The sequence below is a fragment of the Bradyrhizobium sp. UFLA05-109 genome, assembly GCF_054185165.1.
Window position 1 is genome coordinate 1 of sequence record NZ_JBBIAR010000035.1, and the last position, 57,671, is coordinate 57,671.

46 protein-coding genes and 3 tRNA genes are annotated in these 57,671 nt (G+C 64.6%); 16 read left to right on the plus strand and 33 right to left on the minus strand.

Going from position 1 to position 57,671, the window contains the following annotated elements; genetic code table 11:
* On the minus strand, window positions 1–861 hold an 861-nt coding region (gene dusB, locus Q3C01_RS24575), incomplete at its 3' end, for a tRNA dihydrouridine synthase DusB (RefSeq protein WP_458147961.1).
* 278 nt (window positions 862–1,139) lie between these two features.
* Between dusB and Q3C01_RS24580 the strand changes: the two genes are divergently transcribed.
* The 8 genes from Q3C01_RS24580 to Q3C01_RS24615 all read left to right on the plus strand — a co-directional run bounded on the left by Q3C01_RS24580 (window position 1,140) and on the right by Q3C01_RS24615 (window position 8,260).
* Window positions 1,140–2,321, plus strand: a complete 1,182-nt coding sequence (locus tag Q3C01_RS24580; protein WP_458147880.1) for a bifunctional 2-C-methyl-D-erythritol 4-phosphate cytidylyltransferase/2-C-methyl-D-erythritol 2,4-cyclodiphosphate synthase — start codon at window positions 1,140–1,142, stop codon at window positions 2,319–2,321.
* A gap of 3 nt (window positions 2,322–2,324) precedes the next feature.
* Window positions 2,325–2,927, plus strand: coding sequence for a CinA family protein (locus tag Q3C01_RS24585; RefSeq protein ID WP_458147881.1), 603 nt, complete (start codon window positions 2,325–2,327; stop codon window positions 2,925–2,927).
* A 192-nt stretch (window positions 2,928–3,119) separates the two neighbouring features.
* Window positions 3,120–3,824 (plus strand): c-type cytochrome, encoded by a 705-nt coding sequence (locus Q3C01_RS24590; protein ID WP_458147882.1) that lies wholly within the window; start codon window positions 3,120–3,122, stop codon window positions 3,822–3,824.
* A gap of 10 nt (window positions 3,825–3,834) precedes the next feature.
* A complete protein-coding gene (locus tag Q3C01_RS24595) occupies window positions 3,835–5,088 on the plus strand; it encodes a cytochrome c (protein WP_458147883.1) in 1,254 nt (417 codons plus the stop codon).
* An 8-nt stretch (window positions 5,089–5,096) separates the two neighbouring features.
* Window positions 5,097–5,273, plus strand: a complete 177-nt coding sequence (locus Q3C01_RS24600; protein WP_458147884.1) for a hypothetical protein — start codon at window positions 5,097–5,099, stop codon at window positions 5,271–5,273.
* Window positions 5,270–5,836 (plus strand): cupredoxin domain-containing protein, encoded by a 567-nt coding sequence (locus Q3C01_RS24605; protein ID WP_458147885.1) that lies wholly within the window; start codon window positions 5,270–5,272, stop codon window positions 5,834–5,836. The genes Q3C01_RS24600 and Q3C01_RS24605 overlap by 4 nt, the downstream gene beginning before the upstream one ends.
* Window positions 5,823–7,445: a b(o/a)3-type cytochrome-c oxidase subunit 1 gene (locus Q3C01_RS24610; RefSeq protein WP_458147886.1), complete on the plus strand. Its 1,623-nt coding sequence runs from the start codon at window positions 5,823–5,825 to the stop codon at window positions 7,443–7,445. The genes Q3C01_RS24605 and Q3C01_RS24610 overlap by 14 nt, the downstream gene beginning before the upstream one ends.
* Window positions 7,445–8,260, plus strand: a complete 816-nt coding sequence (locus Q3C01_RS24615; protein ID WP_458147887.1) for a c-type cytochrome — start codon at window positions 7,445–7,447, stop codon at window positions 8,258–8,260. Before Q3C01_RS24610 ends, Q3C01_RS24615 begins: the two co-directional genes overlap by 1 nt.
* On the opposite strand, the gene Q3C01_RS24620 is transcribed toward Q3C01_RS24615, so the two are convergent.
* On the minus strand, window positions 8,261–8,731 hold the full coding sequence (locus Q3C01_RS24620; RefSeq protein ID WP_458147888.1) for a type II toxin-antitoxin system RatA family toxin: 471 nt from the start codon (window positions 8,729–8,731) through the stop codon (window positions 8,261–8,263).
* A 6-nt stretch (window positions 8,732–8,737) separates the two neighbouring features.
* Window positions 8,738–9,694 (minus strand): lipoyl synthase, encoded by a 957-nt coding sequence (lipA, locus tag Q3C01_RS24625; RefSeq protein ID WP_458147889.1) that lies wholly within the window; start codon window positions 9,692–9,694, stop codon window positions 8,738–8,740.
* 129 nt (window positions 9,695–9,823) lie between these two features.
* Here lipA and Q3C01_RS24630 point away from each other — a divergent pair, with 129 nt between their 5' ends.
* Window positions 9,824–10,438, plus strand: a complete 615-nt coding sequence (locus Q3C01_RS24630) for a DNA-3-methyladenine glycosylase (RefSeq protein WP_458147890.1) — start codon at window positions 9,824–9,826, stop codon at window positions 10,436–10,438.
* 89 nt (window positions 10,439–10,527) lie between these two features.
* Here Q3C01_RS24630 and Q3C01_RS24635 read toward each other — a convergent pair whose 3' ends face one another.
* From Q3C01_RS24635 to Q3C01_RS24685, 11 genes are all read right to left on the minus strand, one after another.
* The gene (locus tag Q3C01_RS24635; RefSeq protein ID WP_458147891.1) at window positions 10,528–13,401 is read right to left on the minus strand and encodes a valine--tRNA ligase; all 2,874 of its coding nucleotides are present in this window, start codon (window positions 13,399–13,401) and stop codon (window positions 10,528–10,530) included.
* A 141-nt stretch (window positions 13,402–13,542) separates the two neighbouring features.
* A complete protein-coding gene (locus tag Q3C01_RS24640; RefSeq protein WP_458147892.1) occupies window positions 13,543–14,307 on the minus strand; it encodes a PopZ family protein in 765 nt (254 codons plus the stop codon).
* 467 nt (window positions 14,308–14,774) lie between these two features.
* Window positions 14,775–16,160 carry a TolC family outer membrane protein gene (locus tag Q3C01_RS24645; protein ID WP_458147962.1) on the minus strand — a complete coding sequence of 462 codons (1,386 nt, stop codon included), beginning with the start codon at window positions 16,158–16,160 and terminating at the stop codon, window positions 14,775–14,777.
* Window positions 16,161–16,360: 200 nt separating this feature from the next.
* Entirely contained in the window at window positions 16,361–17,026 is a 666-nt protein-coding gene (locus Q3C01_RS24650) for a protein-L-isoaspartate O-methyltransferase family protein (protein WP_458147893.1), read from the minus strand.
* Between the two features lie 139 nt (window positions 17,027–17,165).
* Window positions 17,166–17,345 carry a hypothetical protein gene (locus Q3C01_RS24655; RefSeq protein WP_458147894.1) on the minus strand — a complete coding sequence of 60 codons (180 nt, stop codon included), beginning with the start codon at window positions 17,343–17,345 and terminating at the stop codon, window positions 17,166–17,168.
* A gap of 164 nt (window positions 17,346–17,509) precedes the next feature.
* Window positions 17,510–17,584 (minus strand) — tRNA-Asn (locus Q3C01_RS24660).
* A 155-nt stretch (window positions 17,585–17,739) separates the two neighbouring features.
* The gene (locus tag Q3C01_RS24665) at window positions 17,740–18,108 is read right to left on the minus strand and encodes a hypothetical protein (protein WP_458147895.1); all 369 of its coding nucleotides are present in this window, start codon (window positions 18,106–18,108) and stop codon (window positions 17,740–17,742) included.
* A gap of 229 nt (window positions 18,109–18,337) precedes the next feature.
* Window positions 18,338–20,041 carry a flotillin family protein gene (locus Q3C01_RS24670; protein ID WP_458147896.1) on the minus strand — a complete coding sequence of 568 codons (1,704 nt, stop codon included), beginning with the start codon at window positions 20,039–20,041 and terminating at the stop codon, window positions 18,338–18,340.
* A gap of 11 nt (window positions 20,042–20,052) precedes the next feature.
* Window positions 20,053–20,724 carry an OB-fold-containig protein gene (locus Q3C01_RS24675; RefSeq protein ID WP_458147897.1) on the minus strand — a complete coding sequence of 224 codons (672 nt, stop codon included), beginning with the start codon at window positions 20,722–20,724 and terminating at the stop codon, window positions 20,053–20,055.
* A 10-nt stretch (window positions 20,725–20,734) separates the two neighbouring features.
* Window positions 20,735–21,898: a PspA/IM30 family protein gene (locus Q3C01_RS24680; RefSeq protein ID WP_458147898.1), complete on the minus strand. Its 1,164-nt coding sequence runs from the start codon at window positions 21,896–21,898 to the stop codon at window positions 20,735–20,737.
* 293 nt (window positions 21,899–22,191) lie between these two features.
* On the minus strand, window positions 22,192–22,452 hold the full coding sequence (locus Q3C01_RS24685) for a hypothetical protein (RefSeq protein ID WP_458147963.1): 261 nt from the start codon (window positions 22,450–22,452) through the stop codon (window positions 22,192–22,194).
* Window positions 22,453–22,716: 264 nt separating this feature from the next.
* Here Q3C01_RS24685 and Q3C01_RS24690 point away from each other — a divergent pair, with 264 nt between their 5' ends.
* Window positions 22,717–22,896 (plus strand): hypothetical protein, encoded by a 180-nt coding sequence (locus tag Q3C01_RS24690; protein ID WP_458147899.1) that lies wholly within the window; start codon window positions 22,717–22,719, stop codon window positions 22,894–22,896.
* Between the two features lie 81 nt (window positions 22,897–22,977).
* Here Q3C01_RS24690 and Q3C01_RS24695 read toward each other — a convergent pair whose 3' ends face one another.
* The 9 genes from Q3C01_RS24695 to Q3C01_RS24735 form a co-directional block, all read right to left on the minus strand.
* Entirely contained in the window at window positions 22,978–23,130 is a 153-nt protein-coding gene (locus Q3C01_RS24695; protein ID WP_458147900.1) for a hypothetical protein, read from the minus strand.
* Between the two features lie 187 nt (window positions 23,131–23,317).
* A tRNA-Cys gene (locus Q3C01_RS24700) sits at window positions 23,318–23,391 on the minus strand.
* Between the two features lie 354 nt (window positions 23,392–23,745).
* Window positions 23,746–24,513 (minus strand): ABC transporter ATP-binding protein, encoded by a 768-nt coding sequence (locus Q3C01_RS24705; RefSeq protein WP_458147901.1) that lies wholly within the window; start codon window positions 24,511–24,513, stop codon window positions 23,746–23,748.
* Window positions 24,514–24,522: 9 nt separating this feature from the next.
* Window positions 24,523–25,320, minus strand: a complete 798-nt coding sequence (locus tag Q3C01_RS24710; protein ID WP_458147902.1) for an ABC transporter permease — start codon at window positions 25,318–25,320, stop codon at window positions 24,523–24,525.
* 104 nt (window positions 25,321–25,424) lie between these two features.
* On the minus strand, window positions 25,425–26,165 hold the full coding sequence (locus Q3C01_RS24715) for a tRNA-uridine aminocarboxypropyltransferase (RefSeq protein ID WP_458147903.1): 741 nt from the start codon (window positions 26,163–26,165) through the stop codon (window positions 25,425–25,427).
* 58 nt (window positions 26,166–26,223) lie between these two features.
* Window positions 26,224–29,325, minus strand: a complete 3,102-nt coding sequence (locus Q3C01_RS24720) for an efflux RND transporter permease subunit (protein WP_458147904.1) — start codon at window positions 29,323–29,325, stop codon at window positions 26,224–26,226.
* A 1-nt stretch (window position 29,326) separates the two neighbouring features.
* Window positions 29,327–32,473 carry an efflux RND transporter permease subunit gene (locus Q3C01_RS24725; protein WP_458147905.1) on the minus strand — a complete coding sequence of 1,049 codons (3,147 nt, stop codon included), beginning with the start codon at window positions 32,471–32,473 and terminating at the stop codon, window positions 29,327–29,329.
* Between the two features lie 27 nt (window positions 32,474–32,500).
* Entirely contained in the window at window positions 32,501–33,931 is a 1,431-nt protein-coding gene (locus Q3C01_RS24730; protein ID WP_458147906.1) for an efflux RND transporter periplasmic adaptor subunit, read from the minus strand.
* Entirely contained in the window at window positions 33,921–35,381 is a 1,461-nt protein-coding gene (locus tag Q3C01_RS24735) for an efflux transporter outer membrane subunit (RefSeq protein WP_458147964.1), read from the minus strand. The genes Q3C01_RS24730 and Q3C01_RS24735 overlap by 11 nt, the downstream gene beginning before the upstream one ends.
* Before the next feature lie 556 nt (window positions 35,382–35,937).
* Here Q3C01_RS24735 and Q3C01_RS24740 point away from each other — a divergent pair.
* Complete coding sequence (locus Q3C01_RS24740; protein ID WP_458147907.1) at window positions 35,938–37,167, plus strand: class I SAM-dependent methyltransferase; 1,230 nt, start codon at window positions 35,938–35,940, stop codon at window positions 37,165–37,167.
* 84 nt (window positions 37,168–37,251) lie between these two features.
* Window positions 37,252–38,286 (plus strand): cysteine synthase A, encoded by a 1,035-nt coding sequence (locus tag Q3C01_RS24745; RefSeq protein ID WP_458147908.1) that lies wholly within the window; start codon window positions 37,252–37,254, stop codon window positions 38,284–38,286.
* Between the two features lie 177 nt (window positions 38,287–38,463).
* On the opposite strand, the gene Q3C01_RS24750 is transcribed toward Q3C01_RS24745, so the two are convergent.
* The 4 genes from Q3C01_RS24750 to Q3C01_RS24765 are packed head-to-tail and all read right to left on the minus strand — an operon-like array spanning window position 38,464 to window position 42,979.
* On the minus strand, window positions 38,464–39,204 hold the full coding sequence (locus Q3C01_RS24750) for an amino acid ABC transporter ATP-binding protein (protein WP_458147909.1): 741 nt from the start codon (window positions 39,202–39,204) through the stop codon (window positions 38,464–38,466).
* A gap of 11 nt (window positions 39,205–39,215) precedes the next feature.
* Window positions 39,216–40,736, minus strand: coding sequence for an amino acid ABC transporter permease (locus tag Q3C01_RS24755; RefSeq protein WP_458147910.1), 1,521 nt, complete (start codon window positions 40,734–40,736; stop codon window positions 39,216–39,218).
* Window positions 40,733–41,938: an amino acid ABC transporter permease gene (locus tag Q3C01_RS24760; protein WP_458147911.1), complete on the minus strand. Its 1,206-nt coding sequence runs from the start codon at window positions 41,936–41,938 to the stop codon at window positions 40,733–40,735. The genes Q3C01_RS24755 and Q3C01_RS24760 overlap by 4 nt, the downstream gene beginning before the upstream one ends.
* Window positions 41,939–41,962: 24 nt before the next feature.
* Complete coding sequence (locus tag Q3C01_RS24765; RefSeq protein ID WP_458147912.1) at window positions 41,963–42,979, minus strand: amino acid ABC transporter substrate-binding protein; 1,017 nt, start codon at window positions 42,977–42,979, stop codon at window positions 41,963–41,965.
* A gap of 384 nt (window positions 42,980–43,363) precedes the next feature.
* Between Q3C01_RS24765 and metC the strand changes: the two genes are divergently transcribed.
* Complete coding sequence (gene metC / locus Q3C01_RS24770; RefSeq protein WP_458147913.1) at window positions 43,364–44,557, plus strand: cystathionine beta-lyase; 1,194 nt, start codon at window positions 43,364–43,366, stop codon at window positions 44,555–44,557.
* Between the two features lie 272 nt (window positions 44,558–44,829).
* On the opposite strand, the gene Q3C01_RS24775 is transcribed toward metC, so the two are convergent.
* From Q3C01_RS24775 to Q3C01_RS24800, 6 genes are all read right to left on the minus strand, one after another.
* On the minus strand, window positions 44,830–45,168 hold the full coding sequence (locus tag Q3C01_RS24775; protein ID WP_027527070.1) for a lipid-A-disaccharide synthase N-terminal domain-containing protein: 339 nt from the start codon (window positions 45,166–45,168) through the stop codon (window positions 44,830–44,832).
* The gene (locus Q3C01_RS24780; RefSeq protein ID WP_458147914.1) at window positions 45,165–45,896 is read right to left on the minus strand and encodes a glycosyltransferase family 2 protein; all 732 of its coding nucleotides are present in this window, start codon (window positions 45,894–45,896) and stop codon (window positions 45,165–45,167) included. The genes Q3C01_RS24775 and Q3C01_RS24780 overlap by 4 nt, the downstream gene beginning before the upstream one ends.
* A 63-nt stretch (window positions 45,897–45,959) precedes the next feature.
* The gene (locus Q3C01_RS24785; RefSeq protein ID WP_458147915.1) at window positions 45,960–46,799 is read right to left on the minus strand and encodes a phosphatase PAP2 family protein; all 840 of its coding nucleotides are present in this window, start codon (window positions 46,797–46,799) and stop codon (window positions 45,960–45,962) included.
* Window position 46,800: 1 nt separating this feature from the next.
* Complete coding sequence (locus tag Q3C01_RS24790) at window positions 46,801–48,543, minus strand: ArnT family glycosyltransferase (protein ID WP_458147916.1); 1,743 nt, start codon at window positions 48,541–48,543, stop codon at window positions 46,801–46,803.
* A gap of 50 nt (window positions 48,544–48,593) precedes the next feature.
* Window positions 48,594–50,702, minus strand: a complete 2,109-nt coding sequence (pbpC, locus tag Q3C01_RS24795; protein ID WP_458147965.1) for a penicillin-binding protein 1C — start codon at window positions 50,700–50,702, stop codon at window positions 48,594–48,596.
* A gap of 98 nt (window positions 50,703–50,800) precedes the next feature.
* Window positions 50,801–56,005, minus strand: a complete 5,205-nt coding sequence (locus tag Q3C01_RS24800; protein ID WP_458147917.1) for an alpha-2-macroglobulin family protein — start codon at window positions 56,003–56,005, stop codon at window positions 50,801–50,803.
* A gap of 393 nt (window positions 56,006–56,398) precedes the next feature.
* Here Q3C01_RS24800 and Q3C01_RS24805 point away from each other — a divergent pair.
* The 3 genes from Q3C01_RS24805 to Q3C01_RS24815 all read left to right on the plus strand — a co-directional run bounded on the left by Q3C01_RS24805 (window position 56,399) and on the right by Q3C01_RS24815 (window position 57,558).
* A tRNA-Arg gene (locus Q3C01_RS24805) sits at window positions 56,399–56,475 on the plus strand.
* 280 nt (window positions 56,476–56,755) lie between these two features.
* Window positions 56,756–57,001 carry a hypothetical protein gene (locus Q3C01_RS24810; protein ID WP_458147918.1) on the plus strand — a complete coding sequence of 82 codons (246 nt, stop codon included), beginning with the start codon at window positions 56,756–56,758 and terminating at the stop codon, window positions 56,999–57,001.
* A gap of 128 nt (window positions 57,002–57,129) precedes the next feature.
* Window positions 57,130–57,558: a hypothetical protein gene (locus Q3C01_RS24815; RefSeq protein ID WP_458147919.1), complete on the plus strand. Its 429-nt coding sequence runs from the start codon at window positions 57,130–57,132 to the stop codon at window positions 57,556–57,558.
* Window positions 57,559–57,671 lie beyond the last annotated feature (113 nt).

Genomic DNA, 57,671 nt, shown 5'->3' on the forward strand with positions numbered 1-57,671 from the left:
GTCCAACGCCCAGCCGAGATGCTTGCGCGCATGCCTGAGGCCGATGCGTAAGCCATAGAGATCGCAGATGCCCTCATAGAGCGTGCGGACATAATGGAGTTGCTCGCCAAGCGAAGGTGCGGCCTCTTCCGCCCCGCCCTGGAGGCGCCGCCCGATCTGGCCGGGCAGCCAGGGCTGGCCCTGCGCGCCGCGCCCGATCATGACGGCATCGGCGCCGGAAGCCTGCAGCGCCGCCACGGCCTTTTCGAATGAGGTGATGTCGCCATTGACGACCAACGGAACCGATATCGCCGCACGAACGTCGCGCACGGCATCCCAATCGGCCTCGCCCTTGTAGAACTGGCAGCGCGTGCGCCCATGGACGGTGATGAGCTTGACGCCGGCGCCCTCCGCTCGCCGCGCCAGCTCCGGCGCGTTGCGGGTGCGGTCGTCCCAGCCGAGCCGCATCTTCAGCGTGACCGGAACCTTCACGGCCGCGATCGTCGCCTCGATCAGGTGCAAGGCATGGTCGAGATCGCGCATCAGCGCCGAGCCGGACTGGCCGCCGGTGACGTGGCGGGCCGGGCAGCCCATGTTGATGTCGATGATGTCGGCGCCTTCCGCTTCCGCGATCCGGGCGCCCTCCGCCATCCAGTGCGCCTCGCAGCCCGCAAGCTGAACCACATGCGGGCCTAGTCCGGTCGCCTCGCAGCGCAACCGCGACATCCTGTGGCCGTTGGCGAGCTCGTCGCTGGCGGTCATTTCGGAGACGACGAGACCCGCCCCAAGCTCCGCGGCCAGTCGCCGGAAGGGGGAATCGGTCACCCCCGACATCGGCGCCAGGAAGACCGGGTTGGCGACGTCAATATCGCCTATTTTCAACGGCTTAGCGCCTAATCCTACCGGGCCGGTCACGGACGTCTCGTCTCAAAGGCGGCGCCTCATCGCGCCTGCCATGACCTATCTTGCGCACAATTCTTGTGCAGTCAAGCGTCATGCCTACAGTTTAGACAGATCTTCCAATCTTTCAAGTGCAGTGCAGCAAAAAGCTGTTGCTGACAATCGGCAAACACCGCTGTGCTTCCGCGGTGACCGTGCTAGAGGCATGCCAAAATCACCCCTCGCCCCGATCATCACTACCAATTGAGTATTTAAGCGCTATGGCGAAATCAGAGCGGACCGCAGTTGTTCTCGTAGCGGCCGGGCGCGGGCTGCGCGCCGGTGCGGGCGGGCCGAAGCAATACCGCGAGATCGGCGGCATGCCTGTGATCTTTCGCGCCATGGAGTCCTTCAGCAACCACCCTGACGTCGCGCTGGTGCAGCCGGTCGTGAACCCAGATGACAGCGCCATGTTCACGGCAGCGGTCAACGGCCTGCGCCATGAGCATCCGACCAGCGGTGGCGCGACGCGCCAGGCTTCCGTGCTCGCCGGCCTCGAAGCGCTCGCCCCGCACAAGCCGGATCTTGTCCTGATCCACGACGCGGCCCGCCCCTTCGTCTCGCAGGCCCTGATCTCCCGCGCGATCGAAGCCGCGAGTCGCCACAGCGCCGCAATCCCCGCGATTCCCGTCAACGACACCGTCAAGCTGATAGGTGCGGCCGGGGAGATCGAGTCAACGCCGGACCGCGCGCGCCTGCGGATCGCGCAGACGCCGCAATCCTTTCGTTTCGATGTCATCCTCGACGCGCATCGTCGTGCGGCGAAGGACGGACGCTCTGATTTCACAGATGATGCGGCGATCGCCGAATGGGCGGGATTGACGGTCGCAACCTTTGAAGGCGATGTTGCAAACATGAAGCTCACCACCCCCGAAGACTTCGTCCGCGAGGAAGCACGCCTCGCCAGCCAACTCGGCGACATCAGGACCGGGACCGGCTATGACGTGCACGCCTTCGGTGAAGGCGACCATGTCATGATCTGCGGCGTGCGGGTGCCGCACAGCAAGGGGTTCCTGGCCCATTCCGACGGCGATGTCGGCCTGCATGCGCTGGTCGACGCCATCCTCGGCGCGCTCGCCGACGGTGACATCGGCTCGCACTTTCCGCCGAGCGATCCCAAGTGGAAGGGCGCCTCCTCCGACCAGTTCCTGAAATACGCCATCGAGCGCGTCACGCAGCGCGGCGGCCGCGTCGCCAATCTCGAGGTGACGATGATCTGCGAGCGGCCGAAGATCGGCCCCCTGCGCGACACCATGCGCGCGCGGATCGCTGAAATCTCCGGCGTCGACATCTCGCGCGTCGCGGTGAAGGCGACGACCAGCGAGCGGCTCGGCTTCACCGGCCGCGAGGAAGGCATCGCGGCGACCGCGAGCGCCACCATCCGCCTGCCCTGGAGCGTCTAGGCCATGGGCGGCAGCGACGCACGCGCCCTCTCCCGCTCGCTGCTCGATCTGTGCCGGATGCGCAAGCTGACGATCGCGACCGCCGAGTCCTGCACCGGCGGCCTCGTCGCCGGCGCGCTGACTGACATTCCAGGCTCCTCGGACGTGATCGACCGCGGATTCGTCACCTATTCCAATGACGCCAAGCGCGCGATGCTCGGCGTCGAGGCGAGCACGCTGCTGAACTTCGGCGCCGTCAGCAAGGAGACCGCGACCGCAATGGCGGTCGGTGCGCTCGAGCGCGCCGGCGTCGACCTTGCGGTCGCCATCACCGGCATCGCCGGCCCCGGCGGCGCCACGCCGGGCAAGCCGGTCGGGCTCGTCCACTTCGCCGCCGCCGCGCGCGACGGCCGCATCATCCACCGCGAGCACCGATTTGGCGCGATCGGCCGCACCGCCGTGCGGCTGCGCTCGGTCGTTGAAGCTTTGCGCATGCTGATGGATCTGGCGCGCGGTCCGCAAGCGCAAGCCAAACCGCGCCGCGAAGCCGCAAGCCGTCTGCGATCCCGCGTTGCCCGATCACCGCGACGCGGCGCAGTGAAGCGGCGAAGGCCGCCGCGTGGCTGACCGCATTGATTTCGATCAAACGTCTTTCAAATTCTGAGCGATTATTGTCAAAACAATCGTGACCGCGACGCAGCGCGCGGACCGAACGTCTCCGTTCAGTCGAAGCTTGCGCCCACCCATATTCCCGCAATAATGGCCGTCTAAGTTGCGCGTCGGGAATTTACCGGCGCAACATTCGGGGAGGGCGGCAACGTGTTCGCTCGCTACGCGATCTCCGCGGCAACCGTGTACTTGGCCATCTGCGATTTCGCGGCCGCGCAAGCCGTTAATCAGCCGCCGGATACGATGGCCGCGCGCGTGGAGGCCTGCACGCCCTGCCACGGCAATAAGGGCGAAGGCACCAGCGACGTCTATTTCCCGCGCCTTGCGGGCAAGCCGGCGGGCTATCTCTTCAACCAGCTTGTCGCCTTCAAGAACGGCCGGCGGAAATACCCGCCGATGAACTATCTGCTGGAATTCCTCCCCGATTCCTATCTGCAGCAGATGGCGGACTACTTCGCAGATCAGCATCCCGCGTTGCCGCCTGTGGCGGCAAGCGTTGCAAGCCAGGAGGTTCTCCAACGCGGTCAGTCACTGGTGACGCGCGGCGATCCCCAACGCCAGATACCTGCGTGCGGCAGCTGCCACGGCCCGGCCCTGACCGGCATGGAGCCGGGAATCCCGGGCCTGCTCGGACTGCGCCCCAACTACATCAGCGCGCAGCTCGGCGCTTGGCGGTATGGTACCCGCACTGCGAAGGCGCCGGACTGTATGCAGCAGGTCGCTGCCCGCCTCACGGAGGAGGACGTCACGGCCGTCGCGGCGTGGCTGGCGAACCACCCGGCGCCCGTGAATTCCGCTCCGGCGCCAAAGGGTACCTACGTGCTACCCTTCGCCTGCGGGAGCGAACCGGATTGAGGAGACGAGGATGCCATCGCGCTCACGAATCCTGGCCGCTCTGCTGTTGTCGGTCCTCGTCGGATCTGCCCAGGCGCAGCAGAAGGCCGGCCCGCCCAGCGACAACGTCGTGGCACGCGGCGAGTATCTGGCGCGCGCCGGCGACTGTATCGCCTGCCACACGGCGCCCGAGGGTCGCACTTTCGCCGGCGGGCGCGCGATGCCGACGCCTTTCGGCACGCTGTACTCGTCGAATATCACGCCGGATCGGGAAACCGGCATCGGCAAATGGACCGCGGAGGACTTTTACAAAGCGATGCACACCGGTCGCTTTCCGGATGGCGGGCTGATGTATCCGGCGATGCCGTTCGCCTCGTACACAAAAGTCACGCGGGCCGATAGCGAGGCGATCTTCGCGTATTTGAAGTCGATCCCGCCCGTGAACCAGAAGAATCGGGAACACGAGCTTCGCTTTCCCTATTCCAATCGCCAGCTCATTCTCGGCTGGCGAACGCTGTTCTTCAACGAGGGCGAATTCAAGCCCGATCCGACCAAATCCGCCGAGTGGAATCGCGGCGCCTATCTGGTCGAGGGCCTCGGCCATTGCGGCATGTGCCATTCGCCGATCAACGCGCTCGGCGGCACCTCGCAGTCGGATGCGTTCAAGGGCGGACTGATCCCGATGCAGAACTGGTACGCGCCCTCACTCACCTCAAATCGCGAGGCCGGGCTCGGTGACTGGAGCATCAAGGACATCTCCGATCTGCTCCAGACCGGCGTTTCGGCCCGCGGCGTCGTCTACGGGCCGATGGCCGAGGTCGTGCACAATAGCCTGCAATATCTCAGCGACGAGGACACCAGGGCGATGGCGGTCTACCTGAAGGGCATCTCGGAGCCCTCGCCTCCGCCGCCAGCGAGCTCGGCGCTGCCGACGACCGAAAGCAGCCTGCTCATCAGCCTCGGCAAGACCGTCTATGACAAGAACTGTGCGAGCTGTCACGGCGCGCAGGGCGAAGGCAAGCCGCCGCACTGGCCACCGCTCGCCAACAATCAGTCGATCGAAATGCAATCGGCAGTCAATCCGATCCGCATGGTGCTCAACGGCGGCTATCCGCCCGGCACCGAGGGCAATCCGATGCCCTATGGCATGCCGCCCTTTGCCGGCTTGCTCTCGGACAACGAGATCGCTGCCGTCGTCTCTTATATCCGAACGGCTTGGGGCAATCGCGGCACGCCGGTCTCGGCGCGCGAGGCCAACGAGCTGCGCTCCGCTCCCCTCAATTGAGACGCGCCATGATCAACTCCGATCCACCGACCAGCTCTGCCACCGCCGACCAGGCTGTCGACGAGGTGGTCGCGCGAGGGCCGTCCGGCGCAATCGCGCTCGCCGGCATTGCAACCGCCTGCGTGGTCGCGATCTGGCTCGCCTTCTATCTCTTCGTCTTCCTGCCGCGCGGGGCACTGCAATGAGTGCGGAGGACACCAGCCATCACGGCGCCGAGATTGCGGCGCGCACCGAGCGGCGATGGGCGACCCTCTCGGTCATTATTATCGTCGCGATGGCGGTGCTGGCGGCGGTTGCCGGCATCCATCGCGCCACCATGCCGCAGGCGCGCGTCGAGACCACCGATCCGTCGCGGATCCATCTGTCGGGCGAATTCGTCGAAAGCAATCTCGGCAGCGTGCTCGAGTCCAATGGCGCGGTTACGGTGCGCGCGATCGGCCAGCAATATTCCTTCACGCCCGCCTGCCTCCTGGTGCCGGCCGAGACGCCGATCACGCTGCGCGCCACCAGCGCCGACGTGGTCCACGGTATCCTGGTCCAGGGCACCAACATCAATACCATGCTGGTGCCGGGCTACGTCTCCGAGCAGCTCATGCGCTTTGAGCGGACCGGCGACTATCTGATGCCCTGCCAGGAATTTTGCAGCTTCGGTCATGAAGGCATGTGGGGCAAGGTCAGGGTGATCGACAAGGCGAAGTTCGCGGAGCTTGCAAAGAACGGCGGGAGGCTGAGCTGTGTTGGCCAATAGGAAGCTCGTCCTCGCCCATTTCTGGCTGGCTTTCGCGGTGTTCGGCGTGGCGCTCACGCTCGGCGCCTGGCAGATGTTCATCCGCAGCCCGCTCGGCACCTGGCTTTCCAATCCCGAGCTTTACTACCGCTCGCTGACTGCGCACGGCACGGTGATGGGCTACGTCTTCCCGACCCTCGTCGCGATGGGATTTGGCTATGCGATCAGCGAGTCCGCGCTGGAGCAGCGTCTGGTCGGCGTACGCTGGGCCTGGGCCGGCTTCTGGCTGATCGTCGGCGGCAGCATCATGGCGATGATCCCGGTCGCGCTCGGCCGTGCCTCCGTGCTCTACACCTTCTATCCACCGCTGATCGGCAGCCCCTTCTACTACGTCGGCGTCGTGCTGGTCGTCGTCGGGTCCTGGATCTGGGTCGCGCTAATGTCGATCAATCTGCGCATCTGGAAACGGGCCAATCCCGGCAAGGCAGTGCCGCTGGCGATGTTCGCCAATGTCGCGGGCTCGTATCTCTGGGCGTGGACCGCGGTTGGCGCGGCGCTCGAGCTATTGCTGCAGATCATCCCGGTCGCAGTCGGCCTGAAGGCCACGATCGACGCCGGCCTTGCGCGGGTGTTCTTCTCCTGGACGCTGCACGCCATCGTCTATTTCTGGCTGGTGCCGACCTACATTGCCTATTACACCATCGTGCCGCGCGCGATCGGCGGCCGCGTCTACTCCGACACCATGGCGCGGATCGCCTTCATTCTGTTCCTTGTGGTGGCGATGCCGATCGGCATTCACCATACTTTCGCCGACCCGCAGGTCGGCGCCGGTTTCAAGTTCGTCCATTCCGCTTTCACCGCGCTGGTCGCGCTCCCGACGCTTCTCACCGTATTCACGATCTGCGCCTCCGTCGAGATTGCGGCGCGCCTGCGCGGCGGTCGTGGCCTGTTCGGCTGGATGCGAACGCTGCCGTGGGAAAACCCGATGATGCTGGCGCTCGCCTTCTCCTTCGTGATGCTCGGTTTCGGCGGCGCCGGTGGCCTGATCAACATGAGCTATCAGCTCGACAGCTCGATCCACAACACGCAATGGATCACCGGCCACTTTCACCTGATCTTCGGCGGCGCCATCGTGATCATGTATTTCGCGATCGCCTATGATTTATGGCCGCATCTTACGGGCCGCGAGTTCGTCGATCTCCGCCTCATCCGCACCCAGCTCTGGCTGTGGTTCATCGGCATGATCATCACCACTTTCCCGTGGCACTGGGTCGGCATCCTGGGCATGCCGCGCCGCATGGCCTATTTCGATTTCGCCGATCCCGCGATTGCGCCGCAGGCGCTCTCGGTTACGTTCTCTGCCATCGGCGGCTTCACCCTGCTGACATCAGGCATTCTCTTCCTGGTCATTCTGGCCCGCGGCATGCGGTCGCCCGCGGTCGAGGCCGGCGAGTATCGCTTCAGCCTCGCGGTGCATCAGCCGGTGACCGTTCCGCTTGCGCTCAACACGCACGCGCTGTGGGTGGCGCTGATGATCGGGCTCACCATCACCAACTATGGCTACCCGATCCTGACGCTGGCACTGACCGAAGGCACGTCGGTGCCGGCCGTCTATGTGGGAGCGCAGTGATGAGTGCGCGCGACCTTTTCACGCTCACCAACCGCCATTTCAAGACGAGCGTCGGCATCACCGCTGCAATCTTCATTGTCACGGCAATTGTCGGCTTCATCGTGCTGCCGTTCGCGCAACCCTGGGTTCAGTTCGCCAACGTCTGGGATGCGATCTGTAGCGCCGCCGGCGTGCCGCAACGCTCGGCGGCTGCCGCGGCGCAGGCGCCGGACAAACGGCTGTCGGAGGTCGTGCTGACCTCGCACACGCTGTCACGTCCGAACCAGGAAGCGATCGGACGCGGCGCCACGCTCGCGCAGCGCTGCGCGATCTGCCATGGTCCGACCGGCATCAGCCGGGCTGATTCGCCCAATCTCGCCGGTCAATACGCCGCCGTCATCTACAAGGAGCTGCACGATTTCCGTTCGGGTGCGCGCACCAACGCGGTGATGTCGCCGTTTGCGACCGGCCTGACCGATCAGGAGATTGCCGACCTCGCCCTTTACTACGCGTTTCTGCCGCGGCTGCCCGCCTATCATCCGACACCGCAACTGCCCAAGCCCAACATCGTGATCTACGGCGCGCCGATGCGGGGGATCGCCCCCTGTGGCTCCTGCCATGGTAGCCTCGACAACAAGACCGGCAGCCCATGGCTCGAAGGCCAATCAGAGGCCTATCTGAAGGCCCAGCTGCAGGCCTTCGCCGCTAGTGATCGGCGCAACGACATCAGCCAGCAGATGCGCAACATCGCGCGCGCGATGACGCCGCAGGAGATCGATGAGGCTGCCGCCTACTACGCGTCGCAGCCGCCTGACGTCGTCAAGGCGGTGGACTGATCACGACGATGCGATCTTCGGCCGGCCGTAGATCGCGTCGGCTCGCTTCTCGAATGCGGCGGAGAAGCGCGCAAAGGCGGCGTCGAACATCGAGCCCATCAGCATCGCGAGCATCCGGCTCTTGAACGCGTAGGTCAGGAAGAAGCCGACGTCGCAGACGCCCTCGCCCTTCGGCTCGAAGGTCCAGCGGTTTTCGAGGTTGCTGAACGGGCCCTGCAGATATTCGACCAGGATCTTCAGATTGGCGCGATCGAGCGTCACGCGGCTGGTGAAGGATTCCTTGACCAGCTTGAACGACACCGTCATGTCGGCGATCAGCACCTCGGTACCGTCGGGCTTTGCAACCCGCTGGCGCACCTTCAGCGCGCTGCACAGCGGCACGAATTCCGGATAGCGCTCGACATCGGCGACCAGATCAAACATCTCTGGCGCGCTGTGGTTGACGCGGTGCTTGCTCGAAACTCGGTGCATGTGACGTCAGCGGGCGTGAGCTGCTCGCGCTGCCTTCAATCTCGCGAAATCGTCCCCGGCGTGATGCGATGAACGGGTCAGCGGGCTTGCCGATACCATCAGGAAGCCCTTGGTGTAGGCGACCTTTTCATATGAGGCGAACTCATCCGGCGGCACGTAGCGCATCACGGCGTGGTGCTTGCGGGTCGGCTGGAGATATTGCCCGATGGTCAGGAAGTCGACCTCGGCCGAGCGCAGATCGTCCATCACCTGGAGCACCTCGTGGCGCTCCTCGCCGAGGCCGACCATGATGCCGGACTTGGTGAAGATGGTGGGATCGACCTCCTTGACCCGCTGCAACAGCCGGATCGAATGGAAATAACGCGCGCCGGGCCTCACCGTCAGGTAACGCGACGGCACGGTCTCGAGGTTGTGGTTGAAGACGTCGGGCTTGGCCGCGGCGACGACCTCGAGCGCACCCTCCTTGCGCAGGAAGTCGGGCGTCAGGATCTCGATCGTGGTGGAGGGACAGGCGACGCGGATCGCGCGGATCGTCCTGGCGAAATGCTCGGCACCGCCATCGGCAAGGTCATCGCGGTCGACCGATGTGATCACGACATGGGCGAGCCCGAGCTTTGCCGTGGCCTCGGCCACATGCTCCGGCTCGGCGGCGTCGAGCGCGTTGGGCAGGCCGGTCTTGACGTTGCAGAAGGCGCACGCGCGGGTGCAGGTGTCGCCCATGATCATGAAGGTGGCGTGCTTCTTGTCCCAGCACTCCCCAATGTTCGGGCAACCCGCCTCCTCGCACACCGTATGCAGGCCGTTGGCCCGCACGATGTTGCGGGTGTCGGCATAGCCGCGCGTGTTCGGCGCACGCACACGGATCCAGTCCGGCTTCGGCGGCGAAGCAGCATCGGGCCGGTTCACTTTTTCCGGGTGACGCGGGCGCAGCGGATTTGTGATGGTATCGACAATAACGACCATGGGGTGTCCGGTCTATTCAGGTCCTACCTAGTCGGTATCGCAGGGCATCGCAACCCGCTCGCGCCGCTTCAGGGAACATGGCAGATATGGGCAATATCCTGCTCTGTCGTCTAGCGATTCTCACCTCGAATGGCTCCAAAATCGAAGCCCTCCACGCCTGGCTCAAGCTCCCCTTTGGGCAAGCCACTGAAGCGGACCTTTTTCGCGCGCAGCGTCCATGAGGTCGCCCCCGACCTGATCGGCGCGACGCTGCTGGTGAACGGCGTCGGCGGCATCATTGTCGAGGTCGAGGCCTATCATCATACCGACCCGGCCGCGCACTCCTACCGCGGGCCGACGCCGCGGAACCAGGTGATGTTCGGCCCGCCCGGCTTTGCCTATGTCTATCGCTCGTACGGCATCCACTGGTGCGTGAACTTCGTCTGCGAAGAGGAAGGCTCGGCGAGCGCCGTCCTGATCCGCGCGCTGGAGCCGACGCATGGGATCGCCGCGATGCGCCGCCGCCGGCATCTCGTCGATGTGCATGCGCTGTGCTCGGGACCGGGCAAGCTGACGCAAGCGCTCGGCATCACGATCGCGCACAATGCCCTGCCCCTCGACCATCCGCCAATTGCGCTGCATGCGCGCAGTGGCGAAATGGAGGTCGCGACCGGCATCCGGATCGGCCTCACCAAGGCGGTCGAGCTGCCCTGGCGCTACGGCGTCAAGGGCTCGAAGTTTTTGAGCAAGCCGTTTCCGAGTTAGCAGTCATTCCGGGATGGTCCGAAGGACCAGACCCGGAATCTCGAGATTCCGGGCTCGATGCTGCGCATCGCCCCGGAATGACGGTGAGGTCACGACACCTGCTTCAACCGCTCCAGCGCCTCGAGCAGCTTTGCCCTGCGCGCCAGCGCGGCCTCGCGCTTTTCGCGCTCCTCCTCGACGACCTCTTCGGCCGCATTGGCGACGAATTTCTCGTTCGCCAGCTTGGACTCGGCGCGCTTGATGTCGGCATCGGCCTTGGCGATCTCCTTGTCGAGGCGCACGCGCTCGGCTGCGAGATCGATCACGCCCTTCAGCGGTAAGGCTGCGACCTCGCCGCGCACCAGGATCTGCACGGCGCCGTCGGGCGCGCGATCGGCGAAGGAGATATCCGAAAGCCGCGCCATGCGCTTGATGACATCGGCCCAGCGCGGCGCGCGCTCCTTCGTCTCCGCGGAGGCGCCGGCCAGCACCAGCGCCGTCAGCGTCGCCGGTGGGATGTTCATCTCGGCGCGTACCGAGCGAATCTGCGTCACGAGATCGATGACCCAGCCGATCTCGGCTTCCGCCGCAGGATCGGTGAAGTCGGCATGATCGAAGATCGGTAGCACCATCGGCGAAAGGAAGGCTCCGTCATTCGGCATCGATGCTGCGACCATCGCGAGTTCTTCCGCCGTCGGCCCCGCGGACTTCAGCGGCCAGGGCGCCAGCGTGAGCAGTTGCTCGCGCTTGGCGGTCACCTCCCACAGCTCTTCGGTGATGAAGGGCATGAAGGGATGCAGCAGCTTCAGAATCTCGTCGCGTGCCCAGGCGACCATCGCGCGGGTCTCAGCCTTTGCGGGACCATCCGGGCCGAGCAGCACGGGCTTCGCGAGCTCGACATACCAGTCGCAATAGACGTTCCAGACGAAACGGTAGATCGCGCCCGCCGCATCGTTGAAGCGATAGGCTTCGATTGCCTCCGTCACCTCGCGCGTGGTGTGCGCCGTCTCATGCGCGATCCAGCGGTTCAGCGTCAGCGCCGCTTTCGCGGGCTCAAAACCTTCGGGCACTACGCACTGGTTCATCTCCGCGAAGCGGCAGGCGTTCCAGAGCTTGGTCGCGAAATTGCGATAGCCCTCGACACGGCTCGTGGCGAGCTTGATGTCGCGCCCCTGCGCCGCCATCGCCGCCAGAGTGAAGCGCAGCGCGTCGGCGCCGTACTCGTCGATCAGATGCAGGGGATCGATGACGTTGCCCTTGGACTTCGACATCTTGGCGCCCTTCTCGTCGCGAACGAGGGCGTGGATGTAGATCGTCGAGAACGGTATTTCCTTCATGAAGTGCAGGCCCATCATCATCATCCGGGCGACCCAGAAGAAGATGATGTCGAAGCCGGTGACCAGCGCGTTGGTCGGGTAGTAACGCTTCACCTCCGGCGTATCGTCGGGCCAGCCGAGGGTGGAGAACGGCCACAGCGCAGAGGAGAACCAGGTGTCGAGCACGTCCTCGTCGCGGGTGATGAAGCCCTCGCGCTTGTTGCGGTCGAGCGCCATCTCGCGCCCCTGCTCCGGCGTGATGACCTCCTGCTCGACGTAATAGCCGAGCGCGTGGCTGACGGCCTCCTCCTCGGTCTGGGCGACGAACACCTTGCCGTCCGGCCCGTACCAGGCCGGGATCTGATGGCCCCACCAGAGCTGGCGCGAGATGCACCAGGGCTGGATGTTCTCCATCCACTCGTAATAGGTTTTTTCCCAGTTCTTCGGCACGAAGGTCGTCTCGCCGCTGCGCACCGCCGCGATGGCAGGCTTTGCAAGCGTCTTGGCGTCGACGTACCACTGGTCGGTGAGGAAGGGCTCGATCACGACGCCGGAACGGTCGCCATGCGGCACCATGTGGGTGTGCGGCTCGGTGCGCTCGATGAAGCCGAATGCCTCCAGTCGCTCGACGATGCGCTTGCGCGCGGCGAAACGCTCGACGTTGTGGAATTCCGCGGCGAATTGCGAAGCGCCCTCCGGCAGGTCGCGCAGGTAGTCCTCGTTGTCGACGAGGTCGAGGCAGCCTTCCTTGTCGAGCACGCTGATCTGGCGCAGGCCGTGGCGCCTGCCGACCTCGAAGTCGTTGAAGTCGTGCGCCGGCGTCACCTTCACCGCGCCCGAGCCCTTCTCGGGGTCGGAGTAGTCGTCGGCGACGATCTTCACCTTGCGGCCGACGAGCGGCAGGATCACGTGCTTGCCGACGAGCTTCTGGTAGCGCTCGTCCTCGGGATGTACGGCGACGCCGGTATCGCCCAGCATGGTTTCGGGGCGCGTCGTGGCAACGACGATGAAGCTCGCGGGATCGTCGGGGCTGAAGGTTTTACCCTCGATCGGATAGCGCAGATACCAGAGGCTGCCTTTGACCTCGACCTGCTGCACCTCGAGATCGGAGATCGCGGTGAGCAGCTTCGGATCCCAGTTCACCAGCCGCTTGTCCTTGTAGATCAGGCCATCGCGGTGCAGCTCGACGAACACCTTGATGACGGCCTTCGACAGGCCCTCGTCCATGGTGAAGCGCTCGCGCGACCAGTCGCAGGAGGCGCCGAGGCGCTTGAGCTGGTTGATGATGGTGTCGCCGCTCTCGGCCTTCCACTCCCAGACCCGCTCCAGGAATTTCTCGCGGCCCATCTCGCGGCGGCTGGGCTGCTGACGCTCCATCAGCTGCCGCTCGACCACCATCTGGGTCGCGATACCGGCATGGTCGGTACCGGGCTGCCACAGCACGTCGCGGCCGCGCATGCGCTCGAAGCGGCACAACACGTCCTGAAGCGTGTTGTTGAGCGCGTGGCCCATGTGCAGCGAGCCCGTCACGTTCGGCGGCGGGATCACGATGGTGAAGGGGGCGGCGTCGCGCCGGTCGGGACGGCCTGCCTTGAAGGCAAGGCTGTCCTCCCAGACGACGGACATGCGGGCTTCGATATCGGCGGGCTGGTAGTTTTTCTCGATCATGGGGCTGCTAGAAAGCCGTGCACGGGGGCCAAGTCAACGGAAAGTGTCAAGGGAAAGCCCGGCGGCAAAGTGCTCTCCGGCCCGGTCGCCAGGCCGAATCGGTCATAAAAGCAGGGCTTTATCAGTCCCGCGGGGCTGACCTTACCGGCCGCCGCGCGAGACCCGCTCGATTTCCGCCTTCACGATGCGTTCAACGAGGCCGGGCAGGTTATCGTCGAGCCAGGATTTCAGCATCGGCCGCAGCATCTCCTTGACCAGATCCTCCAGCGTCCGCGCATTCGAGCTCAGGACGGTATGGGCCAGGGAGTTGAAGGCGGATTCGACGGCCGAGACCGTCGTCTGCGCCAGGATAGGCTGCTGCGGCGGCAGCGGCGGCGCATTGAAATCGACCGCGTGGTAGGATGGTGGCGAAGGAGCCGGCCGAAATGGCGGCGCCGCGGCTTCGGCGAATTCGACATCATCGCCCGGCTCGACCTTGCGGAAGCTCGGCGGTGGAGGCGCCGGCGTTTCGACCGCCATCTCGTCGGTCAGCTCGAGTACATCGGACTCGGGCTCGGGCTCGGGTTCCGGCGCCCGCATCTCGGGCGCGGGGGTCGCCTCGTCCAGCCCCGCCAGCAGCGCGTCGATATCGTCCTGGTTGTTGCTTGCGGCCGGCGCTGGCGGCGGAGCCGCCGGCTTTGCAGCAGGTGGCGGTGCAGCCGGCTTTTCAGCGGCGGGTTTCGCCGGCGCGATCTTCGACGGCGGAATGTCATTCATTGCGGCGGGCTTGGGCGCCGGCGCGGGCCTGGCAGGTTCGGCGGCCTTGTCGGTCGGCGGCGGCTTGGCCTCATCGTCGGCAATGATGCGCCGGATCGAGGCCAGAATCTCCTCCATCGAGGGTTCTTGCACCTTTGCAGGCTGCGTCATCTCCGACTCCACATCATCAACGCCCTCGCATGCGTTGTTTTACACCAAGCACGACAGGATTGGCCGGTTCCGAACGGGTGGCTCGACATTTTCGCCGCGACCGCCTGACTTGTCCCCAGATCAAGGCGATTGCGACTCATCGCGCGGCGGTGCGCCCCTGCCCACGTCACCGAAGCCCTACGCAAACAAAACATGAGATGAGATGCGACGCGAATCGCGTCCTCATCTCAGTGAAAGGCTATGTCAGGGCGTTTGATGATTGCAAGCAAACCGCAAGTCGTCATCGTCATGAGGTGATGCCGACCCAAAGCGCGATGAGATCGGAATGAATCATCATGGCGCTCTAGGTTAACGTTCGAGCATCATCTCCGCGCAAGCGCGTTCCGCGTTTGTCGCGCGGGAAAACCGCTTCACACGTTGCGCTAACGCGGCCCTTTCGGGTCCGGACCATGCTCCAGTCGCGGAGATCAACGTCCGTCGGGCGTGCGCACGCCGCCCCAGCTATCGCGCACCTGCTGGTAATGCACGCTGGGATCGTAGACGTTGGTCTTGAGGTTCATCACCTGCGGCGACAGGCGGCCGACTGCAGCGAGCACGTTGTAGGATGCGACGACCCGATCGTGTTGGGCATTCACGAGAGCGATGCGGGCATTGACCAGGGCCTGCTGCGCATTGAGCACGTCAAGCGTGGTCCGCTGACCGGCCTTTGCCTCTTCGCGTACACCGTTCAACGCAATCTCGGACGCGGTCACCTGCGCCTGTGCTGACTGCACCTGCGCCTTGGTCGCCACCAGATTGCCCCACCACTGCACGGTCGTCGCACGGCTCTGGTCGCGGGTCACCTCCAGGTTGAGACGCTGCTGTGCCAAGTTCTCCTTGGACTGCCGGATCAGCGAATATTCGGCGCCCCCCTGATAGATCGGCACGGACGCCTGTGCGATGGCGGAGGCGGTAGTCGTTCGATATAGCGTCAGGGTCTGCTCAAAGGACTGAGTGACCCCAGCCTGCAACGTGATCGTCGGCAGCAGCGCACCTTCGCTGATCTTGACCTGGAGATAGTTGACGTCGATGCCGTACATCGCCGACGTGACGCTGGGGTTTTCGACCAGGGTGAGCTCAACTGCGGATGGAAGTGTCGCGGGCAGAAAGCGATCGACCGGCGCACCGGGTGCAGGATTTACAGGCTCGACGCCGATGACCCGCCGATAATTTGCCTTTGTCGTCGTCAGTGTTGCCTCGGACGATTGCTCCTGCGTCTTGCCGGCGGCAAGTTGCGCTTCCGACTGGGCAACGTCCGTACGAGTGACCTCACCCACATTGAAGCGGTCACGTGTCTGCTTCAGCGTTTGCTCGAGCACCCGAACGTTGCTCTTCTGAACCTCGACCGCGGCTGAATCGCGCAAGTAGTCCATGTAAGTGGTTGCAGCCAAGAGCAAAACGTTCTGTTCGAGCACGCGCAGCGCCTCGCGCGCGCCGGACACCTGGCTCTCTGCCGCACGCGTTCTGTTGGCGGTCTGATTGCCGTTGAAGAGGGTCTGCGTAACCGTTAGGCCTGCGCTGCGGGGTACGCCGGTGCCGTGGATCGTCGGGCCACCCTGCAGCGGTTTCGAATCCTGATATTGATAGCCGGCGCTCGCCGTGATCGCGACCCTGGGGCGATATCCGGACAGCGCCTGTGGCACGTTTTCGTCCGTCGAACGGACCTGTGCGCGCTGCGCGTTGAGCTGCGGATTGTCCTGATAGGCGCGCACCAGCGCGCTTTCGATCGTCTCCGCCAAGGCAGGCATCGGCCCGCCGAGCGCCATCAGGAGGACCGAAACCGCAGCTCCGGTGAAGAGCTTCACCCCATGCATCCCAGAAATTCCGTTCATTCTTATCGCCGGCTCGTGCCCGCGAGCCGGGTGACCGAGAGTCGTTGCCCCCACATGCACCATATGACGGGGGCAAGCCGAACGGAACTACCCGATGGTTGTTGGCAGCGGAAACTCTTCACGTGCAGCATCCGTGCCACACTTCTGATTCAGAACGGTAATTTTTAACGGGTTCCACCCCTTCAGAAGACGAAGGCGGGCATCCGCGCCAGACCGGGAAGGATCGGCGCTGCTGCGTCGAACAGCGCGCGGTAGCCGAATTCGCCGTGGGCGCGGGTCACGATCATGGCCCGCTGGGGCATCGTCTCGGCCGACACGCCGACCAGCCGCCCGCCCTCCTTGAGCTGCTCGAAGAGCGCACTGGGCGTCACTTCGGTCGCTCCGTTCAGGATGATCACATCGTAGGGGGCAGCCGCCGGATCCCCATCCCCGCTGGGCGCCGCAGCGCACGCCACATTCGCAAATCCCTGGGCGGCCAGATTGCTCTTCGCTTTTGCGGCAAGCGCCGAATCGCTTTCGGTAGCCGTGACTTGCGCCGCGAGCCTGGCAGCAAGGGCTGCGACGTAACCGGTGGCGCAGCCGACCACCAGGACGCGATCAGCCTCGCCGATCTCGGCCGCCTGCAGCAGCTTGGCGGTCAACGCCGGCTTGATCAGATACCGCTTGGCCGATCCGTCTTCGGCCACGTCGAGATCGAGGTCGAGATAGGCCAGCGCCTGCCGGCTTGCGGGCACGAAGGCCTCGCGGGGAATCGTGAGCATGGCGTCGAGGATGCGGCGATCGGTGACGTCACTGGTGCGCACCTGGCCATCGACCATCTTTTGGCGCGCGGTCGCAAAACCGGACATTGGGGAACCCTGGAATGCGGACGGCGCCGCGGGAAAACGTGGCGGCATCTTTGGAACATGCCCTGCCAAAACGCAACATGGCGATTGCCCGAAGGCGGCAGCCCCGGGGCCGATCAATACAGGCTTGGCGCCTTGCGCCCTATTCGATCGCGACGGCGAGCCGGCCGATCAAGGCCGCGACTTCATCGAGCCGGGTCGAATCGCGGGTCTCGACCACGCGTGCCAGCAGCGCGAGGCATTCGTCGTCGCTGAGATCGGGGATGTCGGTGGGCAGAATCGAGGGGACCAAGTGGGGACGGTCGACCTGAACGTTCGGCATCGGAATCAGCTCCGCGTAAGCCCGGTGTCAGGGAACCTCGATTTGAATTGAGTCGATTTGGCGTCGTTCCGATGTCGGCACGGCAGACAATGTGCACGTCCGCGTGAACAGATTCGCGCTCCGGCACAGAGCGCGAGGCAAGACATTGAAGTTGATGAGAAATTTGGCTCCCCGGGCTGGATTCGAACCAGCGACCATCCGATTAACAGTCGGATGCTCTACCGCTGAGCTACCGAGGAAAAGGGCGAACCAACGTTCGCGCGCGGCTGCGTATAACAAAGCCTCCGGCGCTTGCAAAGGACGAATTCGTCACATCCTCGCCATCATGAGGAAGGGCACTCGTCCCTCCCCCGCCGGTCCCTGCCGCGGACGCGAACGCGCCGCGATGCGACGCTCACTCCGCAATGAAGGAGGTCGTCTTGGTGCCGGGGTCGTAGCGCAGCCTCAGCACGTTGAACTTGCAGAGGTTGACGTTCTTCCACAGCACGGACTCGTTGTAGTTCTGCCAGTCGACGCGGATGTTCCAGACGCATCCTTCGTCGTCTTCGTCGAACTCGACATAAGTGCTCGCCTGGTTCTGCAAGGTCTTGTCGAGCTCGTTGTCCCATTCTTCCAGACCATCGTCCGGCGAATTGAAGCCGAGAAACTTGATGGCGTAGCCGGTCTCGTTGACGACGGAGACGTTGCGGGAATCCGCAGCTTGCGATGGCACGGCTGTGACCGAGAGACCGAGTGCAATGAGTGCCGACAGAAAATATTTCATGAGAGCCCCAATGAAAAAGAACATCCGGCGCCTGCACGTCATCGGTGCAGGTACCGGGGCATCAATAACGTTGCCTTGCAGGTATCGTCCGGAGAGCGATCGAAAGGGTCAACACACGATCGACCTGCACTCCGGAACGGTACGCCACGCGAGAAGCGCACGGCCTGTTCTTATCGACTAGGACTCACGTCAGCAATGAATGGGCATTCATAGCCCGGGCATTCACAGCCTACTCTGCCGCGTCGGTTGTCTGAGGCGCGGGCACGCTTCCCGCAACCTCGATCGCAGCGCCATTGCTCTTGCCGGTGACGGCACTGACCAGCGCCTTCACCGGATCCTCGCCTGGTGCAAAACCGCTCTGGCGCAGGATTTCGTCGATCATCGGCCGCAGCGCGTGCACCTTCAACAGCTCGCCGGCGAGACCTTCGCCGAAGCCGGCATTGCTGCCGCTTGCGCCGTTGCCGCCGAACGCGCCGCCGGTGTGCAGGATGCGGACGTCCTTGATGTTGGCGATCGGCTTCACCATCTCGGCGAGCGCCGACGGCATCATCTCGATCCGCTTCTTGGCGATCTCGAAGTCGATGACGTTGCTGCCGAGCTTGTTCTGCGCCTCGTTCTTCATGGTGATCACGGCCGCCTCCGCTTCACCGATGTTCTTGACGCCGACCGCCTTGATCTTGTTGGCCTCGGCTTCCGCGCTGGCGAGCGTCTTGGTGGCCTCGGCGCGATCGAGCGCGGCCTTCTTCTCGGCTTCCGCCGCAACGATCAGCTCGGTCGATTTGCGTTCGGCCTCGGTGCGGGCGGCGAGCACCTGGGTCAGGCGAGCACGGTCGGCGACCTCGACCGCGCGCGCGGTCACCACCTTTTCCTCCGCTGACACGGCTACGGCTTCCGCTGTCTTGGCTTCGGCGACCGCCTCCGAGGTCTGCTTGCTCTTGGCCGCGATCTGGATCTCGTTCTCCTGCGTTGCGATCTGGATTTCGCGCTGCGCGTCGGTCTTGCGCTTGTTGATCGCGAGATCGGATTCGATCACCGCCGTTTCCTTGATCTGCTTGGCACCGGCCTCCTTCTCGGCGACCGCGCGATCGGTGTCGATGCGGGCGTTCTCCTCGGTCAGGCGCGCGGTCTGCGTCGCGGTGGCCACTTCGGCGCGGGTGCTTGCGGTCTTGTTGGCGATGTCGCGCTCCTGCGAGAGCTCGGCTTCCTTCTTGGTCCGCTCGATCCCGAGGGTCTGCTGCCGCGCCTCGAGGTCCTTTTGCGCAATCGCCACCTCGTTGTCGCGCACGATGGCGTTGCGGTCGCGCCGGCGGGTCTCGGTGATGGTCTTGAGCTGGGTGAGCCCCTCCGCGTCGAAGAAGTTTTCCGGGTTGAAGAACTTGACGTCGGTCTGGTCGAGTTTGGTCAAAGACACCGACTCCAGTTCAAGGCCGTTGGACTTGACGTCGGACTCCACGGTCGCCTGCACGTGCTTGACGAAATCGCTGCGCTTCTCCTGCAGTTCCAGGATGGTCATGGTGGCCGCCACCGAACGCAGGCCGTCGACGAATTTGGCTTCGACCTGGTTGCGCAGGGCTTCGGCGTCATTGGTCAGCGCGCCCAGCGTCTGGCTCGCCAGCGCAATGCTCTCGTCGTCGGGGCGGACGCGGACATAGAACTCGGCGACGATGTCGACGCGCAGGCGATCCTTCGTGATCAGGGATTCCCGCTCCTTGCGCTCGACCGTGAGCCGCAGCGTCTTCAGGTTGACGCTGGCATAGGAGTGGAAGATCGGCAGGATCATGGCGCCGCCGTCGAGCACCACCTTCTTGCCACCCAGGCCGGTGCGGACGAATGCCTCGTCTCGCGTGGCGCGCTTGTAGAGGGTGGTGAACACAATGCCCAGGACGACGATCAGCGCAACGCCGATCATGGCCGGGACTGCAATGTCAAACATGAATATCTCCGCTAATTGCTTTGCTGATTGCTTAGAGTGGGTTTGGATGGTTTGAGTTCATCGTCGGCTTTCACCGCCAAAAAGCGGGTGCCGACGCGATCGACCAGCAGGACGAGGCTTCCCTGCGCCAGCGGCTCAGACGAAGGCGCCGCGACCGCCCAGACGAAATGCCGGTTGCCATAGACGTCGGCGACGCTGACGCGGCCGGGCGGGCCCTGGTCCAGGGGACCGATGACGACTTCGCCGACTCGACCGACGAGATCCCCGAGACCGACGGCGTAGCTTTCGTCCTTGGGAATGATTTTTGCGATGAAGCCGCTGGAGATGCGCACCAGCGGGATCGACACGATCACCGCGCCGAGCGAGGCGACGCTCGCCGGCAAGGGGCCGGCGACCATCCGCGCAATATCCTGGATCAGGAAGCCGGTGATCGAGAAGGCACCGAGCAGCAGCAGCAGGAAGATCAGCAGCGGCACGCCGCCGAGATTGATCCAGGAGATCGCGTTGGTCACGCCGCTGTGGCCCGGATGGCCGAAGTCGACGACGTTGCCGAGGATTTCGCTCAAGGAGGCCCCGACCATCATCGAGACCACCTCGACCGAGCCGACAATCACGATCATGGTCGCCGCGATCGCGAACGGCCTGACCTCGGGCGCCATCACATGTTCGAGCAATGTGCTCATGGCCGCGAACTCAGGAGCGCGTCTTCAACCGCGCGAGCCTCGCCGCAATCTCCTTGTCGCGATGCAACGTGCTGAGCTCGTCGATGTCACTCGAGAACGCAATGCCGGCCGGCACGCCGGTGGCCCGCGCGACCGCCCTGCCCGCGCGCAGCGCCTTTGCTGCGGCCGAGTTGCCGGCCTGTTTTTTCGACGTTGCGGTCGAATGTGTGCCGGCGGCGGCCTCGCTCTTCTCGAGATCGGCGCGCCGCTGCTCGGCATCCTGGAGGGCGGAGAGCACCGCGCGCAGCGAGGTCACGCATTGCTCGATCTTCTCATTGTTCTCGTCGATCGCCCGCGACAGCACCTCGAACTGCGCTTCGAGGTCCATCTGCCGCGCGATGCCGGCGCGGGCGAGGTCGTCACGGCTGTCGTCGATCGCGCCCTGGATCTTTGCGGCAAGGTCGGTCATCGCGCGCTCGATCTCACTGCGCCGCGCGTTCAGCCGATATTCCTCGGCGCGCGCCGAAGCGAGCGCTTCGCGGGCCTCGTTCTCCGCGTTCTCGATCTCGCGGATGGCCTGGCCCACGACCTTCAGCTTGTTCTTGCCTTCGGCCTGCTCGATCGCGTCATAGGCGATGCCTGCGATCAGGCGTCCAACCCGGGACAGGAAGTTCTCGGGGGCGGCAGCGATGGTATCCATGGCATTCTCCTCCTCTGGCAGATTGTTCGGCGTGACGCCGTAGTGAATTTCAAAACCGTCGTCGCTGCGGATCAGATGGGCGGGCACGCTCTGGCCCCAGCCCTCGGCATAACCGACATAGTCGAACGGCACGCTGAAGCGCCCCTGCACGGTGGCGATCGAGATCGTGGTCGGACCCTTGAGCTTGGCAAGTTTGTCGTCGAGCGGCAGCCGGCGACCGCTCGCCGCGCGATAGTCGGCGCGGTCGCGCAGGCCCAGCGTCACCAGGCGTGACGGTAGGCCGGTCTGTTTCCGGATCGCATCGTAGGCGTGGGCATGCAGCAGCACGACGTTGGAGCCCACATTATGCGTGCGAGCAACCTCATCGAGGATCTCCATCATGCGGTCATAGGCCTCGAAAGTCGCCTCCAGTGCGGCTTTGACGGCCGGCTCAGGGGCGAGCCTGTAGCGCAGCGAGGATGGCGCTTGTCGGGGCGACGGGCTCATGGAAAGCACTAAAGCACCATCTTAGTGCTTTACAAGGGGAAAGGCCGATCACGTTCCACTGATCCTTATGCACTGTATTGGTTAGTCGCCGTCGGTACGGGCGGCGTTCAAGGTTGTCTGGTCACCGATAGATCACTGCGGATCAAGACTTCTCGCACGCGCCGGTTGCAATTTTCATCGAAATGCGCCCCCCCCGGGGCACGGCCACGCACAGATTGTCCGCAGCATATCCACAGGGCTACCGCGCCGATTCCGTCTGCGTGTGAGCTAACTTGCTGCGCACAAATCCACTGGTCGCCGGCTCAACCGCCCGCCTGCTCGAACACGGCGCGGCAGGCCTCGCTCAGGCTCGCCTTGTTGCGGCGCAGGCACGCGGTGATGGCGCGGACGTTCGGGATCTCGCCGGCGCAAAGACGGTAAACGTCGGGGGTGCAGGCCCGGCGTTGCTCGGGCGTGCCCTGCGCGTAGGCAGTTGATGCAAACAGCGTCAGGAACAATCCGAGAGTCGAGGCCCGACGCGCCCGGCTCTTCACGCCTGCGAATTTCAGGAACCTCGCCTTCATCATTGCGTCTCCTGTCGGCCTCACCCGTTCTGGCCTTCATTGGCCGGTGTGACGTCAGGCTTACGGGAAAGAAAGTTCTGAGAATGTGATCTCTTTCACACTGGCGGCTCGGTGGAACCGCCTAGGTTCCGCGCCGGTTTTCTTTAGGGAATCACTAACCAAACGAGCGCCGATCGACGGGTCGATAAAATTCGATCGATCCGCTCAATTGGGAAAAAAGCCGGTTTTGCGATTTTGCCCGTCGGGAATGGCCCGGAGGGTGCGATGAGCGAAGCCGAATTCAACTTGCTGCTGGATGCCGTGCGGGCCGCAATCGAGCCCGCGCCGGAGGAGGAATTCGTGCCCCGCTCGTGGAAATTCGACGCGCCGCTCAAAGCCGCCAACGACAACGAGGGAACTTGGCCGCTGCTGCCGTTTCCGGATGGCTGGTACGCCGCCGGCTGAGCGCGACCTCCCGGGCTCTTCTCTCTCGCTATGTCTGTAAGAACAGTCGGTCGCCGCCTGGCATCTGGCGGAGACAATCAGTCAACTTTCAGTGCCCGACTGGTCGTCCGACTGACGCGGGTCCCTGACCGGACCGGTGGACGGAAAGATGCTCTCATAGATCGCGCGGGCTTCCCGTATCAGACGGGCCCGCTCGATCTCGGACTTCGGAACAAATCGGACGATCTCGCCCACGTGCTCTCCAGGATTCACGGCTTGATGATTCATCATCTAGGTGATGCGATCTTCATGCCAAGGCACATGAATCGCGGCAAACCGCCACCCCGGACAAATCCGGGTGACTTCTGAGCCATCCCATTATCGCGAACCAGAGATGCGCGTAAACCGGGGCTATTTATGCTGGGAAATCAGGAGGTTGTGATGGAGGCCACGACCAGAATTGAACTGGTGTAAACGGTTTTGCAGACCGCTGCGTAACCACTCCGCCACGTGGCCCCGTAAGGCCGGACTGATATAGGGGATCAAGGACTTAGGCAACCGCCTTCATCCGACTTCCCGATCGGTTGTGGAAGGTCGTCCAACTTGCGGTGGGGCGGCCGCTTACCCAAACATCTGCGCCAGCTTGACGCTTGCACAGATGATCATCCCCCACAGCGCGAAATTGATCTCGATCGCGGCGAGCATGAGCGTTCTTCCCTGGTCGCACCACTTTTGCCTGTAGTGCTCAGCGTCTACACTCGCTCAGCCCTGCCAAGGGTTCCAGTCCATAATTTCCATTTTTCGGCTGAGCTCGCCTTGGTCAGGTCACAAACGCGAACAAGCGCGATTCAAGGTTCAACGCAGGCTGGATCACGCCCTGCCCTCGCCGGCGACAGCCAGATATTGGCCGAAGATGTCTTCGGTTGAACCCGCAGCGGCGATCCGTCCCTCGCGCAACAGGATCGCGCGGTTGCAGGTGTTCCTGATGAGATCGATATCGTGCGAGGCGAGCACGAGGATACCGGCGCGTGCCACGATCGCATCGAGCCGCTGACGCGCTTTCCTGCGGAACTGCTGATCACCGACGCCGATCCACTCGTCGAGCAGCACGATCTCACCTTCGATCGCGGTTGCCACCGCGAAGATCAGGCGCAGAATCATGCCGCTGGAATAGGTGCGCAGCGGCAGGTCGAGCCGGTCGCCGAGCTCAGTGAACTCGGCGATCTCCGCACGCCGCGCCTCTATCTCGCTGCGCCGCGCTCCGATCACCAGCCCGCGCCGCAGGATATTCTCGTAACCGGTCGCCTCCTCGTCGAAACCGGCGGCGAGATCGAACAGCGACAGGCAGCGGCCGCAGACATCGACCCTGCCCGAGGTCGGATGGTAGATGCCGGCCAGCACCCTGAGCAGCGTGGTCTTGCCGGCGCCATTGGCGCCGATGATGCCGAGCCGGTCACCAGCGCGGATATCGAGATCAACGCCGTTCAGCGCGGAGACAATGTGCGGGCGCGGTGCATTGCCGGCCTTGCGCAGCGTCACGGCGCGCACGAACCGGCTGCGCAGCGAGCGGTCGCGAAACGACAACACGGGAAATGTAACTGAGACATTGCGCAGCACGATGTGGGCAGCGAAGCTCATGGCGCGCACCTAGAGCCAGTACGCCACGCGATGGCGGTATCTCGCGTAGCAGCCGAGGCCGATCATCGCCATGCCGAGCGCGTAGAGCGATCCGAGCAGCCATTGCGCCGGATCGGCCGGCTGCGACAGAAGCGGCTTGCGCACGAGATCGAGCAACGTCGCGAACGGATTGACCCGCGTCAGCCAGTGGAAGGCGGTGCCGTGCACCGCATCCTCGGTCCAGATGATCGGCGTGAGGAAGAAGACGAATTGCAGGCCACTGACGATCGCCGATCCAATATCGCGAAAGCGCGCGCAGAGCAGACCGAGCGCAGTCGCACCGCCGACCAGCGTGACCAGCAGGATCGCAAAGCCGGGAACGGCGAGCACAAGGGTCCAGTGCAGCGGCCAGGGCATCACGACATAAAGCAGACCGACCAGCAGCAGATGGTGCAGGAAGATGACGACGTTGCGCGCCGTCATCTGCAGCACGTGCACGATCAGCGGCGCCGGCACGGCCTTGATCAGATGTCCGGACGCCACGAAGACGTTGGAGCCTTCCTGGAGCGTCGCGGCGATCAGGGTCCAGACGATCAGGCCGACGGCGAAGGACGGCAAGAAGACAGCAATCTCCTGCTTGAACAGCGTCGCATAGACCAAGCCGACGCTGGCGATCGTTGCCGCGAGAGTCAGCGTGATCCAGAGCGGGCCGATCACGGTGCGGCGATATCGCAAGGAGATGTCCATCAGGGCGAGCGTGCCCCAGCGATCGAATTGCGCGCCTTGCCGGACGATTTCCCTGGCCGCAGCCTGAATGCGACTTCCCATCCCGCTCCTGGCTTTCCAACGCTAGGCCCGATCACGGGAAGGCAATATGCCCCCCGCGTCTCTATCTGCCCGCTCCGGAGCGGGCAAGCCCTCGGCGCTGGCGGTCAGCCGCGGCGGCTGCGGCGAAAATCGCGCCGGCGGCCTCGGCCTGCCGGTTTTGGCGCATATTCAGGCGTCTCCGCCAGCACTTTGCGATAGCGTGTTAACATCCGTTCAAAACTCGCATGCAGCGTCTCGGCAATATCCGGGCGCTGCTGGAGGCTCGCGAGCATCATGGCCGCAGCCTCGATGGTGGCGAGCCCGTCGCGCCGCGGCTCACGGCGCAAGCGCCCATAACGTGAGGGGGCCGCGGGATTGAGGATCACGCGCTGGCACTTCAGCATCCAGGGATTGCGCCACCACAGCGCCTTGGCCTGGCTCCAGGTGCCGTCGAGCAGCACGACGCCCTCGATCCTGTTCAGGATGGCGCGCTGATTGTCGGCGATCTCGCCCTTGCGCGTCAGCGCAATGATGTCGGCGTCGCTATCGAGATCGGTGGCACGCGCCGAGCCGAGATAGAGCACCGCCCAGCGCGCCGGATCCGCGACCGGTCGTCCGAGCGCCTTGGCAAGGCTCGGCCATGACAGCCCGACCCGCACCGTCGCATCGGCAAAATGCCGTGCCGTCAGCCGCGCGGTACCGAGCGCCCTGTCCTGCTCCTGCGGATGCTGTAGGATCAGGAGCGCGATGCGGCTGTCGAGCTGCGTGACGCTGTCGCAGATGCACAGCGGCATCGGCTTCTGGCAGTGCGGGCATTCGGCGACGGGCTCGGAAGCTGCGGTGGTGACGTCAGACGGGTTCGACATCCAGCCGCTATACGCTTGGCCCAAGGCTTCAACAACGGGTTATTGCCTTCAACAACCGTTATTCCGCAGGCGCGTGCACGGCACCCGGGTCGGAGCGGCGGCGCAGGCGATCGATCAGGAGATAGATCACCGGCGTCGTGTAGAGCGTCAGGATCTGCGACACGAACAGGCCGCCGATGATGGTGATGCCGAGCGGGCGGCGCAGTTCCGTGCCTGGCCCCGTTGCGATGACCAGCGGGACGCCGGCGAACAGAGCTGCCATCGTCGTCATCAGGATCGGGCGGAAGCGCACCCGGCATGCCTCGAAAATCGCATCCGCCGACGACAGGCCGCGCTGCCGCTCGGCGTCAAGCGCGAAGTCGACCATCATGATGCCGTTCTTCTTGACGATGCCGATCAGGAGAATGATGCCGACGAAAGCGATCACCGTCAGCGGCGTGTTGGTGATCTGGAGCGCGAGCAGTGCCCCCAACCCCGCTGATGGCAACGTCGAGATGATCGTGAGCGGATGGGCAAGGCTCTCATAGAGCACGCCGAGCACGATATACATCGCGACCAGCGCCCCAAGGATCAGCAGCGGCTGCCGGCCGCTGGTCTTGGCGAAATCGCCGGCGTTGCCGTCAAAACTGCCGCGAATGCCTTCGGGCATGTGCAGCTCCTCGACCGCACGCTGGATGTTCTGGGTCGCGACCTGGAGCGGCACGTCCGGCAGGAGGTTGAACGAGACGGTCGTCGAGGGAAACGACTGCGAATGGAACACCGCAAGCGCCGCGAGCCCGCGCTGCGCGCGCACCACGGCCGACAGCGGCACCTGTGTATCATTGGCCCCGGCGACATAGATGCGTTCGAGATTGGACGGATCGACCTGGAATTTCGGATCGGTCTCCAGCACGATCATGTACTGGTTGCGCTGGGTGTAGATGATGGAGATCTGCCGCTGCGCGAATGCGTTATTGAGCGCATTGTCGATGTCCTGGACGCGCACCCCGAGGCGCGAGGCGGTCTGACGGTCGATGGTCAGCGTGAGCTGCAATCCGCCGGGATCGCGATCGCTGGAGATGTCGGTGATGCCCTCGACCGTCTCCATCCGCTTGGCGACGATCGGCGCCCATTGCTGGAGCAGGTTGAGATCGGTGCTCGACAGCGTGTACTGGTAGTCCGAGTCGCTCTGCCGCCCGCCGGCACGCACGTCCTGGGCCGCGAACATGAAGAGGCGGATGCCGGGCACGCGAAACAGCGCGCGGCGCAGCCGGTCGATGACCAGTTGCGTCGCGACATAGTCGCGCTCCTCCGGCGGCTTCAGGCTGATGAACATGGTGCCGCGGTTCGACGTGGCCGGGCCCGGCCCTCCGCCGCCAAGCACCGAACCGATGCCGGCCACGGCGGGATCCGCCATCACGATGTCGGCCAGCTGCTGCTGCAGGCCCAGCATCGACTGGAACGAGATGTCGGCGGAGGCCCGCGTCGCGCCGATGATGAATCCGGAATCGTCGGTCGGGAAATAGCCCTTCGGCACCTTGGCGTAGAGCGTCACCGTGAGGGCGATGGTGGCGAAGAAGACCATGAGCGTCGAGAGCGGGAATTCAAGCACGGCGCGCAGGGTCCGCGCGTAGAAATTGACGATCCGCGACAGCGAGCCCTCGATCACGCGGTCGAACAGCGTGGCCGTCTCCGACGTGGTCTGCCGGATATATTGGGCGCAGATCATCGGCGTGACCGTGAGCGATACCAGCGTCGAGACCACGATCGCAAAGGTCAGCGTCAGCGAGAATTCGCGGAGCAGCCGGCCAACGATGCCGTCCATGAAGATCAGCGGCGTGAACGCCGCAACCAGCGACAGGCTGATCGAGAGCACGGTGAAGCCGATCTGCTTCGCCCCCTCCTGTGCCGCCTGGAACGGCCGCATGCCGTGCTCGAGGTTGCGGAACATGTTCTCGATCATCACGATGGCATCGTCGACCACGAAGCCGACCGAGATCGCAAGCGCCATCAGCGAGAGGTTGTCGATCGAGAAGCCCGCAAGCCACATCCCGGCGCAGGTGCCGGCGAGCGCCAGCGGCACCGAGATGCCGGCCGCGATCGTCGGCGTGATCCGCCGCAGGAACACGAACACCACGACCATGACCAGGATCGCGGTTGCAAGCAGCGTCCATTGCATGTCCCGGACGCTGGCGCGGATCGTGCCGGTGCGATCGACCAGGGTGGAGATCTCCACACCTGCCGGAATCCACTGCTTGAGCTCGGGGATCAGCGCCTTGACGCGGTCGACGGTGTCGATGACGTTGGCATCACCCTGCTTGGTGATCTGAATCAGCACCGCGGGCTGCTTGTTGAACCAGGCTATGGAGCGCGCGTTGCGGACGGAATCCTCGATGTCGGCGACGTCGCCGAGACGGACGAAAGTTCCATTCCCGCTCTTGATGACGATGTCGCGGAATTCCTTCGCGGTGCGCATCTGGCGGTTCAGCGCCAGCGTCTCGCTCTGGCGCTCGCCATTGAAGATGCCGACCGGGCCGAGCGGATTGGCATTGATGATCGCGGTCCGCACGTCGTCCGTGGCGATGCCGGCATTGGACAGCGCGACCGGATTGAGCTGGATGCGCACCGCCGGCTGATCCGCGCCGCTGATGGTGACATTGCCGACGCCCGGAACCTGCGAGATCCGCTGCGCGATCACGGTGTCGGCGACGTCATAGATGGCGGCGGTCGAGATGGTCTTGGAAGTCAGCGCCAGCACGTAGACGGGTGCTGCGGCGGAATTGGCTTTGCGGAAGCGCGGTAGCGCCGGCAGATCGCTCGGCAGATCCACCAGCGAAGCGTTGATCGCTGCCTGTACGTCGCGCGCGGCCCGATCGATGTCCCGGCCGATGTTGAACTGCAGCTGGATGTTGGTGTTGCCGAGCGAGCTCGTCGAGGTGATCTGGTTGATGCCGGCGATCTCCCCCAGTCGCCGCTCCAGCGGCGCGGCGACGGTTGCCGCCATGACGGAGGGGTCGGCGCCTGGCCGGCTTGCAGACACGAAAATGGCGGGGAAGTCGACGTTGGGCACCGACGAGACGGGCAAGAACTCGTAGGCCACGACACCCAGCAGGAACAGCCCGATCGAGAGCAGCGTCGTGGCGACGGGCCTGCGGATGAAGGGCTCCGAGATCGATGCCATCTCACATCCCCTCGGTTGCGCCCGCAACCGGCGGCCCTCCCGGCTCGACCGGGGGCAGCGCGCGCTCGAGGCGGCGGTTGATCCGGTCGAGCGCGAGATAGATGACCGGCGTGGTGTAGAGCGTCAGCAACTGGCTGAGTAGCAGGCCGCCGATGATGGAGATGCCGAGCGGAAAGCGCAGCTCGGAGCCGGTGCCGCTCTCGATCGCAAGCGGAAGCGCGCCAAACAGCGCCGCGAGCGTCGTCATCATGATCGGGCGGAAACGCAACAGGCAGGCCTGGACGATCGCTTCCGTCGGCGCCATTCCCTGCCCGCGCTCCGCTTCCAGCGCGAAGTCAATCATCATGATGGCGTTCTTCTTGACGATGCCCATCAGGAGGATGATGCCGATCAGGCCGATGACGGAGAGGTCTTGCCCGCACAAGACGAGCGCGAGGATCGCGCCGACGCCGGCGGACGGCAGCGTCGACAGGATCGTGATCGGGTGGATGTAGCTCTCATAGAGCACGCCCAGCACGATGTAGATCGTGATGACGGCAGCGAGCAGCAGCCAGGGTTGGCCGGCGAGGGCCTTGGCGAATTCGGCGGCATCGCCCGCGTAGACGCCGACGATGTTGCCGGGCATGCCGATGCGGGTCTCGATCGCCTTCACGGCCTCGACCGCGTCGCCGAGGGCGGCGCCCGGCGCCAAGTTGAAGCTGAGCGAGACCGCCGGGAATTGTGCCTGGTGCGAGATCGCGAGCGGCGCCGTGGTGCGCGTGAGCGTCGCCACGGCCGACAGCGGCACTTGGGCGTTAGGCGCGCCGACGGTGCTGCTGGCCGAGCCCGGCAGATAGAGCTTCGACAGGATCGACGGATCGCGCTGGTACATCGGCAGCGCCTCCAGCACCACGCGGTACTGGTTGGCCTGACCGTAAATGGTGGAAATCTGCCGCTGCGCGAAGGCATCGTTCAGGGTGTCGGTGACGGCCTGCAGGTTGACGCCGAGCTGGCCGGCGCGGGTCCGGTCGACGTCGAGCTGGGCGCGCAAGCCACCCTCCTGCGCCTCCGAGGACACGTCGCGGAACAAGGGATCGCGCCGCATCTCCGCGACCAGCTTGCGCGACCATTCCGAGACGGATGCCGCGTCGGTGCCGGTGAGCGTGTACTGATACTGCGAGCGGCTCGACTGCGTCGAGATCTGCACGTCCTGGACGGGCTGGAAGTACACGGTCATGCCGGGGATCGCGGCGACCCTGTTCTTCAGCCTGTCGACGACCACGCTGACGTCGTCGCGCCGCTCGCCGCGCGGCTTGAGCGTCATGACGAGGCGCCCGACATTGGTGGTCGGGTTGACTGAGCCCGCTCCGATCACCGAGACGACGCCGACCACGTCGGGATCGGCCTTGATGGCATCGGCGGCTTCCGTCTGCCGCTTCTGCATCTCGGCGAAGGAAACGTCGGGGCCGGCTTCCGTTACGGCCGTGATCGAGGCCGTATCCTGGAGCGGCAGAAAGCCCTTGGGCGCGACCACGTACAGAGCCAGGGTCGCGATCAGCGTGGCGAAGGTCACGACCAGCGTCGCGCGCTGATGCTCCAGCACCCATAGCAGGCTGCGGTGATAGAAGCCGACCGTCCAGTCGATGAAGCGGCTGATGGCGGCGAGCCCCGGCACCGCAAACTCCTCGTGCGCGTGCTTGAGGAGGCGCGAGCACATCATCGGCGTCAGGGTGAGCGAGACCACTGCCGAGGTCACGACCGCGATCGTCAGCGTCAGCGCGAATTCGCGGAACATCCGGCCCACGAGGCCCGACATGAACAGAAGCGGGATGAAGACGGCGATCAGCGATACCGTCAGCGAGATCACGGTGAAGCCGATCTCGCTCGCGCCCCGGAGCGAAGCCTGCATCGCGCTCTCGCCATTCTCCATGTGGCGGACGATGTTCTCGATCATCACGATGGCATCGTCGACCACGAAGCCGGTGCCGATCGTCAGCGCCATCAGCGACAGGTTGTCGAGGCTGAAGCCTGCGAAATACATGATGCCGAAGCTCGTGATCAACGACAGCGGCAGCGCGACGCCCGCGATCACGGTCGCGCGCAGCGAGCGCAGGAACAGCAGCACGACCAGCGTCACCAGCACGACGGCGAGGATCAGCGTGAACTGCACGTCATGGACTGAGGCGCGGATGGTGACCGTCCGGTCCGAGACCACGGTCAGGTGCACGCCGGCCGGGATCGCGCGCTGGACCTTCGGAATCTCCGCCCGGATCTGGCTGACCACATCGATCACGTTGGCGCCGGGCTGGCGCTGGATGTCGATGATCACCGCCGGCGTGCCCTGGTACCAGCCACCGGTCCGGTCGTTTTCCAGGCCGTCGACGATCTGCGCGATATCCCCGATGGTGACGGGCGAGCCGTTGCGGTAGGCCACGATGATCGGCCGGTAGGCATCGGCCGCGGCGATCTGGTCGTTGGCCGCAATCAGATAGGACTGCTGTGCGCCGTCGAGCGAGCCCTTCGGCCCCGAGACGTTGGCATTGGAGATCGCGCTGCGCAGATCCTCCATGGCAATGCCATAGGCAGCCAGCCGCGCGAGGTCGGCCTGGATGCGCACAGCCGGTTTCAGCCCGCCCAGCACCGAGACGCGGCCGACGCCGGAGATCTGGCTCAGCCGTTGCGCCAGGATCGTATCCGCGATGTCGCTCATCACCCGCAGCGAGATCGTGTCGGAGCGCAGTGCGAGCGTCATCACCGGCGCATCGGCCGGGTTCACCTTGGCGTAGGTCGGCGGGTAAGGCAGCGTCTTGGGCAGAACGCCGGCGGCTGCGTTGATCGCAGCCTGCACGTCCTGCGTCGCACCATCGATGTCGCGGTTGAGATCGAATTGCAGCGAAATCTGGCTGACGCCGAACGAGCTCGTCGAGTTCATCGCCGACAACGACGGGATCTGGCCAAGCTGCCGCTCCAGCGGCGCGGTAATGAGCGAGGCGATGACGTCGGGGCTCGCGCCGGGCAGCTGCGTCGTTACCTGCACCGTCGGGAAGTCGACCTGCGGCAGCGCTGAGACCGGAAGCGAAAAATAGCCGAGCGCGCCGCCGATCAGCAGCGCGATGCCGAGGAGCGAGGTCGCGATCGGCCGGCGAATGAAGGGTTCGGAGACGCCCATGACGCGATCAGTCCGTCGAGGTCGGGGTCATGGCTGCTTCGCTCCACTGCCCGATGAATCTGCCCCCTGTGCCGGTCCGGTCTGGCCTTTCTGGTCGCCCTCACCGCTTTGCCGCTTGGCGCGGCGCTCGCCATCCTTGCCTTGTCCGTCCTTCGCCTGTCCGTCCTTGGCTGGCCCATCCTTGGCCTGCCCATCCTTGGCTTGACCGCCTTTCTGGGCATCCGGCGCGCGGGTGCGCTTGCGCGGCGCAAGATCCGCAGACGGCGTCTGGTCGTCGCGGCCGACGATCACCTTGGAGCCGTCGGAGAGATTGGCAAAGCCGGTCGTGACCACGCGATCGCTCGGTGACAGGCCGCTCGCGATCACGGCGTCATGCTCGTTCTGCTGCGTCACCGTTACCGGCTTGGCCGAGACGATATCGCCCTCGCCGATGACATAGCTGAAGGTTCCGATCGGACCGCGCTGCACGGCCGATGTCGGCACCACCAGCGCTTTCGGCAGCGTCTCGACCTTGAGGCGGACATTGACGAACTGGCCCGGCCAGAGCTGGTAGCTGGCGTTGGGGAATTCCGCCTTGAGCTTGAGCGTGCCGGTGGTCGGATCGACCTGGTTGTCGATACCGGTCAGCTTGCCGGTGTCGATCACCGTCACACCGTCATTGCCGAACACGTCGACCTGCAACGTGCCCTTCGACGCGGCAGCGTTGACGCGCATGATCTGCTGCTGCGGCAGGCTGAACCACACTGCGATCGGCTGCAATTGCGTGATGACGACGAGGCCCGTGGTGTCGGAGGCATGGATGATGTTGCCTTGGTCGACCTGGCGCAGACCCGCGCGGCCCGAGAGCGGTGCCACGATCTTGGTGTAGCTCAGCGTTGCCGCCGCATTGTCGATCGCGGCCTGGTCGGCCTTGACCAGCGCCTCGGTCTGCGCGACCAGCGCGCGCTGGGTGTCGGCCTGCTGCTTGGAGCCCGCGTTGGAGGCGGCGAGCTGCTCGTAGCGCGTGAGGTCAATGCGCTGGTTGGCGAGCTGCGCCTGGTCCTGAGCCTTCTTGGCCACGGCCTGATCATACTGCGCCTGGTAGATCGCGGGATCGATCTCGGCGAGGACGTCGCCCTTCTTGACATCCTGGCCTTCGATGAAATTCACCGCGATCAACTTGCCGTCGACCTGCGAACGCACGGTGACGGTGTTGAGCGCGCGGATCGCGCCGACGCCGTCGAGATAGACCGGCACGTCCTGGACGCGCGGTGACGCCGCCAGAACGGGCACGGGCAGGTCGGGCCGCGCATTGCGGTCAGTCGCAGGTTTCTGGTGCCACGCGGTCCAGCCGAAATAGCCGAGCCCGCCGAGGATCACGAGCGTGATCAGCGTGGAAACAAAGCGGCGGCCGCGCCGGGACGTGCGCTTGCCCGCCTTGTCCTTCGCGCCTTCCTTCGTATCCGGCTTAAAGAGCATTGACGGGTTTCTCCATTCTCGGCTCCCAACCGCCGCCCAATGCCTGGTACAGGCTGACGATCGCGAGCAGGCGGGCAAGCTGCGCCTGCCACAGCGCATCTTCCGCCTGAAATAGTGTCTGCTGGACGTTAAGCACCGTCACGATATCGGCCGTGCCGGCGCGCAACTGCTGTTCGGCGAGATCGAACGCGCGGCGTGATGCCGCGACGACCTCGCGCTGCAACTGCAGCTTGATCGTGGTCTGCTTGATCGAATACAGCGCGTTATCGACATCCGCGAAGGCCTGGATGATCGTCTTGCGGTAGGTCTGGAGCAACTCGTCCTGCCGCGCCTTGGCGTTTTCGAAATTGCCGAGAATCTTGCCGCCGTCGAAGATCGGCTGCGTCGCGCTGCCGACGAGCTGGAAGAAGGCCGCGTGCGGCTGGAACAGGGACACCAGCGCCGAGCTCTGATAGCCGCCATTCCCGGTGAGCTGGATGGTCGGAAAGAACTGCGCGCGGGCATTGCCGATATTGGCGGTGGCAGACGCAAGCTGCGCTTCCTGTCGGCGAATATCGGGCCGCTGCGTCAAGAGTTCGGACGGCAGCCCCGGCGTAACGCGCGGGATTGCGATCTGGTTCATCGAGCCGCCCGCGATCCGCACGCTCTCCCGCGGACGCGACACCAACACGGCCAGTGCGTTGATGTTCTGGTCGAGTGTCTGGCGGAGCGGCGGCACCAGCGCCTTCTGGTTCGCCAGCACGCTCTCCTGCTGCGCGACGTCGAGGTCCGTGCCGGTGCCCGCCTTTCGCCGCTCCTTGATGGCATCGAGTATCCGCTGGGCACTGGCGATGTTGTCTTGCGCGGTGCGCAAGCGATCCTGCGAGGCCAGCACCTGGAAATAGGCGTTGGCGACGCTGGTCAGCGTGGTCAACGCCACGACGTCTCGATCGAAGCGATTGGCGTGGGCGGTCTCTTCGGCGGACTGCAATGCGTCCCGATTCTGGCCCCAGAAATCGAGCTGGTAGCTCGCGCTCATCGAGGCCGAATAGTTGACGACCTCGCGGCCGCCATTGGTGAGTCCGGAGGACGAGGAGCCGGAGGTGCGTGAGTAGGTCTCCGAACCCGCGCCGGACAGGGTCGGCAACAGGGCTGCGCCGGCCTGCCGCGCCTGGGCGTCGGCCTCGAAGATGCGCGCGACGGCGGCGGCGATGTCCAGGTTGACGGTCTGTGCCTCCTCCATCAATTGCGTCAGCTCCGCCGAGCGAAAGCCGCGCCACCAGTCGAGCGGCGGCGGCGCATCGGGCTTACCGGCGTATTTATATTGGCTGGGCACGTCGAGCGCCGGATCCGGCAAGTCCTGCGTCAGCACGCAGCCGGCGGAGCTCAGTGCCAGGCCAAGCGCCACCACCCTGCCCGCTGCACCCAGCAGACGGGGTGCGGGACCGTGCGGTCGCCGGACGGCGACCATCGGGACTCTTCGGGTCACATCCACCCCCTGCCGGGCAGACGCAACTGCCACCGCGCGGCCGGATTAACCGATTCGCGGCCGGTCAGTCGGGAAATGGTCTCCGTTTCATTCACAGCGTGATGCTTTCCTGGAACTGTTCCGCATACTAGCCGGGCGTGACCGGGGCGGACAGTCCCGCAACTGCGAAGCGCGCCCCGCAAAGGGGACTTCACGAAGTCGCCAAACACGCAGGTTTTTCCTATTTCTATAGGGCTTTCTTGCATTTTGGCGCGCTCCGCAGCAGGCGGCAAGCTTACCAACATTTCATGTGATATTGTCGCCACAGCGGGATCGGGACGGCCACAGAAGGGATGCCCTCCACCGAAACCTGCGCCGCAGCGCACGGCAGCTTTTCCGACATCAAGCGACAGGGGCATCGCAGAAGCTTGGCGGCCGCCGAAACGCGCGCTTATACTGTCCATGGCTGACTGCCTGCGGGGGCGCTCTCGGGTCCAGCGAAAACCGGGATCGGCGCGGCTGCCTGAGCGGTCGGATTGTGCCAGTTCAGGTGATTCCGATGCCGAACGCGATCCCGGTCACCCCCGACAATGTCGAGACGGTCCTCGCCGACCTGCCGCGTCTGGTTCGCCTCGCGCTCGCCTTCGGCTCACGTCTGAGGCGTGGCACGCTCGACGTGATCCTGCCTGACGGCCGCGTCATCCGGCTCGGTGGCCTCGAGCCGGGACCGAATGCGGTGATGCGGCTGCACAATTACGATTTTGCGCCCCGCCTCATCAATGCCGGCGATATCGGGATTGCGGAAGCCTATCTCGCAGGCGATTGGGACACGCCCGATCTCACTCAGTTCCTCTATCTCTTCTGCGTCAACCACGACCTGATCCAGGCCATGCTCCGCGACAAGCCGCTGATGCGCTTCGCTCAGGTGCTCCGGCACTGGTTCAACCGCAACACCAGGCGCCAGGCGCGGCGCAACATCCATGCTCATTACGACATCGGCAACGCCTTCTATTCGGCCTGGCTCGATCCGAGCATGACCTACTCCTCGGCGCTGTTCGAGGAGAACACCACCGATCTCACGGCAGCCCAGACCAACAAGTATCGCCGGCTCGCCGAAGCCATCGATCTCAAGCCGGGACAGAAGCTGCTCGAGATCGGCTGCGGCTGGGGCGGATTTGCCGAATACGCGGCCAAAACCTTTGGCGCGCATGTTGTGGGTTTGACGATCTCGACCGAGCAGCGCGACTTTGCGCAGAGGCGCATCGAGGATGCCGGTCTCGCCGAGAAGGTCGAGATCCGCCTTCAGGACTACCGTGATGAGCGCGACCGGTATGACCGCATCGTCTCGATCGAGATGATCGAGGCCGTCGGCGAGCAGTTTTGGCCGAAATATTTCGCGCAGCTGCGCGATCGCCTGTTGCCGGGCGGCCTTGCCGGCATCCAGGCCATCACCATCCAGGACGGGCTGTTTCAGACCTATCGGCGCGAGGTCGACTTCATCCAGCGCTACGTTTTTCCCGGCGGCATGCTGCCCTCGCCCGCGGTGCTCAAGTCGCTGGGCGAGACGTTTGGTGTACCCGTCATCCGGGAGCGCATCTTTGGGCAAGATTATGCCAAGACGCTTGCCACCTGGCGAAATAACTTCCGCAGCGCCTGGCCAAACCTCGTGCCGCTCGGCTTCGACGATCGGTTCCGGCGGCTCTGGGAGTACTATCTGTCCTATTGCGAGGCCGGTTTCCTCTCTGGAAATATCGACGTCCGGCAGGTCGTCTTCGCAAAGCAGCATTAAGACCTTGTGCCCTCGCCTTGTGTGGCCGGAGACCCTACTTTAGGGTCTAGACGATCTCACAGAACCAGCCGGTAATTGCCTGACATGACCATAAAAAACGACGTTGTCGAAGCCATCGGCAACACCCCCCTCATCAAGCTCAAGCGCGCGTCCGAACAGACCGGCTGCACCATTCTCGGCAAGGCCGAATTCATGAATCCCGGCCAGTCGGTGAAAGACCGCGCCGGCAAATGGATGATCCTGGAGGCGGAGAAACGCGGCGAGCTGAAGCCAGGCGGCCTCGTGGTCGAGGCAACTGCGGGCAATACCGGCATTGGCCTTGCGGTCGTAGCGAGCGCGCGCGGCTACCGCACGCTGATCGTGATTCCGGAGACCCAGAGCCAGGAGAAGAAGGACTTCCTGAAGCTGTGCGGCGCTGAGCTCGTCGAGGTGCCAGCGCTGCCTTATGCCAATCCCAACAACTACCAGCATGTCGGCCGCCGCCTCGCCGATGAGCTGCGCAAGAGCGAGCCCAATGGCGTCCTGTTCGCCGACCAGTGGAACAACCTCGACAATGCCAAGGCGCATTACGAATCCACTGGCCCCGAAATCTGGGAGCAGACCGGCGGCAAGATCGACGGCTTCGCCTGCTCGGTCGGCAGCGGCGGCACGCTCGCCGGCGTCAGCCGCTATCTGAAGGAGAAGAACAAGAATGTCGCCATCGCCTGCGCCGATCCGCATGGCGCGGGGATGTACGAGTATTTCCGGACCGGCGATCCCAAGGCGACGCCCGGCGGCTCGATCACCGAGGGTATCGGGCTCAACCGCGCCACCGCGATCGTCGAGACCGCGAAGGTCGATGATGCCTTCCTCATCCCCGACGAGGAAGCGGTCAACCTGATCTACGATCTGCTCCAGCACGAGGGCCTGTGCCTCGGCGGCTCGACGGGCATCAACATCGCCGGTGCCATCCATCTTGCGAAGAAGCTCGGGCCCGGCAAGACCATCGTCACGGTGCTGGCCGATTCCGGCAGCCGCTACCAGTCGAAGCTGTTCAATTCGGACTTCATGCGCGCCAAGAATCTGCCGGTGCCGGCCTGGCTGGAGAAGCGCAGCAACATCAAGCCGCCGTTCGCGTGAGGCGCGATCGGCGCAATCCGCTTCACGTCCAGCAATGCGTAGGGTGGGCAAAGCGACTTGTCCGCCGTAGCTCGAAGAGCGAAGGCGGAAGCGTGCCCACCTCTTCTATCGCAGTCCTGCATAGATGGTGGGCACGGCGCTACGCGCCTTTGCCCACCCTACGATTTCACTGGCCGATCACCGCAGGATCTGGCTCAGGAACAGCTGCGAACGCGCGTGCTGCGGGTGGGCGAAGAATTCCTGCGGCGTGTTGGATTCGATGATCTGACCGGCGTCCATGAACACAACGCGGTTGGCGACCTCCTTCGCAAAGCCCATTTCGTGCGTGACAACCAGCATGGTCATGCCCTCCTTGGCGAGGTCGACCATGGTGTCGAGGACTTCCTTGACCATTTCGGGGTCGAGCGCCGAGGTGGGTTCGTCGAACAGCATCACCTTTGGGTTCATGGTCAGCGCGCGCGCGATCGCGACGCGCTGCTGCTGGCCGCCCGACATCTGGCCCGGAAACTTGTTGGCCTGGTGCGGGATCTTGACCCGCTCCAGGTATTTCATCGCGGCCGCCTCGGCATCCTTCTTCGGGATGTTGCGGACCCAGATCGGCGCCAGCGTGCAATTGTCGAGCACCGTGAGGTGTGGGAACAGATTGAAGCTCTGGAACACCATGCCGACCTCGCGGCGCACCGCGTCGATATGTTTCAGGTTCGGCCCGAGCTCGATGCCGTCGACGACGATCTCGCCCTCCTGAAACTCTTCCAGTGCATTGATGCAGCGGATCAGCGTCGACTTGCCCGAGCCTGAAGGACCGCAGATCACGATGCGCTCGCCCTTCTCGACCTCGAGATCGATGTCGCGCAGGACGTGAAAGTCGCCGTACCATTTGTTGAGGCCGGAAATCTTGACGATCGGGCTGGTGGACATGGTGACCTTGTTCAGTTGCGGCGATGCGCGTTGAGCCGGTTTTCGACGAAGAGCGAGTAACGCGACATTCCAAAGCAGAAGAGGAAATAGATGATGCCAGTAAAGGCAAAGCCGGTGAAGGCGGTCGTTGGCGTCGTCCAGACTGGGTCGGCGAACGATGCCCTGAGCGAGCCTAACAGATCGAACAGCGCGACGATCGAGACCAGCGAGGTGTCCTTGAACAGCGAGATGAAGCTGTTGACGATGGCGGGAATGACGTGGCGCAGTGCCTGCGGCAGCACGATCAAGGAGGTCGTCTTCCACCAGGACAGTCCCAGTGCGGAAGCCGCCTCCCCCTGCCCGCGCGGAACCGCGGCGAGCCCACCGCGCAGGTTTTCGGCCTGATAGGCGCCGGTGAACAACGCCACACCGATCAGCGCCCGCACCAGGCCGTCGACCGTGAAGTTGCCCGGCAGGAACAAAGGCAGCATGTAAGTCGCGAAGAACAGCACCGTGATCAGCGGCACGCCGCGCCAGAACTCGATGTAGGCGATCGAAAAGATTCGGATCAGGGGAATGGTCGAGCGCCGGCCGAGTGCGAGCGCAATGCCGATTGGCAGCGAGGCCACGATGCCGGTAATGGCGATGACCAGCGTCACCAGGAGGCCGCCCCACAGCCGCGTGTCGACAATCGGCAAGCCGCTGTGATCGAGGCCCATCAGTTTGATGACCACCGCTATGCCGGCAAAAGTGGCAAGACTCGAGATCAGCGCACGCCGGCCGGTCTGAAAACCGCCGCCGAGGACGAACAGGATCGCCGAGACGATTGCGGTCGTGACGAGGAAATCAACCCAGACCGCCTGGCCCGAGGCCTGGAACTGCTCCCGCAGCCAGGTCAGCGGAAAGATCAGCCAGGAGATCATGGTGCCGACGAGCACGATGACATTGCCGATCGCCCATAGCAGAGGACCAATCGCCGACGTCTTGCTGAGATTGACCAGCAACTGCCCGGCTCCGCTGATGCTGTCGTCGAAAAGCTGCAAAAGGCCAGCGGCCCAGCTTACGCCAAAGCCGGCGATGCCGCCGCCATGCAGCAGGAAGAACGCGACCACGGGAAAGGCGAAGAAGAACAGGCCTGAGTTCAGGCCTTTTGCCGGCAGGCGCGGAATGAGCAGCGGCAAGAGCAGCACCGCTCCGAGCACGAAGGTCAGGTTGACCCGCCAGCGCTCAGCTTCCGGATAAAAACCGTAGATAAGCTGCGTGAGCTTTGCCTGGATGAAGGGCCAGCAGGCGCCGACTGGATGCCCGGCATTCTCGGCGAGGCATGCGGCGCGATCCTTGCCGCTCCAGACCGCATTGACCAGCAGGAATTGGAGCGCGGGAATGACGATATACCAGAGCAGCAGCAGGCCGAGGATCGTGAGCAGGACGTTGGTCGGCGAGTTCAAAAGGCGCGTGCGTACGAAACCGATGAAGCCCGAGGTCGTCACCGGTGCGGCGCGCTCGGGCACCAGGTCCTGCCGGACAAAGGAAGACGCGGTGATGTCGCTCATGCCCCCAGGCTCCGGTTGATGCGCCAGCCGTAGATGCTCATGATGAAGCTGGTGACGAGCGAGGTCAGGAGATAGACGCCCATCGTCATGGCGATGATCTCGATCGCCTGTCCGGTCTGGCTCAACGCCGTGCCGGCAAACACCGAGACCAGATCGGGATAACCGATGGCCACCGCAAGCGAGGAGTTCTTGGTGAGGTTGAGATACTGATTGGTCAAGGGCGGCACGATGACACGCATCGCCTGCGGCACCACGATCAGCCGCAACGTCGCGCCCCGGCTCAAGCCAAGCGAGGAGCCCGCCTCCATCTGCCCCTTATGGACCGACAGAATGCCGGCGCGGACGATCTCGGCGATGAAGGACGCCGTATAGGTCGAAAGCCCCACTGTCAGGGCGACGAACTCCGGAATGATCCGCGCGCCGCCGGCGAAGTTGAAGCCCTTGAGCTGCGGCAGCTCGAAGGTAAAGGGCAGACCGAACACCAGCATCGTGACGAGCGGCACCCCAATGATGAAAGTCAGCACATAGGGCCAGATACGGATCACCTGCCCGCGCTGGAACAACGCCCGCCGCGCAACCCTCCTCAGCGTCAGGGATGCGAGGATGCCGAGGCCGAGCATGACCAGAAACGGGACCAAGCCGGGCTGCCCCACCGGCGAGGGCACGATCAGGCCGCGATTGTTGAGGAAAAAGGCGCCGAAGATCGAGACGCTTTGCCGCGGCGCGGGCAACGCCGCGAGCACTGCGAGATACCAGAACAGGATCTGGAACAGGAGCGGCAGGTTGCGGATGGCCTCAACATAGAGACCGCCGATTCGCGACACCAGCCAGTTGGGCGACAACCGGCAGAGTGCCACGACAAACCCGATCACAGTGGCGAAGAAGATGCCGACCACCGAAACCAGGAGCGTGTTCAACAGGCCAACCAGGAACACACGGAAGTAGGTGTCCGAGCCCGAATAGGAGATCAGGGTCTGATTGACATCGAAGCTCGCGCTGTTCTGCAGGAAGCCGAAGCCCGCGGCGATGTGCTGGGTTTCCAGGTTGGTACGAGCATTGGAAACGATCTCGTAGGCGATCCATGCGAGGACCGCGCCGAAGACAAGCTGGATGGCCATGCCGCTCCAGCCTGTCTTGCCACCGAGAGCCCGCTTGAGCTTCAGCGCGATTTGCGGTGGTGGTTTCCGGGCCTCGATGCCCATCGCCGCAGCCTGCAGGTTTGCCGATCAGCGGATCGGTGGCGCATACTGCAGACCGCCCTTGGTCCAGAGATTGTTGATACCGCGGCTGATACCGAGCGGCGAGCCGGCGCCGACGTTGCGGTCGAATGCTTCTCCATAATTGCCGACCGCCTTCACGATCCGGACGACCCAGTCCTTGGTCAGGCCGAGCTGTTCGCCGAGATTGCCATCGGTGCCGAGCACCCGCTTCATCTCTGGCTTGTCCGATTTCAGCATCTCGTCCACGTTCTTCTGGGTGACCCCGAGCTCTTCAGCCGTGATCATCGCAAACAGCGTCCACTTCACGATGTCGAACCATTGATCGTCGCCGTGGCGCACCATCGGGCCAAGCGGCTCCTTCGAGATGATCTCGTTCAGCACGATGTGATCGGCGGGGTTCGTGAGCTTCAAACGACTGGCATAGAGCCCAGACGAGTCATCGGTGAAGACGTCGCAGCGTCCGGACTCGTAGGCCTTGATCGCTTCGTCGATGGTGCCGAACGCAATCACCTCATACTTCATGTTGTTGGCTTTGAAGTAGTCGGCGAGGTTCAGCTCGGTGGTGGTGCCCGTCTGGACGCAAACGGAGGCATTGTTCAGTTCCAATGCCGAATTGACCTTGAGCGCTTTCTTCACCATGAAGCCTTGGCCGTCATAGTAGGTCACGCCCGTGAAGTTGGCGCCGAGCGAGGTGTCGCGCGAGACAGTCCAGGTGGTGTTGCGCGACAGCACGTCGATTTCGCCGGATTGCAGCGCGGTGAAGCGGTCCTTGGCCGACAGCGGCACGAACTTGATCTTGGTCGGATCGTTCAACACCGCCGCCGCGATCGCGCGGCAGACATCGACGTCGATCCCGGTCCAGTTGCCCTTGTCGTCCGGCGACGAAAAGCCCGGCAGGCCCTGGCTGACGCCACAGGACAGCATGCCCCTGTCCTTGATGGTCTTGAGCGTTTGGGCATGGGCGGCCGGGGCGGACAGGCCGGCGGCGAGGGCAAGGGTGAGAGCCAGAGTTACGCGTTTCATGGGTTGAAGCCTTTCAAGGGCGTCGTGTTTGGGGGCGACGTGTGTTCGTCTCTAATGGCGTATGTGAACGTTCGTCGAACATCTTTTTGCTGAACGTCTTTCGCTGAACATCGTGCAAGCTGTGGGCCAACCCCGTTGATCCCCTGCCAAAAACCGTTGGACGCCAGGCTGTCAGGCATGGTCCCTCGGGCGGCGGATCTAAGGTCGCGGCAAGCCCCTCAACATGCGGCGACAGAATAGCACCTGCGCATCACAGAACGACTGGCGAGCCGGGTCAAGGGGTTGACGGGACTCTTCTGTGATCTGTTATTACCAGTTGCGGTCGATCCGCTGTCCCGTGCGGGGACTTTCCGCGCCGACAATCCCAGTTTTGAAAGCACACGCATGGATTCCTCTGCGGGCGCAAAGCCCTTCCCGCAACATCCCGACACCGGGCTGGTGACCTCCGGCCGCGACACCAAGGCGCAGAAGGGTTTTGTCAATCCGCCGGTCGTGCACGGTTCGACCGTGCTCTACCCTACGGCCGAGGACCTGCACGCCCATCGCGGCGAGTTCCAGTATGGCCGCCACGGCACCCCCACCACCAAGGCGCTCCAGGAGACGCTGATGGCGCTGGAGGGACCGAACTGCGCTGGCGTCGGCATCGCGCCGTCGGGCTTGGCTGCGATCACCACCACCCTGCTCGCGGTGCTGAAGGCGGGCGATCACCTGCTCGTCTGCGACAACGTGTATCGGCCCTCGCGCAATTTCTGCAACGGCCTGCTCGCACGCTACGGCATCGAGACCACCTATTTCGATCCGCTGATCGGCGCAGGCATCGAAGCCCTGTTCAAGCCCAATACGCGCGCTGTACTGGTGGAAGCGCCTGGCTCGCAGTCCTTCGAGATGCCGGACATTCGCGCGATCGCCGCAGTCGCGCATGCGCGCGACGCGTTCGTGATCGACGACAACACCTGGGCGACGCCGCTCTATCATCGCTCGCTCGACCAGGGCGTCGACATCAGCATGCAGGCTGCGACCAAATATATCGGCGGCCATTCCGACATCATGTTCGGCACGATCTCCGCCAACGCGAAGGCGTGGCCGCTCGTGACTGAGGCCATCCGCCTACTCGGTGTCTGCGCTGGTCCCGACGACGTCTTCCTCGCGCTGCGCGGCATGCGCACGCTGTCGGTGCGGCTGGCGCAGCACTATCGCTCAGGGCTCGAGATGGCGCGCTGGCTCGCCACGCGGCCGGAGGTTGCCCGCGTGCTCCATCCCGCGCTCGAGACCGATCCTGGCCATGCAATCTGGAAGCGCGACTTCACCGGCGCCTCGGGCCTGTTCAGCATCGTCTTGAAGCCCGCGCCGCAGAAGGCGGTCGATGTCATGCTCGATAGCCTCACGCTGTTCGGCATGGGCTATTCCTGGGGCGGCTTCGAGAGCCTTGCCATCCCCTTCGACTGCGACACTTATCGCACGGCAACGAAGTGGGCCCCGGGCGGTCCAACGCTGCGTCTGCACATCGGGCTCGAGAGCGTCGAGGACCTCAAGGCCGATCTCGATCGCGGCTTTGCTGCCTTCAACGCGGCAATTTGAGCAGCGAGATTGGGCATCCCGCCTAACAAACGCGCCATGCTGCGCGACTTGCGCAGCATCTACTCGTTAGCCGGTCCCGCCGCCCTGCCCACATGCGGCACGGCCTCGATGCTACCGCGCCAGTAGCTGGCACTCAGAGCCAGTGATTTGCCCGACGCGTCAAGCGAATTCGTAAAATCAGCAAAGCATCCACTGCCGTCACCGGCTACTTTGCATGGGGTTGTTTTCGACATTTTTGCGGGCGGGCCACGAAGGCCCGGTCCGAACCCGGATCAACGATCCAGCGTCTTCGAGGCACGGCCGCGATTTTTGACGATCAGCATGATGTTGCGGATGTAGATGATCGTTGCCAGCGCCTGTCCGAGGATGATGACCGGCTCTCGCTTCACGACGCCATAGACCAGCGTCATCAACCCGCCGCCCATTGAGCAGAACCAGAAGGCCATCGGCACCACGCTATTTCCGGCACGTTCGCTTGCGATCCATTGCACGAGAAAGCGCGCCGTGAAGAACAGCTGCGCGACCAGGCCGAACGCGAGCCAGAAGTCGAACTTGGCGACGAAGACGTCGTAGAGATAGTTGCTCAGCGCCTGGCCGTATTGGATGATCATGCCTTGACCTCGGTCACATCTGGTGTCGGCTTCTTACGGCGGATCAGCCACCACACGCCGGCGAGATCCATGATCCCGATCCATAGCCGGTCGAAGAAACCGTAGTTCGACACGCCGGCGCGGCGGGGCCGGTCGATCACGTCGACATAGGCGATCTCGAAACCCTCGCGGCGGACCAGCGCTGGCAGGAAACGATGCAGCCCGTCGAAATAGGGCAGCATCAGAAACACCTCGCGGCGAAAGGCCTTCAGGCCACATCCGGTGTCTCGCGTGCCGTCCTTCAGGATCGCGCCGCGCACGCCGTTGGCGATGCGCGACTGCAATTTCTTGAAGCCGGTGTCCTTGCGCCCGACGCGCTGGCCGGCGACGAGGCCGATGCGCTCGCTTTTCTCGACTGCCGCGATCAGGTCCGGCAGGAAGGCCGGATTGTTCTGGCCGTCGCCGTCGAGCGTCGCCACGATCGCGCCGCGCGCCGCCCGAACGCCGCTGCGCACGGCCGCTGACTGCCCGGTTGACCTCGCATGGCGGAGCTGACGGAGATTGCCCCGCTGCTTCATGATAGCCGACAGCCGCTCGCCGGTCGTATCCGTCGAGCCATCATTGACATAGACGATCTCATAGGCCCAGCGGCCATCGAGCGCAGCGCCGATCTCCTCGATCAGAGGCGCGATATTGTCCGCCTCATTGCGCACGGGGACGACGATGGAAACCGAGGGCTGGAACGACAAATCGATGCTCGTGGTTGGAATTGGCCTGCGGCGGGAACCGGTCCGGTCGGCAGGCAGCCGCTTTTATGGGGCGGATGCCCCGCGGGCAACCCTTTTAAGGCGGGCGAACGCCGGCCCCGGAAGCGCCACGATCACCCCGTCGCTGCCGATGGCGAAGCCGAGCCGGCGCGCCGCGAACCAGTAGCGCACCGCCATGGTGCCGATGATGCCGATCAGGGCGCCGGCCACGACGTCGCTCGGATGATGGGCGAGCAGCACCAGCCGCGTCAGCAGGATCACGATGGCATAAGTGAACATGAACACGCGCAGGCGTGGCCATACTGCGCTGACTGCAAAGGCCAATGCGAACGCGGTCACCGCATGGCCCGAAGGCAGGCTGGCATGGGCTTCCGTTCCACTGAAGGGAATGAAATTGAACGCGTTGGCCTTGCCGCCGACGAAGGGCCGGCCGCGGCCAATGATGTATTTCAGGACCTCGCCGATCAGCACTGAGAACAGCACGGAAAAGAAGATGAATTGCAGCCGCGTGCCGAAGCCGAGCAGCAGCGTACGCGAGGTCCCGTGCCGGCCTGCCGCAATCAGTGCCACGGTCACGAGCGCGGCGGCAAGTGCCGTCAGCACATACTCGTCCTTGCCGAAATCGGTGAGGATCTTGATCGGCCACAGGCCGGGCGTGCCGCGCGCGGGCATCATCTGGATCTCGCTCATGTCGAACGCGACCATCAGTGCGATGATGAGGGCCGCGCCGGCCGCACTCAGCCAGAGTGAATGCCGCGCCAGCCGGCGCGCCGCCTCCGCGCGCCGCGAATGCGAGGGAGCGCGGACGAGCTGTGTCAGCGCACGGCCTGAAACCGTCAGCAATTGCGCGCCGTAGTTCGATCGATGTGCAACGTCGGCGGGCATCCTATTCCGAGCCCTCCGAGCGGAAGATCGCGATCGAGATCGCTCGCCCTTGCGAGAAGTTGTAGCCGTCGATGCGCGAGCCGACGCGGTAGCGAAGCCCGATCGCCTCGGCGCGCTGGACGAAGCTGCGCTCAGATCGCTGCTCGATGAACGCAAAGCGGCAGCTGCCCTGCTTGAGGAAATCGGCAGCACCCGAGCCGTCGGTCAGCAGCGTCGACGTCCCCGTGAGGAAGACGAGGCTCGGCTCGTGATAGCCCGCGGAAGCCGCCTTCGGGCCGACGCAGCGCACGTTGCGCAATTCGTGCGCGATCTCGACGCTCGGAAACAGCGGCGTCAGCGACGGCACGACCAGGCCCCAGACCACGACCGCAAGCATCAGCGCCGCAACCAGCGCGTTGAGCAACGAGCGCTCGGCGCGGTTGTTGTCGTAGAGCCACCAGGCGAACAGGCCGAAGATCAGGGACGCTGCGATGAAAGGCCAGGCGGCGAAAGCCGGCTGGCGCGTCAGCATGACCGCGCCGACGACCGCCATGATCGAGCCGAGCGCAGGGATCGCGAACCACCAGGCGGAGCCGCGCATCAGCCATGACCGCGACAACACGCGACGCTCCACGGCGCCGGCCGTGAGGATCGCGATCGCCGGATAGAGCGGCAGCACGTAGTGCGGCAACTTGGTCAGCACCGCCTCGAACACGATCCAGGACGGGATCAGCCACGCCAGCAGATATTGCGCGCCGGGCTCGCGCCGGGCCCGCCACACCGCCGGCGCCGCCATCGCCGCAAGCGGCGCACCCGGCCAGAAGGTGATCCAGAACAGGACCAGATAGAGGCCAGGCGGCGCGCCATGGGATTCCTGGGCACCGAGCTTGCTCAGCATGTCGCCGCCGACGGAATCGGCGAAGAAGGCATCGCCCGCACGCCAGAATATCGCGATGAACCAGGGCAGCACCAACACCAGCACCCACATCAGGCCCCAGAGCGGGCGCAGCCGCCACAGCCAGGATGCGTCGCGGTCCTGGATCGCCAGCACGATGATGGTGAGCGCGGCGAACATCAGGATCAGCGGCCCCTTGATCAGGATGCCGACGGCGATCGCGGTCCAGAAGATCGCGGGATAGCTCCACGGCGGACGCGCCTCGTCCTCGCCGCGCTGCCAAGTGAGATAGACCCGCGCCATCGCGCCCATGGCCGCGACCACGGTGAAGAGCAGCACCGCATCGGTCTTGGCGAGCCGCGCCTCGACGCCGAGCAGCACGGACGCGCACATGATCAATGCCGCAAGCACGGCGGCGCGGCGCGTGACGAAGCCGAGCGCGGTCCAATAGGTCATCAGCACCGCACCGATCGCGCCGACCAGCGACGGCACCCGATAGACCCAGATGCGCAATTGGGCGCGCGGCAGGCCGAGCGCCGACGCGGTATGAACGGCGGCCGCTTGCAGCCAGTAGATACCGACCGGCTTCTTGTAGCGGACGTCGTCCTGGAAGCGGATGTCGACATAGTCGCCGGTCTCGACCATCTGCTTGGTCGCCTGCGCAAAGCGCGCCTCGTCGCGATCGACGGGCGGAATCGTGAAGAAGCCGGGCAAGAGCAGAAGCAGCGCGCAGATCACCAGAAAGCCGATCGCGCGGGCGTGGCTGCCGGTGACGGCATCGATCACGCGCACGAACCAATTGCCCGGATTTACGGGGGTTTTCGGCTCGCGGGGCTCTCCGAAACGGGGGCTGGCATAGGTCTCGACCATTGGTTCCGCATACGCTGAAACCGCCGCCCCCACAACCGCTTAAGCCGGCATCATTGAATTCGAATGACAACTGTGTCGGCGGCGCCCGTGGCGTCGATCACGGTCAGCCGCGCAAAGCCAGGCCCGGGCGGATCGATCAGCCGCTGGCGCCGTCCGTCGATCTCCCCGAGCGCCGTTCCATTGACCAGTATCGTCATGGGCAGGACGCCGCCGGCGACCTTCACGGGCATGGTGGCAGCCTCGTTACCCGCCGAGCGGTCGACGTCGATCCGGGAGCCGTTCAGGGGAAACTGGATGTGCGGGGCCTGCTCGCCGCCGGTGCGGACGAGTTCCCCGACGGGGCGGAACCGCCTCAGGGGCAACGGTAGCTTGGCGTTGCTGGCGACCAGGGTTCCCTTCGGCGGCCTGGCGAGCGGAACCGGCAGTTTTCCGCTCCGGGCGAAAGCGTCGAACAGGATGGGCGCTGCCGCCGCGCGGCCGATCAGGCCGGGAACCGGCGCGCCGTCGGGACGGCCGACCCAGACGCCAATGGTCATGCGACCGTCGAAGCCGACCGACCACGCGTCGCGATAGCCGTAGGAGGTTCCGGTCTTGAAGGCGATGCGGTTGTGGGCGGCGTTTTCGGGCGGCGGCGTACCCAGGAGCACGTTGCCAACCTGCCAGGCAGCGACCTGGTCGAGCAGCCGCAACGGCTCCCGTGCGTCCGTGTCGGACATGACCTCGCGCAGAGGGCGCGTGGTCCCGAGCCTGGCGAGACCTGAATAGAGTTGTGCAAGGTCCTGAAGCGTGACGCCGACACCGCCGAGCCCCATGGCAAGACCCGGCGCTTCGTCCTTGGGGAGTACCAGATTGCCGCCGGCCTGCCGCAGCCGCGAGGCCAGGCGGCTGGAGCCGACACGGTCGAGCAGCACGATTGCCGGCACGTTCAGTGACAGCTGCAGCGCCTTCTTCACCGGCACCGTGCCCTGAAACGTCATGTCGAAATTTTCCGGCGCGTAGGAGCCGAAGCGGACCGGGCGATCGTCGATCAGGCTGTCGGGGTGGACGAAACCGTCTTCGAAAGCGAGGCCATAGATGAACGGCTTCAGCGTCGAACCCGGCGAACGCAGTGCGCGGGTCATGTCGACCTGCCCTGCCCGGCTCTCGTCGAAATAGTCCGCGGAGCCGACGCGCGCCAGCACGTCCCCGCTCTCATTGTCGACGACGATGATGCCGACCGAAATGTTCGGCCCGAGCGCAATGGCGCGGTCGCGCGCTAGCGGCTCCAGCACCTTCTGGAGATTGGCATCCAGCGTGAGCTTGATGACCGGCGTGTCCTTGACGGTTGAGAGCGCGGTATCGGACGCATGCGGCGCCAGGATCGGCATCGGCTTGCGCAGCTTCGGCACGGGTACGGCCTTCGCCTGCTTGGCGTCATCAGCGCTGATCTGATGCTCCTCGACCATGCGGTCGAGCACGCGGTCGCGCGCGATGCGCGCCGCCTCGGGGTAGCGATCCAGCCGGCGCGTTTCCGGCGATTGCGGCAATGCGACCAGAAGCGCGGCTTCGGCGAGCGACAGCCGCTTCGGCTCCTTGCCGAGATAGGCGATGGACGCTGCGCGAATGCCCTCGAGGTTGCCGCCATAGGGCGCCAGCGCGAGATAGAGATCGAGGATCTGGTCCTTGCTCAGGCTACGCTCAAGCTCGATCGCGCGCACGATCTGCCGCAGCTTTGCATGGAGCGAGCGCTGCCGCCGCGGCTCCATCAGCCGCGCGAGCTGCATCGTGATGGTCGATCCGCCCGAGACGATATGGCCGCGCGTCCCGAGCTGGATCGCGGCGCGCCCGAGCGCGAGCGGATCGACGCCGTCATGCGCGTAGAAGCGCTGGTCTTCATAGGCGAGCAGCAGCTTCAGATAAGTCGGATCGACGTTCGCTTTGGTCTCGACCGGCAACCGCCACCGCCCGTCGGCCATGGCGTAGGCGCGCAGGAGCTTTCCGTTGCGGTCGACGATGGTGGTGGACACCTGGCGCGCCTCGTCGAGCGGCAGCGGGCCGAGGGAGATGGTCCAGGCCACGAAGGCGCAGATGGTGAGGATGAAGGCGAGCGCGGCGGCCGAGGGGACACGCGCGGTCGCGCGTCCCGCTCCGTCATGGCCGGGCTTGCCCCGGCCATCCACGTTGTCACCCACGGCACGTGTGGCCGTGGATGCCCGGGGCAAGCCCGGGCATGACGACGGTGTATATGGCACGTCTTCGCTCATACGGCTCTATGCACTCACTTCGCCGCTCGCACCTCAACCGACCCAGTCCCGGTGCGGCCATAGCGCGAGGGGTTGTACATGTCCTCGACATAGGCCTGCGGCAGCACGTATTTGCCGGGCGAGACCGCGCGCACGACATAGGCGACGGTGAAGACCGACTTGGCGTCCGAGGCCCGGTCGACTGCCGCCGTGAAGCGGTCGTCGCGGAACTCGGTATCCTCCGGCTCCACGCCATCCTCGATCCAGTCCAGCGTGCCGCTGTCGCCCGACGACACCAGCTTTGGATTGTCGATCTCGAGACCCGCCGGCAGATAGTCGGACACCATGATGTGCGCGTACTCAGGCTTGGCCTCGGTGATCTTCAATACCACAGCGAAGCGATCGTTCTGTTTGACCTTGCTGATATCGGCGGGCTTGCCGTCGAGCGTGAAGTAACTGCGCTCGATCTTGAACCCGGCCGAGGCGGCCGGCTCCGGCGTGACCGGCGAGCCCGACACCGAGACCACGGCCTGTATCGGAGCGTCACCCGTGTTGGTGATCTTCAGCGGCTTGCCCTCCAGCGTCCCCGCTTTGTAGCTGCGGTACAGCGCGGTCTTGACGCCCTGGCCGTCGACATCGAGCGACAGGTTTTCCTTCGCCAGCGCCCGCGCCGCCAGCACCAGCCACGCATTCTCCTGCGTCGAGGTGTAGGGCGTCAGGCCACGCGCGGTCTCGACACGGGACACGGCCTGCGTCAGCGTCGCCTTCGGCGCGTTGCCTTCGCTGGCAAGCGAGACGAGTGCTGCGGCATCGCGAAGCTGCGAACCATAATCACTGCGGCCGAACTCCAGCACGGGCTTCGGCGCGAGGCTATCGAGCGCTGCGCCGTAGACCCGCTCCGCGCGATTACGGTCACCGACCAGCGCGAGCGCCGCCGCAAGCTGCGATTTGGCGATCGGCGTCGCCAGATTGTTCAGCTTGGTATCGGCGAGATAGCGGAGATCGCCGATCGGCGCTGCGCCGTTACGTGCGAGCACGTAGAGGCCGTAGGCGAGATCACGGCCGCCGTCCTTCTCCGGCTCGTTGGCATTCACCACAGAGTTGCGGATGCGGTCGAGCGCGTTCTTGAACAATACGTCCGGCACCACAAAGCCTTTTTCACGGGCGCGGCTGAGGAAGTCCGTCACATAAGCATCCAGCCAGGCGTCGTCGCCGCCGGCCGACCACAGCCCGAACGAGCCGTTCGAGCCCTGGCGTGCCAATAGCCGCTCGATCGCGTCGCGGATGCGTTGGTCGACCTCGGTGTCCATCGCAAGATGGGCGCCGGCCGCAAGCTCGTTGACGTAAAGCAGCGGCATGGCGCGGCTCGTGATCTGCTCCGAGCAGCCATAGGGATAGCGATCGAGCGCCTTGAGGATCGTCGCGGCGTCGAGCGCGGTCGACAGGCTCGCCGAAACCGAGACGCTGCCGGTGCCCGGCACGAGGTCGGAGAACATGTCCGAGGTCAGCGTCAGGCTCTCGCCCTTCGCCAGGGTTCGGATCGAGCGCCGCGCCAGCACCTGTGTCGCCGCCTTGACGTCGAGCGCATAGTGCCGCGCGAGCGCAAGTCCGTTCGGGCCCTTGATGTCGACGTCGAGCGTCGCCTGCCCCGCCGCGGTCGCATCGAGCGCGAGCGAGAACGAGTTGCGCTGCTTGGCGGCGAGCTTGACCGTCGTCGCAGGATTGCCGGTCATCTTCACCGGGCCGCCCGTCTTCACGTTGATCGCGTAGTCGCCCGCCTGCCCTTCGACATTGTCGATCTCGAGATTGACCGTGCCGTGGTCGCCATTGAGCAGGAAGCGCGGCAGGGTCGCCGTCAGCACCACGGGATCGCGGATCACGACGTCGGTATTGGCGCGGCCAAGCCTTGTCGCGGTCCACGCCACCGCCATGACGCGCGCGGTGCCGGCGAACTCCGGGATGTCGAAGCTCACTTCCGCGGTACCGTCGGCTGCAACCGTGACGATGCCCGAATAGAGCGCAAGCGGCTTCTGCGTGGGCGGCGAGCCCTGCAATTCAGCTGCGCCCGCATCGCCGCCGGACTTGATCTGGCCGCGCGTGCCCTGCATGCCGTCGATGAGCTGGCCGTAGAGATCGCGGATCTCGGCGGTCAGGCGGCGCTGGCCGAGATAGTAGTCATCCGGCGCCGGCGGCTTGTAGTTGGTGAGGTTGAGGATGCCGACGTCGACTGCGGCGATGACGATCCTGGCATCCTCGCCCGGGTTGAGCCCGTCGAGCTTCACCGGAATCTTCAGCATCGAATTCGGCCGGATCAGCGCCGGCGGCATCAGCTTCACGGCGAGCGTGCGCGTCTGCTTGTCGATGCCGAACCATTTCAGGCCGATCGCCCGGCCCGGCATGCGCTGGGCGGCTGCATCGAGCGGCCGCCGCAAGGTCGCCACCACGTAGGCGCCGGTGCCCCAGTCGTTGCCGACGGGGATCTTGATCTGCGCGGTGCCTTCCTTGACGTCGATGGTCTGCGTCGTCAGCAGGCGATCGCCGAGCACGTTGATGGTGAGCTTGCCGGCGCTGCGCACGTTCACCGACACCGTCATGGTGTCGCCGGAGGCGTATTGCGGCTTGTCGATCGAGGTTTCCAAAAGGTCGGGCGTGTCGGCACTGCCGTCCGAATACCAGCCGACATCGAACTGCACCGACGTCACCGGGCCGTCCGCGTCGTTCGATTTCACGTCCAGCCGGTAGCGGCCCGGCTGCGGGTTGAACGAAATGCGCGACGGCTTGTCGGCGGCAATGGTGAGATCGCCGTCAGCGACGCGCGAGGTCGACTTGACCGGCTCGTACTCCCAGTAATTGTTCTGGCGATACCACTGGTAGCGCGACTCCATCTTGAGGAGCTCATAGCGCAGGCCTTCGCGCGGAAGCGTCTTGCCGTCGGGCGAAACGAAAACCACGTCGAACTCGGCCTTGTCGCCTTCGGCAACGTTCCTGTCGCCGAACAGCGGCTTGACGCCGAGCATCGCGGCCGCGGGTGCGACTGGCAGAACGATCTTGCGCTCGACCGCGCGGCCGCCCGTCTCCGCCATGCGGACGAAGATCTGCGCCTCCTGCGGCCGCGTCGAGGCCGGCTGCTTGTCCAGCGTCACCGGGAACGTCGCCACGCCGTTGGCGTCGGCCTCGGGGAGGTTTTCGAGCGGGGTGCGCTCATTGCTGGTGGTCTCCTCGTCGGCGACGCCGAACTGGTAGCCGGCGAAGCCCGGCCGCTCGTCGGCCGGCGCAACCAGCATGTCGCCCTCGAGCTGGAGGCCCGAGGCCGGCGCGCCATAGAGGAAATGGCCGTCGACCTTCAGTTCGACCGGAGCATTCGCCTTGATCAGCTTGTCCTTGGACGTGAGATCGAACTCGATCCTGTCGGGGACGTAATCCTCGACCATGAAGGTCGTCTCACCGACCGATGAACCCTTCGGGTCGGTGAAGGCGCGCACCCGCCAGGTCCCGGTCGGCACCGCCGAATTGAGCGGCACGGAGAGCGTGCGGCCGCCGGCGCCCTGGTCGGACAGCACGGCGCGGCGGAATTCGACGCCGTCGGGACGCTCGATCACCAGCGTCAGCGGCCCGCCGGTGACGGCATTGCCCTGCCCGTCGCGCAACAGCGCGGTAAGGTAGACCGTCTCGTTGGAGCGATATACGCCCCGCTCGGCATAGACGAAGGCGTCAGCGCCGGCCGGCACCGCGCGTCCCGCAACGCCGCGATCAGAGAGATCGAAGGCGCTGGTCTTCAGGCTGAGGAAGGCATAGTCGGTCTTCTCGCCGCTGACCGTGAGCAGCGCTGGCGACAGCCCGCCCTCGCCGCGTGCCAGCCCCGCCTCGAACAGCACATGGCCGGCATCGTCGGTCTTGCGGGTCGCCAGGATTTCGTTGTTGCGGGCAACCAGCCGCACCTCGGCTTTGCCGACCGGATCGGTCGAGGCCAGCGAGTTGACGAAAACATGGATGCCGTCATTGCCGGAATAGGCTGTGACGCCGAGATCCGAGACGATGAACCATTGGGTCGCCAGCTGGGAATCGTCGTCACTGCCCGGCCCCTTGGCCGCGGCCGTCATCACGTACACGCCGGGCTGGAGATCGCCGAGCGCCTGATCGACCGGGAATGCAGTGGTGACGTCCTGGTTCAGCGTCGTCGCGGTCGCGAGCTCACCGGACCACACCTTGACGCCACGCTCGCCACCGAGATCGGAGAGCTGGTAGCGCGACAGCGTTTTCTGAAAGTCGCTGTCGACGACCGTGTTGATCAGATTGCGGTCGCCGATCCGGAACACGTTGATGTTGACCGCCGGCGTATTGACGCTGACCACGGGAATGCCGCGCTGGCCGGTCCTAGGCAGCACATAGGCGCGGCTGGTGAAGCGCACGAACGGCTTGCGGTCGCGCACATAGATGTTGAACTCGGCCGATTTCGGCAGCCCCTCTTTCACCGTCGACGGCAGGCCAGCGCGCAGGTTGATGTTGTAGCGCTCGCCATGCTTCAGTCCATCGATGCAGAGCTGCTTGCCCTCGGCCGATACAGCGGGCTTGTCCTGCCCTGCGAGCGCCAGGAACGGCGCGAAATCCGTGCGCTTGGCCAACTCCTCGGAGAACTGGAAGCAGGCGCGCGGGCTCGCCGAGTCGGAATCGACGGTGTAGTCGAGCAGCCGGAAGCCATGCTCGTCGCGCAGCTTCTCGTATTGGCCGCGGACGTCGGCGACCTCCCGCATGTCGAGCGACAGCCGCAGTGCATCCAGGGCCGGCCGGAACAAATGCCGCTCGGCGAGCGACTTGCCGAGGACTCCAAGCGCATCAGCCTCCTCACCCGCATTGCCGGCGCGCATGTAAGCGATGTAGGCGGCCGTCGAGGCACGCTCGAGCAGGAAAGTCTGCTCGCTCGAGCTCTTTGGGGTGATCTGGAAGATGACGCGCGCAAGCCGCAGCCAGTTGCCGGCATCCTCAGGCGTGGTGGCGGCGATCTGGCCGAGAATCGATAGGCCGCTGCGGACATCGTTGCGCCTGAAAGCGGCATCCGCGTCGGTGCGCAGGGTCGCGTTGGTCTTGGCGACCGGCCCCGCCTCGCTCTTGATCTGGGCTTCCAGCTTGATCGCGGCGTCAGCGAGATCGTCGCGCTTGAAGGCCTTGTCGGCGGCCTGCGCCGATACCAGGCCGAGCGCCAGCGCTGCGCAGATTGTGACGGCGCGAACCAAACCGATCATGATGGACTCCCGGGAGCGCGGACGAACGCCGCGTAGGCGATGAAATGCGCGGAAAGGTGACAGACTCAAGGCGATGGAACCAGAATAGCAAAACGTCACATGCGCCATTGGCAAGCAAGCCCGAGTGGGCCTCCAAGTGCCGCCCCTGGCGCCGCCTCAGCCTGTGGCAGCACCGGACAAAATCAGCCGATGGACTTACGTCCCGAACGCAAGTGCGACGTCTGGAGCGTCGCTGGACAGATCGGGACGAGAAGAGTCCATCGCTTCGCTTGGTCGCGCGACAGGGGAAAACGGTTCGATCCGACTTCAATTCGGACTTGGCGGACGCGCGGATTTTTCATATTTGGCGTGCTAAAGACGTCGCCGGGCCCCATCCCCCGGGGCCGTCCAGACGGTCCCGTAGCTCAACTGGATAGAGTAGCGGATTTCTACTCCGCGGGTTGCAGGTTCGAGCCCTGCCGGGATCGCCAATTTTTTCAACCTGCAAATCAATAGTTTGGCGGTGTACGGCCGAGGCGCTGTTGGTTGCTGAGAGCGGCGGCCCCGAGATGCCCGAATCGGCATCATGCGTGCCGATGCGGAAAGCCACCGTCAGATTGACGATCGCCAATCAAGCGCTCCTCGAAGTCAGCCTTCGCTTTGCCTTTTGCCGAGTTGCACCGTGACGCCCCTCATGGATGAAGACATCCCGATCTCGCAATGTGCGGCGGCTTGCACGGACGCAAGCGACCACATGAAAGGATCAAACAAATGCTTAAGTCCCTTCGCCGCTTGTTCGCGGGAGCCGCCACGCTCGCCGCCGTTTCCATCGTGCCAGCCATGGCCTCGCAAATGCCGCTCGGAGACATGCAGAGCCACGCTGCCCGCCCCAATACGACGATCCGGTTGCCGAAGCACCAGTTGCAGGAGACCAAAGACAGCGGAGCGTATGGAATCGGCGGCGCCGCGACGCCCAATGTGCGTTGCCCGCGCGGAGCATACTGCCTGACGCCCTGAGAGCTTGCCGCAAATTCATACAAACCCAGTTGCCGCGCCATAGAGGCTTGCAGCGCCTAGGATGGAACCCTGCGCGTCCTGCAGGGTTGATTGCTCGCGCCTTTGTCTTTCACGAGTAGAGATGATCCATGAGCACCATCAAGTCAGCAGCCGCGCTGCTTCTTGCCGGCACGATATCGTTGTTCGGTGCGCCCGCTCCTGCTGCGCCGCTATCATCCCTCTCCGGATTAGCGAAACCGACCGAGAATACGGTACAGGTTCGCTGGGGTGGTGGCTGGCACGGCGGCTGGGGTGGCGGCTGGCGCGGTGGTGGTTTCGGCTGGCATGGAAGAGGCTGGGGCGTAGGCGCAGGACTCCTTGCAGGCGGTCTGATCGCCGGCGCTCTTGCTGCCCCTTATCCCTATTATGGGGGTGGCTATGGGGGTGGCTACTACGATCCCTATTATTCCTACGGCTACGCATATCCAGACCCCGGGTATGGGGACCCGGTTTATGGAGGGGGATACGGGTATCCGCCCGCTTATGCCCCACCGCCTCGCTTCTATGCCCCCTACTGATAGGCCCGCTTCGGACCTGTCACACACCTGTGGCATGAGCTTTGCTAATTCAAATCCAACTGGGATTTCAGTGCCCGGTTTTGAGACAAGAGCGCTGCCGGGGGGACTGGCAT

What these genes read in the sequence shown, in the direction of transcription:
- Q3C01_RS24585 (WP_458147881.1), top strand. Translation starts at nt 2,325, where the DNA reads ATGGGCGGCAGCGACGCACGCGCCCTCTCCCGCTCGCTGCTCGATCTG.
- lipA (WP_458147889.1), bottom strand. Translation starts at nt 9,694, where the DNA reads ATGGTCGTTATTGTCGATACCATCACAAATCCGCTGCGCCCGCGTCAC.
- Q3C01_RS24690 (WP_458147899.1), top strand. Translation starts at nt 22,717, where the DNA reads ATGAGCGAAGCCGAATTCAACTTGCTGCTGGATGCCGTGCGGGCCGCA.
- Q3C01_RS24650 (WP_458147893.1), bottom strand. Translation starts at nt 17,026, where the DNA reads ATGTCCGGTTTTGCGACCGCGCGCCAAAAGATGGTCGATGGCCAGGTG.
- Q3C01_RS24665 (WP_458147895.1), bottom strand. Translation starts at nt 18,108, where the DNA reads ATGAAATATTTTCTGTCGGCACTCATTGCACTCGGTCTCTCGGTCACA.
- Q3C01_RS24635 (WP_458147891.1), bottom strand. Translation starts at nt 13,401, where the DNA reads ATGATCGAGAAAAACTACCAGCCCGCCGATATCGAAGCCCGCATGTCC.
- Q3C01_RS24725 (WP_458147905.1), bottom strand. Translation starts at nt 32,473, where the DNA reads ATGGGCGTCTCCGAACCCTTCATTCGCCGGCCGATCGCGACCTCGCTC.
- Q3C01_RS24810 (WP_458147918.1), top strand. Translation starts at nt 56,756, where the DNA reads ATGCTTAAGTCCCTTCGCCGCTTGTTCGCGGGAGCCGCCACGCTCGCC.
- Q3C01_RS24760 (WP_458147911.1), bottom strand. Translation starts at nt 41,938, where the DNA reads ATGGGCATCGAGGCCCGGAAACCACCACCGCAAATCGCGCTGAAGCTC.
- Q3C01_RS24685 (WP_458147963.1), bottom strand. Translation starts at nt 22,452, where the DNA reads ATGAAGGCGAGGTTCCTGAAATTCGCAGGCGTGAAGAGCCGGGCGCGT.
- Q3C01_RS24655 (WP_458147894.1), bottom strand. Translation starts at nt 17,345, where the DNA reads ATGCCGAACGTTCAGGTCGACCGTCCCCACTTGGTCCCCTCGATTCTG.
- Q3C01_RS24745 (WP_458147908.1), top strand. Translation starts at nt 37,252, where the DNA reads ATGACCATAAAAAACGACGTTGTCGAAGCCATCGGCAACACCCCCCTC.
- Q3C01_RS24765 (WP_458147912.1), bottom strand. Translation starts at nt 42,979, where the DNA reads ATGAAACGCGTAACTCTGGCTCTCACCCTTGCCCTCGCCGCCGGCCTG.
- Q3C01_RS24620 (WP_458147888.1), bottom strand. Translation starts at nt 8,731, where the DNA reads ATGCACCGAGTTTCGAGCAAGCACCGCGTCAACCACAGCGCGCCAGAG.
- Q3C01_RS24715 (WP_458147903.1), bottom strand. Translation starts at nt 26,165, where the DNA reads ATGTCGAACCCGTCTGACGTCACCACCGCAGCTTCCGAGCCCGTCGCC.
- Q3C01_RS24640 (WP_458147892.1), bottom strand. Translation starts at nt 14,307, where the DNA reads ATGACGCAGCCTGCAAAGGTGCAAGAACCCTCGATGGAGGAGATTCTG.
- Q3C01_RS24595 (WP_458147883.1), top strand. Translation starts at nt 3,835, where the DNA reads ATGCCATCGCGCTCACGAATCCTGGCCGCTCTGCTGTTGTCGGTCCTC.
- Q3C01_RS24670 (WP_458147896.1), bottom strand. Translation starts at nt 20,041, where the DNA reads ATGTTTGACATTGCAGTCCCGGCCATGATCGGCGTTGCGCTGATCGTC.
- Q3C01_RS24730 (WP_458147906.1), bottom strand. Translation starts at nt 33,931, where the DNA reads ATGCTCTTTAAGCCGGATACGAAGGAAGGCGCGAAGGACAAGGCGGGC.
- Q3C01_RS24740 (WP_458147907.1), top strand. Translation starts at nt 35,938, where the DNA reads ATGCCGAACGCGATCCCGGTCACCCCCGACAATGTCGAGACGGTCCTC.
- metC (WP_458147913.1), top strand. Translation starts at nt 43,364, where the DNA reads ATGGATTCCTCTGCGGGCGCAAAGCCCTTCCCGCAACATCCCGACACC.
- Q3C01_RS24755 (WP_458147910.1), bottom strand. Translation starts at nt 40,736, where the DNA reads ATGAGCGACATCACCGCGTCTTCCTTTGTCCGGCAGGACCTGGTGCCC.
- Q3C01_RS24645 (WP_458147962.1), bottom strand. Translation starts at nt 16,160, where the DNA reads ATGCATGGGGTGAAGCTCTTCACCGGAGCTGCGGTTTCGGTCCTCCTG.
- Q3C01_RS24580 (WP_458147880.1), top strand. Translation starts at nt 1,140, where the DNA reads ATGGCGAAATCAGAGCGGACCGCAGTTGTTCTCGTAGCGGCCGGGCGC.
- Q3C01_RS24600 (WP_458147884.1), top strand. Translation starts at nt 5,097, where the DNA reads ATGATCAACTCCGATCCACCGACCAGCTCTGCCACCGCCGACCAGGCT.
- Q3C01_RS24815 (WP_458147919.1), top strand. Translation starts at nt 57,130, where the DNA reads ATGAGCACCATCAAGTCAGCAGCCGCGCTGCTTCTTGCCGGCACGATA.
- Q3C01_RS24615 (WP_458147887.1), top strand. Translation starts at nt 7,445, where the DNA reads ATGAGTGCGCGCGACCTTTTCACGCTCACCAACCGCCATTTCAAGACG.
- Q3C01_RS24750 (WP_458147909.1), bottom strand. Translation starts at nt 39,204, where the DNA reads ATGTCCACCAGCCCGATCGTCAAGATTTCCGGCCTCAACAAATGGTAC.
- Q3C01_RS24790 (WP_458147916.1), bottom strand. Translation starts at nt 48,543, where the DNA reads ATGGTCGAGACCTATGCCAGCCCCCGTTTCGGAGAGCCCCGCGAGCCG.
- Q3C01_RS24675 (WP_458147897.1), bottom strand. Translation starts at nt 20,724, where the DNA reads ATGAGCACATTGCTCGAACATGTGATGGCGCCCGAGGTCAGGCCGTTC.
- Q3C01_RS24785 (WP_458147915.1), bottom strand. Translation starts at nt 46,799, where the DNA reads ATGCCCGCCGACGTTGCACATCGATCGAACTACGGCGCGCAATTGCTG.
- Q3C01_RS24735 (WP_458147964.1), bottom strand. Translation starts at nt 35,381, where the DNA reads ATGGTCGCCGTCCGGCGACCGCACGGTCCCGCACCCCGTCTGCTGGGT.
- Q3C01_RS24720 (WP_458147904.1), bottom strand. Translation starts at nt 29,325, where the DNA reads ATGGCATCGATCTCGGAGCCCTTCATCCGCAGGCCCGTCGCCACGACG.
- Q3C01_RS24775 (WP_027527070.1), bottom strand. Translation starts at nt 45,168, where the DNA reads ATGATCATCCAATACGGCCAGGCGCTGAGCAACTATCTCTACGACGTC.
- Q3C01_RS24605 (WP_458147885.1), top strand. Translation starts at nt 5,270, where the DNA reads ATGAGTGCGGAGGACACCAGCCATCACGGCGCCGAGATTGCGGCGCGC.
- Q3C01_RS24630 (WP_458147890.1), top strand. Translation starts at nt 9,824, where the DNA reads ATGGCTCCAAAATCGAAGCCCTCCACGCCTGGCTCAAGCTCCCCTTTG.
- Q3C01_RS24800 (WP_458147917.1), bottom strand. Translation starts at nt 56,005, where the DNA reads ATGATCGGTTTGGTTCGCGCCGTCACAATCTGCGCAGCGCTGGCGCTC.
- Q3C01_RS24710 (WP_458147902.1), bottom strand. Translation starts at nt 25,320, where the DNA reads ATGGGAAGTCGCATTCAGGCTGCGGCCAGGGAAATCGTCCGGCAAGGC.
- Q3C01_RS24705 (WP_458147901.1), bottom strand. Translation starts at nt 24,513, where the DNA reads ATGAGCTTCGCTGCCCACATCGTGCTGCGCAATGTCTCAGTTACATTT.